The sequence below is a fragment of the Clostridium sp. Marseille-P7770 genome (assembly GCF_902143525.1).
Classification (GTDB): domain Bacteria; phylum Bacillota; class Clostridia; order Lachnospirales; family Lachnospiraceae; genus Pilosibacter.
Genome location: NZ_CABFVC010000004.1, coordinates 576,302 through 627,211 on the forward strand (window position 1 = coordinate 576,302; position 50,910 = coordinate 627,211).

The 50,910-nt window shown below is 48.9% G+C and carries 47 protein-coding genes, 3 tRNA genes and 1 rRNA gene (1 of these 51 running past the window's edge); 7 read left to right on the plus strand and 44 right to left on the minus strand.

What is annotated here, in order from left to right:
- The 21 genes from FN001_RS12525 to FN001_RS12625 form a co-directional block, all read right to left on the minus strand.
- Window positions 1–310 carry the start of an alpha-amylase family glycosyl hydrolase gene (locus FN001_RS12525; RefSeq protein ID WP_142412056.1) on the minus strand. It extends 1,709 nt beyond the left edge of the window, so only the first 310 of its 2,019 coding nucleotides appear in the window; it begins with the start codon at window positions 308–310; its stop codon lies off the left edge, out of view.
- Between the two features lie 31 nt (window positions 311–341).
- Window positions 342–2,207 carry an ABC-F family ATP-binding cassette domain-containing protein gene (locus tag FN001_RS12530; RefSeq protein ID WP_142412057.1) on the minus strand — a complete coding sequence of 622 codons (1,866 nt, stop codon included), beginning with the start codon at window positions 2,205–2,207 and terminating at the stop codon, window positions 342–344.
- A 74-nt stretch (window positions 2,208–2,281) separates the two neighbouring features.
- The gene (locus tag FN001_RS12535; protein ID WP_118321422.1) at window positions 2,282–3,037 is read right to left on the minus strand and encodes an exodeoxyribonuclease III; all 756 of its coding nucleotides are present in this window, start codon (window positions 3,035–3,037) and stop codon (window positions 2,282–2,284) included.
- A 279-nt stretch (window positions 3,038–3,316) separates the two neighbouring features.
- Complete coding sequence (locus tag FN001_RS12540; RefSeq protein WP_118298385.1) at window positions 3,317–4,096, minus strand: ABC transporter permease; 780 nt, start codon at window positions 4,094–4,096, stop codon at window positions 3,317–3,319.
- A gap of 51 nt (window positions 4,097–4,147) precedes the next feature.
- Complete coding sequence (locus FN001_RS12545) at window positions 4,148–5,245, minus strand: ABC transporter substrate-binding protein (protein WP_142412058.1); 1,098 nt, start codon at window positions 5,243–5,245, stop codon at window positions 4,148–4,150.
- Between the two features lie 136 nt (window positions 5,246–5,381).
- The gene (locus FN001_RS12550; protein WP_243016026.1) at window positions 5,382–6,173 is read right to left on the minus strand and encodes a nucleoside phosphorylase; all 792 of its coding nucleotides are present in this window, start codon (window positions 6,171–6,173) and stop codon (window positions 5,382–5,384) included.
- A 58-nt stretch (window positions 6,174–6,231) separates the two neighbouring features.
- The gene (locus FN001_RS12555) at window positions 6,232–7,014 is read right to left on the minus strand and encodes an ABC transporter permease (protein ID WP_118298387.1); all 783 of its coding nucleotides are present in this window, start codon (window positions 7,012–7,014) and stop codon (window positions 6,232–6,234) included.
- Window positions 7,011–7,757 (minus strand): ABC transporter ATP-binding protein, encoded by a 747-nt coding sequence (locus FN001_RS12560; protein ID WP_118298388.1) that lies wholly within the window; start codon window positions 7,755–7,757, stop codon window positions 7,011–7,013. Before FN001_RS12560 ends, FN001_RS12555 begins: the two co-directional genes overlap by 4 nt.
- Window positions 7,758–7,775: 18 nt before the next feature.
- Window positions 7,776–8,513, minus strand: a complete 738-nt coding sequence (locus FN001_RS12565; RefSeq protein ID WP_142412059.1) for an IclR family transcriptional regulator — start codon at window positions 8,511–8,513, stop codon at window positions 7,776–7,778.
- Window positions 8,514–9,002: 489 nt separating this feature from the next.
- Window positions 9,003–9,953 (minus strand): adenosine deaminase, encoded by a 951-nt coding sequence (add, locus tag FN001_RS12570; RefSeq protein WP_142412060.1) that lies wholly within the window; start codon window positions 9,951–9,953, stop codon window positions 9,003–9,005.
- Window positions 9,954–10,023: 70 nt separating this feature from the next.
- Entirely contained in the window at window positions 10,024–10,974 is a 951-nt protein-coding gene (locus FN001_RS12575; RefSeq protein ID WP_118298391.1) for an ABC transporter permease, read from the minus strand.
- Between the two features lie 3 nt (window positions 10,975–10,977).
- A complete protein-coding gene (locus FN001_RS12580) occupies window positions 10,978–12,024 on the minus strand; it encodes an ABC transporter permease (RefSeq protein WP_118321424.1) in 1,047 nt (348 codons plus the stop codon).
- Window positions 12,017–13,573 (minus strand): ABC transporter ATP-binding protein, encoded by a 1,557-nt coding sequence (locus tag FN001_RS12585; protein ID WP_118298393.1) that lies wholly within the window; start codon window positions 13,571–13,573, stop codon window positions 12,017–12,019. The genes FN001_RS12580 and FN001_RS12585 overlap by 8 nt, the downstream gene beginning before the upstream one ends.
- A 229-nt stretch (window positions 13,574–13,802) precedes the next feature.
- Window positions 13,803–14,975, minus strand: coding sequence for a BMP family ABC transporter substrate-binding protein (locus FN001_RS12590; protein WP_118513660.1), 1,173 nt, complete (start codon window positions 14,973–14,975; stop codon window positions 13,803–13,805).
- 2 nt (window positions 14,976–14,977) lie between these two features.
- Window positions 14,978–16,294 carry an amidohydrolase gene (locus FN001_RS12595; RefSeq protein WP_118298395.1) on the minus strand — a complete coding sequence of 439 codons (1,317 nt, stop codon included), beginning with the start codon at window positions 16,292–16,294 and terminating at the stop codon, window positions 14,978–14,980.
- Window positions 16,295–16,540: 246 nt separating this feature from the next.
- Complete coding sequence (locus FN001_RS12600; protein ID WP_185911922.1) at window positions 16,541–17,200, minus strand: IclR family transcriptional regulator; 660 nt, start codon at window positions 17,198–17,200, stop codon at window positions 16,541–16,543.
- A 369-nt stretch (window positions 17,201–17,569) separates the two neighbouring features.
- Window positions 17,570–18,856, minus strand: a complete 1,287-nt coding sequence (locus tag FN001_RS12605; RefSeq protein ID WP_142412062.1) for a TRAP transporter large permease — start codon at window positions 18,854–18,856, stop codon at window positions 17,570–17,572.
- Window positions 18,856–19,359: a TRAP transporter small permease gene (locus tag FN001_RS12610; protein WP_243016028.1), complete on the minus strand. Its 504-nt coding sequence runs from the start codon at window positions 19,357–19,359 to the stop codon at window positions 18,856–18,858. Before FN001_RS12610 ends, FN001_RS12605 begins: the two co-directional genes overlap by 1 nt.
- Before the next feature lie 111 nt (window positions 19,360–19,470).
- A complete protein-coding gene (locus FN001_RS12615; RefSeq protein ID WP_118650776.1) occupies window positions 19,471–20,559 on the minus strand; it encodes a C4-dicarboxylate TRAP transporter substrate-binding protein in 1,089 nt (362 codons plus the stop codon).
- A gap of 45 nt (window positions 20,560–20,604) precedes the next feature.
- Window positions 20,605–21,624, minus strand: coding sequence for an alcohol dehydrogenase catalytic domain-containing protein (locus tag FN001_RS12620; RefSeq protein WP_142412063.1), 1,020 nt, complete (start codon window positions 21,622–21,624; stop codon window positions 20,605–20,607).
- 13 nt (window positions 21,625–21,637) lie between these two features.
- Window positions 21,638–22,732, minus strand: a complete 1,095-nt coding sequence (locus tag FN001_RS12625; protein WP_118298400.1) for a mandelate racemase/muconate lactonizing enzyme family protein — start codon at window positions 22,730–22,732, stop codon at window positions 21,638–21,640.
- Window positions 22,733–22,906: 174 nt separating this feature from the next.
- Between FN001_RS12625 and FN001_RS12630 the strand changes: the two genes are divergently transcribed.
- Complete coding sequence (locus FN001_RS12630) at window positions 22,907–23,542, plus strand: GntR family transcriptional regulator (protein WP_118298401.1); 636 nt, start codon at window positions 22,907–22,909, stop codon at window positions 23,540–23,542.
- Between the two features lie 102 nt (window positions 23,543–23,644).
- Here the strand turns inward: FN001_RS12630 and FN001_RS12635 are convergent, their stop codons facing one another.
- On the minus strand, window positions 23,645–24,307 hold the full coding sequence (locus FN001_RS12635) for an RraA family protein (protein ID WP_118298402.1): 663 nt from the start codon (window positions 24,305–24,307) through the stop codon (window positions 23,645–23,647).
- A 188-nt stretch (window positions 24,308–24,495) separates the two neighbouring features.
- On the opposite strand from FN001_RS12635, the gene FN001_RS12640 reads away from it, so the two are divergent.
- Together FN001_RS12640 and FN001_RS12645 are read left to right on the plus strand one after the other, a co-directional pair.
- A complete protein-coding gene (locus FN001_RS12640; RefSeq protein ID WP_118298403.1) occupies window positions 24,496–25,611 on the plus strand; it encodes an enolase C-terminal domain-like protein in 1,116 nt (371 codons plus the stop codon).
- Between the two features lie 48 nt (window positions 25,612–25,659).
- Entirely contained in the window at window positions 25,660–26,403 is a 744-nt protein-coding gene (locus FN001_RS12645; protein WP_142412064.1) for an SDR family NAD(P)-dependent oxidoreductase, read from the plus strand.
- A 110-nt stretch (window positions 26,404–26,513) separates the two neighbouring features.
- Here FN001_RS12645 and FN001_RS12650 read toward each other — a convergent pair whose 3' ends face one another.
- The gene (locus tag FN001_RS12650; RefSeq protein ID WP_142412065.1) at window positions 26,514–27,071 is read right to left on the minus strand and encodes a biotin transporter BioY; all 558 of its coding nucleotides are present in this window, start codon (window positions 27,069–27,071) and stop codon (window positions 26,514–26,516) included.
- Between the two features lie 440 nt (window positions 27,072–27,511).
- Here FN001_RS12650 and FN001_RS12655 point away from each other — a divergent pair, with 440 nt between their 5' ends.
- Window positions 27,512–28,870 carry an MATE family efflux transporter gene (locus tag FN001_RS12655; protein ID WP_142412066.1) on the plus strand — a complete coding sequence of 453 codons (1,359 nt, stop codon included), beginning with the start codon at window positions 27,512–27,514 and terminating at the stop codon, window positions 28,868–28,870.
- A 124-nt stretch (window positions 28,871–28,994) separates the two neighbouring features.
- Here the strand turns inward: FN001_RS12655 and FN001_RS12660 are convergent, their stop codons facing one another.
- The 11 genes from FN001_RS12660 to FN001_RS12710 form a co-directional block, all read right to left on the minus strand.
- Window positions 28,995–30,632 (minus strand): ABC-F family ATP-binding cassette domain-containing protein, encoded by a 1,638-nt coding sequence (locus FN001_RS12660; RefSeq protein ID WP_118297534.1) that lies wholly within the window; start codon window positions 30,630–30,632, stop codon window positions 28,995–28,997.
- A gap of 502 nt (window positions 30,633–31,134) precedes the next feature.
- On the minus strand, window positions 31,135–31,347 hold the full coding sequence (locus FN001_RS12665) for a cold-shock protein (protein WP_015552243.1): 213 nt from the start codon (window positions 31,345–31,347) through the stop codon (window positions 31,135–31,137).
- Between the two features lie 350 nt (window positions 31,348–31,697).
- On the minus strand, window positions 31,698–33,197 hold the full coding sequence (gene malQ / locus FN001_RS12670; RefSeq protein ID WP_142412067.1) for a 4-alpha-glucanotransferase: 1,500 nt from the start codon (window positions 33,195–33,197) through the stop codon (window positions 31,698–31,700).
- A 239-nt stretch (window positions 33,198–33,436) separates the two neighbouring features.
- Window positions 33,437–34,261 carry a hypothetical protein gene (locus FN001_RS12675; protein ID WP_142412068.1) on the minus strand — a complete coding sequence of 275 codons (825 nt, stop codon included), beginning with the start codon at window positions 34,259–34,261 and terminating at the stop codon, window positions 33,437–33,439.
- A gap of 286 nt (window positions 34,262–34,547) precedes the next feature.
- Window positions 34,548–35,234 (minus strand): YjjG family noncanonical pyrimidine nucleotidase, encoded by a 687-nt coding sequence (locus tag FN001_RS12680; RefSeq protein WP_142412069.1) that lies wholly within the window; start codon window positions 35,232–35,234, stop codon window positions 34,548–34,550.
- 147 nt (window positions 35,235–35,381) lie between these two features.
- Entirely contained in the window at window positions 35,382–36,656 is a 1,275-nt protein-coding gene (locus tag FN001_RS12685) for a dihydroorotase (protein WP_185911923.1), read from the minus strand.
- A gap of 133 nt (window positions 36,657–36,789) precedes the next feature.
- Window positions 36,790–37,164, minus strand: a complete 375-nt coding sequence (locus tag FN001_RS12690; protein ID WP_015552238.1) for a VOC family protein — start codon at window positions 37,162–37,164, stop codon at window positions 36,790–36,792.
- 34 nt (window positions 37,165–37,198) lie between these two features.
- Window positions 37,199–38,422 (minus strand): hypothetical protein, encoded by a 1,224-nt coding sequence (locus FN001_RS12695; RefSeq protein WP_142412070.1) that lies wholly within the window; start codon window positions 38,420–38,422, stop codon window positions 37,199–37,201.
- A 13-nt stretch (window positions 38,423–38,435) separates the two neighbouring features.
- Window positions 38,436–39,131: an MBL fold metallo-hydrolase gene (locus FN001_RS12700; protein ID WP_142412071.1), complete on the minus strand. Its 696-nt coding sequence runs from the start codon at window positions 39,129–39,131 to the stop codon at window positions 38,436–38,438.
- A gap of 3 nt (window positions 39,132–39,134) precedes the next feature.
- Window positions 39,135–39,524 (minus strand): zinc ribbon domain-containing protein, encoded by a 390-nt coding sequence (locus FN001_RS12705; protein WP_142412072.1) that lies wholly within the window; start codon window positions 39,522–39,524, stop codon window positions 39,135–39,137.
- Between the two features lie 23 nt (window positions 39,525–39,547).
- Window positions 39,548–40,177, minus strand: coding sequence for a lactate utilization protein (locus FN001_RS12710; protein WP_142412073.1), 630 nt, complete (start codon window positions 40,175–40,177; stop codon window positions 39,548–39,550).
- Between the two features lie 304 nt (window positions 40,178–40,481).
- Between FN001_RS12710 and FN001_RS12715 the strand changes: the two genes are divergently transcribed.
- The 3 genes from FN001_RS12715 (at window position 40,482) to FN001_RS12725 (ending at window position 42,497) form a co-directional block, all read left to right on the plus strand.
- Window positions 40,482–40,721 carry a hypothetical protein gene (locus FN001_RS12715; protein WP_242990583.1) on the plus strand — a complete coding sequence of 80 codons (240 nt, stop codon included), beginning with the start codon at window positions 40,482–40,484 and terminating at the stop codon, window positions 40,719–40,721.
- A gap of 173 nt (window positions 40,722–40,894) precedes the next feature.
- Window positions 40,895–41,284, plus strand: a complete 390-nt coding sequence (locus FN001_RS12720; protein ID WP_142412074.1) for a thioesterase family protein — start codon at window positions 40,895–40,897, stop codon at window positions 41,282–41,284.
- Window positions 41,285–41,447: 163 nt separating this feature from the next.
- Entirely contained in the window at window positions 41,448–42,497 is a 1,050-nt protein-coding gene (locus FN001_RS12725) for a DNA-3-methyladenine glycosylase family protein (protein ID WP_142412075.1), read from the plus strand.
- Window positions 42,498–42,634: 137 nt separating this feature from the next.
- Here FN001_RS12725 and FN001_RS12730 read toward each other — a convergent pair whose 3' ends face one another.
- The 10 genes from FN001_RS12730 to FN001_RS12775 all read right to left on the minus strand — a co-directional run.
- Complete coding sequence (locus tag FN001_RS12730) at window positions 42,635–43,666, minus strand: 3-deoxy-7-phosphoheptulonate synthase (RefSeq protein WP_015552230.1); 1,032 nt, start codon at window positions 43,664–43,666, stop codon at window positions 42,635–42,637.
- A gap of 274 nt (window positions 43,667–43,940) precedes the next feature.
- Window positions 43,941–45,362 (minus strand): amidohydrolase, encoded by a 1,422-nt coding sequence (locus FN001_RS12735; RefSeq protein ID WP_142412076.1) that lies wholly within the window; start codon window positions 45,360–45,362, stop codon window positions 43,941–43,943.
- Entirely contained in the window at window positions 45,355–46,881 is a 1,527-nt protein-coding gene (locus FN001_RS12740) for an amidohydrolase (RefSeq protein WP_207705626.1), read from the minus strand. The genes FN001_RS12735 and FN001_RS12740 overlap by 8 nt, the downstream gene beginning before the upstream one ends.
- 226 nt (window positions 46,882–47,107) lie before the next feature.
- On the minus strand, window positions 47,108–47,788 hold the full coding sequence (locus tag FN001_RS12745) for a DUF554 family protein (protein ID WP_142412078.1): 681 nt from the start codon (window positions 47,786–47,788) through the stop codon (window positions 47,108–47,110).
- 226 nt (window positions 47,789–48,014) lie between these two features.
- The gene (locus FN001_RS12750) at window positions 48,015–48,476 is read right to left on the minus strand and encodes a MarR family winged helix-turn-helix transcriptional regulator (RefSeq protein WP_142412079.1); all 462 of its coding nucleotides are present in this window, start codon (window positions 48,474–48,476) and stop codon (window positions 48,015–48,017) included.
- Between the two features lie 69 nt (window positions 48,477–48,545).
- Window positions 48,546–49,871 carry an RNA polymerase factor sigma-54 gene (rpoN, locus tag FN001_RS12755; RefSeq protein ID WP_185911924.1) on the minus strand — a complete coding sequence of 442 codons (1,326 nt, stop codon included), beginning with the start codon at window positions 49,869–49,871 and terminating at the stop codon, window positions 48,546–48,548.
- A gap of 366 nt (window positions 49,872–50,237) precedes the next feature.
- Window positions 50,238–50,308 (minus strand) — tRNA-Cys (locus FN001_RS12760).
- 13 nt (window positions 50,309–50,321) lie between these two features.
- A tRNA-Glu gene (locus FN001_RS12765) sits at window positions 50,322–50,393 on the minus strand.
- A 143-nt stretch (window positions 50,394–50,536) separates the two neighbouring features.
- A tRNA-Asn gene (locus FN001_RS12770) sits at window positions 50,537–50,609 on the minus strand.
- Between the two features lie 70 nt (window positions 50,610–50,679).
- A 23S ribosomal RNA gene (locus tag FN001_RS12775) occupies window positions 50,680–50,910 on the minus strand; the annotation flags it as partial.

The following is a 50,910-nucleotide window of genomic DNA, read 5'->3' on the forward strand; positions in this document are numbered from 1 at the left end:
GTTTCCGGTCCGCCCATTTTTCACGCCCGGTAAGGATCCGCGCATAGGGATCTGCCACAATTTTTCCATCAATCATGAAATTATATTCAAATGATGCAAGATCAGCCCGATCCAGTTCCAGTGACCAGACATCTCCCATCCGGTGTTTCGGATCAAACGGGATCTTCTCACATGGCTTCTTCTCGCCCGGCCGGTATAAGAGCAGGAAAACCTCCTCCCCGTGTCCCTGTACCAGGATATGAGCGCTTTTTTCTTCCTGCGTGACACCAAGTGGATACAGGATTCTGTTACTGTTTCGATATTCTGCCATTTTAAATCCCCCGTTTTCCCCGACATGAGTATTATTTATTCTTCTGCGCCTCGATCTGCTCTGCCAGGTCGTTCAGATATACCCAGCGGTCCATCTTCTCCTCGAGCGCAGCTTCCTTCTCTTCCTTTTCCTTCATCAGCTCATTGAGCTTCGTAAAGTTCGTTGCGGACGCCTCGATCTCCTTTTCCAGGTTCTCAACCGCCTCTTCCAGCTTCGCGATATCGTCCTCGATCGTATCCCACTCCCGCTGCTCTTTGTAGCTGAATTTCAGCTTCTTTTCCCTCGGTTTCACGTTTGTCCGCGGCGCATTTCCTTCCGGATCGCCCTCTGCGGCTGTCCCGTTCCCCTTATCCGCAGACTTCTTCGCAGATGCCGGATTCTCCGCCGCGCTCTCCGCAAGCTTCGCCTCCCGCTCCGCCTTCGCTGCCTGATAATCCGTGAATCCGCCTTCGTACTGCTGGAGTTTTCCGTCTCCTTCAAACGCAAAAATCCTTCCGACCACGCGGTCCAGGAAATACCGGTCATGGGAAACCGTGATCACGATTCCCTGGAAGCTGTCAAGATAATCCTCTAAGATCATCAGAGTGCGGATATCAAGGTCATTCGTCGGCTCGTCCAGGATCAGGACATTCGGTGCACTCATCAGGATCTTTAAGAGATACAGCCGTCTTCTCTCGCCGCCGGACAGTTTTTCGATCACCGTGTACTGGACAGACGGCGGGAACAGGAACCGTTCCAGCATCTGGGATGCGCTGATGCTGCCGTCCTTCGTCTTTACATACTCTGCGACATTCTTGATGTAGTCGATGACCTTGAGACTCGTGTCCATGTCCTCGTTTTCCTGGGAGAAATAGCCGAGTTTTACGGTCTGCCCGATCTCGATCGTACCGGAATCCGGTTTTACCCAGCCCGCGATCATCTTCATCAGCGTCGATTTTCCGCTTCCGTTCGGTCCGATGTAACCGATCCGGTCATCTTTTAAGAAAAAGTAGGTGTAATCTTTGATCAGGACCTTGTCCCCGTATGATTTACAGAGATCCGTGATCTCGATCGTCGTCCTCCCAAGGCGGCTGGAGATCGACTCCATCTCGACTTTTCCGTCCTCCACCGGTCCCTTTTTGTCCCGCAGTGCCTCGAAGCGCTGGATCCTGCCTTTCTGCTTTGTGGAACGTGCTCTCGCACCTCTCTGCATCCAGGCAAGCTCGGTCCGCAGGATCGACTGGCGCTTGCGCTCGGACGCCTTTTCCATGTCCATGCGCTCCGCTTTCAGTTCCAGGAATCCCTCATAGTTTGCCTGATAGCTGTAGAGTTTTCCGTTATCGAGCTCCACGATCCGGTTTGTCACGCTGTCAAGAAAATACCGGTCATGGGTGATCATCAGGAGCGCGCCCTTAAATTTCTTTAAATAATCTTCCAGCCAGTCCGCCATCTCACTGTCAAGATGGTTCGTCGGCTCGTCCAGGATCAGAAGCTCCGCTGTCGATAAAAGCACCGATGCCAATGCCGCGCGCTTCTTCTGTCCGCCGGACAAATGTTCCACTTTCTCGTTAAAATCCGGGATCCCGAGGCGGTTCAGCATGGATTTCGCCTGGCTCTCAAGGTCCCAGACGTGCTCATGTCCCTCATTTTCCCTTAAAACACTCTCTAACACCGTCTCTCCCGGGTGGAATACCGGGTTCTGCGGAAGATAGCGGATGTCCAGATTTCTTCCCCGGACGATCCGGCCGGAGTCCGGCTCCTCAAGTCCCGCCACCATCTTTAATAAGGTGGATTTTCCTGTTCCGTTGATCCCGATCAGACCGATCTTATCGCCTTCGTTGATGGAAAAATCGGTATCGTCAAAGAGTAATCGTTCTGTATATGATTTCGTCAGATGTTCTGCCGTTACTAAGTTCATGTTATGTCAACCTGCCATTGTTTTATTTCGATCTATCGTCGTTGATTTTCCGACGTTCAGCATTCCACTATTTATCAGTCGATATCCAGCTCCACCGGACAGTGATCGCTTCCCATGATCTCCGTATGGATCTTTGCGCCCACCAGCCTGTCCTTTAAGCTCTCGGAAACGCAGAAATAGTCGATCCGCCATCCCGCGTTCTTTGCTCTCGCTGAGAACCGGTAAGACCACCAGGAGTAGATCCCTTCCTGATCCGGGTAAAAATACCGGAAAGTATCGATAAATCCAGCGCCCAGGAGCTCCGTGAATTTCGCGCGTTCCTCATCGGAGAATCCCGCATTTTTCCGGTTCGTCTTCGGATTCTTCAGGTCGATCTCGTTGTGGGCTACATTGAGATCGCCGCAGAAGATCACCGGCTTCTTTTTCTCCAGCTCTTTCAGGTACGTCCGGAACGCGTCCTCCCACTGCATCCGGTAATCCAGACGTTTCAGCCCGTCCTGGGAGTTCGGCGTGTAGCAGGTGATCACGTAATATTCCGGAAATTCTGCCGTGATCACGCGGCCTTCATGGTCATGTTCCTCGATCCCGAGTCCGTAAGTCACTGCGACCGGCTCTTCCTTCGTAAACATCGCCGTTCCGGAATATCCTTTTTTCTCCGCATAATTCCAGTACTGGTGATATCCAGGAAGATCCAGATCTACCTGGCCTTCCTGCAGCTTGCTCTCCTGGATGCAGAAGATATCTGCGTCCGTCTCCTTTAAATATTCTAAAAATCCCTTTCCCAGGCAGGCACGAAGGCCGTTTACGTTCCAGGAAATCATTTTTTTCATAGATTCGTTCTCCATTTCTATCGCACTCTTGCATGGACCGTTCTGAATTGTATCCTGCAGACATGAAAAATTACAGATATTCTGCGATCCGCATATAAGTTAAGTATATCATCATTCCATATGATTTACCATCATAAAATACTCCGGACTGCAGCCGGTGAATAACGCAAGCAGTAACGATCTCTCCCCATCCACATGATGGCCGGCTAAAAAAGAAACAAGGTCCCCGCTGCAGCATCATGCGCCGCAGGAGAACCTTGCCTGTTTTTCTTTTGATTTTTAACCGACCACACTCTTATCGATGACTTTCCAGTAAAGCGCCTTTTTCTCGACAAATTCCGAGATCAGATACAGCGCCAGACCGATCACGCTTAAGAGGATGACTGCATTTAAGATCATCTTGATATCATATGTCTCGCTTCCCAGTGTCAGCAGATATCCGAGTCCCGCTTTGGCTCCGATCATCTCGCCGATAACAGCACCTGTCATCGCCTGTGTCAGGGCAAGCTTGATACCGGACAGCATCATTTCGATGGAATACGGAACCTCGATCTTACAGAATGTCTGCCATTTGCTGGCTTTGAGCACCTTCATCAGATTGTATACATTGTCTTCAATGGAACGGATCGCGGACACCTCGTTGATCATGATCGGGAATGATACGACCAGGATAACAAGGGCTGCCTTTGATTCGATGCCGAGTCCCATCCACAGGATAAATAACGGTGCGAGGGAAATCTTCGGCGCTGTCTGGATAATGATAACAAACGGCATGATCAGGCGTTCAATAAACCGGATCTTCGCCATAATATACCCGAGGATCAGTCCGATCACAATACCGATCACGGTTCCCATAAGGATCTCTTCCATCGTGACACGGATATGTTTCATGATATCGCCGCTGACGAACAGCTTTACCATTGAATCTGCCAGTTCTGCCGGGCCGGGAAGCAGATAATTCGGTACATGAAAGAGCCGGATATACAGTTCCCACACGATCAGAAACAACGGCAGAAACAATGCCGGAAGAATGATTTTTCTGTATTTTCTGTAAAACATCTCTCACCTCATAACTCTTCCAGCCCGGAGCTGGGAAATCTTTGTTCTCTTTTATTTTGCCGGTGTATAAAGAAGCTCTGCTGCATCGAAGGTCTCATCGATGTTGCCGATCTCTTTGGATTTATTGATGAGTGCCTGCCACTTCTCCGGATCAGATGCGCCGATTCCGTTCTCTGCTGTGTAGTCGCTCTGCCATAATGTCTTTACGAATACATCATTTAAGATCTGGACAACAACATCTCTCTTTTCTGCGAATGTCGGTGCATATTTCTCGATGGACATATCAACTGCCTCTTCTACATGGCCGTCGATGATGTATTCGATCGCTTTGTTTAATGCGCGGCAGAAGCCATCAACTGTTTCCGGATCTTTCTCAACAAGTGCGTCGCCTGCAACTAATACGTTTCCGAAGGACGGAAGGAACTGGTCACATGTGATCTCGCTTGCAGCGAAACCGGAGTTGTTTAACTCGATCGTTCTGAGTTTGGAGAATACGATCGCATCGACCTGACCCTCAGTGAGAGCTGTCAGGATCGCACCTGTACCAACAATCTCAACCTGAACATCGTCGATGGTAAGTCCTGCGGACTCCAGAGCTGCCTGAAGCTGGAAATAGTTTGCGCTTCCAAGGCTTGTTACCGCTACTTTTTTGCCCTTTAAGTCAGCCGGTGTGCTGATTCCGGAATCACTTCCGAAAATGATCGCTCCAAGACCTTCCTGGTATGTTGTGTGAACAACCTTTACCGGGATTCCCTGTGCTTTTGCAGCTACAACTGCATCTGCATTCGGGAAACCGAACTCAACATTTCCTGCTGCGACATTCTTTACGATATCAGCAGCTGCTGCATAATAAAACTCTACATTCAGACCTTCTTCTGCGAAGTATCCGTTTTCCTGTGCAAGATATAACGGTGCGTAATACGGAACAGCGGAACCGTCGATCTGGATGGAAACAGTCTTTAAGTCTCCTGCATCCTTTGCCTCGGCTGCTGTTGTTTCGTCTGCTTTGCTCTCTTCCGCAGCAGTTGTCTCTGCTGCTGTTGTTGCGGCTGCCTCACTCGCTTTGTTTGCGCTGTCAGAGCTGCATCCTGCAAGCATGGACACTGCCATGGCTGCTGTCAGTACGGTTGCAAGAATTTTCTTTCTCATAGTACTCTCCTTCTCCTTTTCATAATGGATTGATACATTTGCTCCCGCCGGGTGATATTCCCGGCATTTATAATTTTCCCTGCCGTCTCCGGCCGGGTCATTATCATAGATCCGTTATCCGCAGTATCTTTTTCCGCTATTTTCTGTGAAGATATTCCTTATATAATTTTTCTCCTGCTGCCAGTGCCGTTCTGCACATTTCCTTCTGCGCAGGTTCAAAATCCACCAGCCACTGGTCCGTGATCCGGTTGCAGTGTACCGCGCAGATACTTCCCGAGAAAACATTGTTCAATGACGCCAGCGTGAAGATCGTCTCCGCTTCCATCTCCATGTTCAGGATGTTCCATTTTTTATACTGTTCCAGGACCGCATTTTCATCATATCCCGTTTCAAACGGCATCTGACGTCCCTGACCATGGTAGAAAGAGCCGACCGACATGCAGACTCCCATGGAATATGGCTGTTCTCTCTCTTCACACGCACGTTTCAGACAGTCCAGGACCTCGAACGATGCCAGCGCCGGGTATTCCGATGGTGCGTAAAAGCACGATGAACCGCCTCTCCGGACAGCACCTGTGTTTAATACCATAGCGCCGCACGGCACCTCTTCCTTCAGGACACCTGTTCCGCCGATCCGGATCAATGCTTTTGCTCCGAGCGCGATCAGCTGGATCACAGCGATCTCTGTTGACGGTGCGCCGATCCCTGTGGAACACACTGTAATTTTAATGCCATTGTAATATCCTGTCCCAACCACGTATTCCCGGTAATTGCTGACGATCCTGTAATCTTCCAGCAGATCCTCAAACATCGAGACGCGCGCCGGATCCCCCGGAAGCAGCACGATCTCTCCAATATCATCTGCCGTACACTGGATATGCGGCATTTTTCCATTCATCGTCGGTGATGAAGCCGATGTAAAATTCACACAAATCTCCTCCAAAAACTTTCTTCCTTTGTCTTTTTCCGAACAGGCGCAGTCCTTATCAGTTCTTTGACTCATGCCAGTACAGGAATTTATCTTCCAGCACGCTGATCACCTGGTATGTTGCGATTCCCAGGATGATCGTTACGATGATGCCTGCGAGCAGCATCGGTGTGTCATATGTCGATGATGCATATGTTAAAATGTAGCCAAGGCCCTGTTTTCCCGACATCCATTCTGCAACGATCGCTCCGATGACTGCCTGGACGATCCCCACTTTCATGCTCGCAAAAAGTGCCGGAAGTGAATACTGCATCTCAACCTGTGAAAAGATCTGCCATTTTGATGCCTTTAAGATCTTCATCAGGTTTCTGACATCCGGCGGGATCGATTCCAATCCCAGCATCATGCCTGACAATACCGGAAACAGTACCATGGAAATGATCAGGACAACTTTTGATACAAGTCCGATCCCGAACCAGATAACGAACAGCGGAACAAGAGCGATCTTCGGCGCTGTCTGCAGAAAGATCAGATACGGCATCAGCATCGTTTTCAACGCATCGACCTTGATAAATATATATCCAAGTACGATCCCGAGAAACGCTCCGATCACAAACCCGAGAATGACCTCATATGTTGTCGTCCAGAGATGGGGATAAACCGTTCCCTTTACAAACATTTTTTCCAGACTGTTCCATACTTTCGGCGGCGATGGCAGAATGTACGCCGGTACATGTTTCACTGCAACGTAGATCCACCAGATCGCAATAAAGACACCGACGGAAAGTGCATACTCCCCGATCGTTCTTAAGACACCCTGAAGTTTTCCATTTTTCTTCATCCGATGATCCCCCTCAGGTACTTATTGTATTCTGTAAATTTCGGATCATTTCTTGTCGCTTCTCCCCTCGGGCGCGGCAGATCGATCTCGACCATCTCCTTTACGCGTCCCGGTCTCGCCGACATGACGAGCACCCGGTCTGACAGGAACGTCGCCTCCTCGATGCTGTGTGTGACAAAGATGACCGTCTTTTTCGTCTTCTGCCAGATCTTCAGCAGCTCCTCATTTAAATGGTCCCGCGTCAGGGCATCCAGCGCACCGAACGGCTCATCCATCAGGAGCAGCGGCGCATCGTAGGAAAGCGCACGGACGATGGAAACCCTCTGTTTCATACCGCCGGAAAGTTCTCGCGGGAGCGCTGTCTTGAACTCGGAAAGTCCTGCAAGTTCTAAGAGTTCATCGAGCTTTTTCTCATTCTCTTCCGTCTGTTTTTTCTGGATCACAAGCGGGAATTCCGCATTCTGTCTTACATTCTTCCACGGAAGCAAGACAGAATCCTGGAAAACAAAGCCCATCTGCTGGTCTGCGCCGTCACGGTACTCGATCGTGCCGGATGTCGGTTTGTCGAGGTTTCCGATGATCCGTAAAAGTGTTGATTTTCCGCATCCGGACGGACCGATGATCGAGATAAACTCACCCGGCCGGATCTGAAGATTGATATCCTTCAACGCTACTGTATCCTCTTTTAAGAGGTTGCTGTATACCTTGTTTAAGCCTTTTAACTCTACGCTGTACTCACTCATAACGTTCCTCCTTTTTCTTTACCGGATTGCCTCAGAAATTTCTTCCGCACATGCCTTTAACAGGCGGATCCGTTCCTGCATCTCTTCTTCATTTCCGTCTTTCAGCGAAGTAAATGCCAGTGCTGCCGCCGGCTCCCCGTTGATATCAAAGATCGGGCACGCCACACCCTGGATACCAAGCTGCAGTTCTTCATCGATCACGGAATATCCCTGGGCGCGGATGCGGTCAAGCTCTGCATTTAACTCCTGCAGCTCTGTTTTTGTATTCGGCGTAGTCTTTGTTCTCGTCTCTTTTTCCAGGATCTCAAGCGCCTGTTTCCTGTCCATATACGCCATAAACACACGGCCGGCAGAGGTAGAATAAAACGGGATCACATGACCGATCTTCATCATGTACATATTGGAATCGCCGCGTTCACTGCATGCAATGTTCATGGCGACGCCGTGCTCCATGATACAGAGGACTACATTCCTGTCAATTTTTTCTGCAAGTTTCTGCATCGATGTCTGTGCTGTCTGTGTGAGTGCACTTCCCTTTACAACACCTGCCGCAATACCGCAGATTTTATATCCCAGACGATATTTTTTTGTCTGTGCATCCTGAACAACAAGGTGATTTCCTTTCAGACTTGTGAGTATCCGATGGGTAGAACTTGCCGGGATATTCAGCTGTTCTGCAAGTTCCGTAACGGACAAGCCATCCATGTTCCGGCTCAGGACCTCCAGCGCACTCAGTGCGCGATCAACTAACTGCATAATTGCCTCCACTTGTTGTCGCAGCAGCAGCTAGTAAAGCGGACATTCGCAATCCGCTTCGCTACTTGCTCATGAACGCAGTCGCTTCGCGATCTGTCAGTGGGAGCTTTCAACTCCCACTGACATAAGCATCCCACTCACCCACCGCTTAGTGCTCCGCGCACTTGAAGCGGGGGAATGCTTATCTGCGTTCAAACAGCTGCCGTATAGCATCGCTCGTCATTTGTTTTGTTTATTCCGTGCAGCGGAATGGTATTCCGTAAACTGAAATTAGTTTTATCTATTTTAACATTTTCCGCACTTCAATGCAATGTCAAGTGACTTTTCCTCCCATCTTTGGCATACACTACAATTTCATGGGACAATTTTTGTATATTTTTGACGATTTTCATTCCGCTTAATGGAATATATATTTTTTAGTACAGAAAAAGCGACAGAATTCCCGGAGTTTTTTCGTTCATTCTGTCGCTTTCCTGTATCTTATTCCTTTTATTTCAGGAATCTTGCCTCCCAGGCATATTCCTGCATCTTTTCGATCTCCTCGTCGCTGAATCCGAGCTGTTCCTTTAAGACTTCCTTCTCTTTCTGAAGTGTCGTTCTGGAACATGTCCGGTTATCAGAGTTTACTGTCACATGGACTCCCTCATCGAGAAGCTTGTGGATCGGATGCATCTCGATCGCCGGGACAACTTTTGTGTGGTAATTGCTCGTCACACATACCTCAAGTGTCACATTCTCGTCGATCAGTCTCCGGATCAGTTCCGGATCATTGATCGCCGCAACTCCATGTCCGATGCGCTTTGTCCCGAAGGAAAGCGCTGTCTTCATGCTATCCGGTCCGGCAGCCTCTCCTGCATGGATCGTCATCGGGATTCCGTATTCACGGACTTTCGCAAAGACCGGTGCAAAGTTTTCCGTCGGGAACAGACCTTCCGCGCCGGCAATGTCAACCGCGCACACGACCGGTCCAAGATACTTTTTCGCTGTCTCCACCGTCTGCATGTTCAACGCTTCATTGTCTGCTCCGCGCATGCAGCAGAGGATCAGTCCGACACGGATCTCCGGATAGGCCTTCATGCCGCGCTCCGCACCGCGGATCGCTGCCTCGACAACTTCATCCTGCGTCAGACCGCCATTTACGGAAAGCTGCGGTGCAAAGCGGATCTCCGCATAATCCACACCTTCCTTTGCAAGATCTTCCACAAGCTCATAAGTCACACGCTCGATCGCGTCTGCTCTCTGAAGGACAAGAAGCGGAAGATCAAAGCGCTCCAGATATTCCTCCAGTGTCCTGCAGTCTTCCGGCACTTCCATTTTATACTTTACTTCTTCCGCGCTCTCCGCAGGAAGCCTGATCCCCTGTTCTTTCGCAAGCTCCCAGACTGTCTCCGGGCTGAGTGAGCCGTCCAGATGTAAGTGAAGTTCTGTTACATGACCCATAGATTCATTCTCCTTTCTGTCTTCTAAAAACAGCTCCCGTTCCCAGGAGCTGTTTCCTCTCCGGCCGGGATCACTTCCCAGCCGCAGCTTTCATCTGTTTCTTTTTCTTGTTATGTTCTACCATCGCGCAGTAGATCGTGTAGGCAATGATGATGATGAGATAAGGCATCATCTGGATAAACTGAAGCGGAATGGAAGAATTCTGCAGATAGTTCGCAAGGCTCTGGCAGAATCCGAACAGCAGGGATGCAAGCATTCCGATCACTGCATTTCCCGCCGCGATCGCCTGCGTCGCCAGTGCGATATAACCGCGTCCGGCAGTCATTCCGGATGAGAAAAGTCCTACATATCCCATGGACAGGAAAGCGCCCGCCATACCTGTCAGGATCCCGCTCAGGCAGAGTGCGATATATTTGATCCGCTTTACCGGAATGCCGACTGATTCCGCCGCATCCGGAGATTCCCCGACCGCACGGATATGCATACCGAGTCTCGTGTACTTAAACATATACCATACAACTGCCACTAAAACAAGTGCTGTGTATGTCAGGACATGATGTCCGGAAAGGACAGCACCGATCACCGGGATGTCTTTTACGACCGGGATTGTTAAACTCGGAAGTTTTAAAGATTCCAGGGATGTGGATGCGCCTTTTTCCCCCGTGATCAGATAGAGGACGAAGATCGTTCCTCCTGATGCAAACGTGTTTAATGCAATACCGGAAATGACCGCATTGGAGTTTAATTTCAGGATAAAGTAGGCGAGAATGTTGCTGACAACAAATCCTGCAAATACCGCCCCCAGGAATCCGATCCATGCGCTGTGGGAAAAGGCGCTGACGACAACGCCGACAAACGCGGAGATCAGCATCGTTCCTTCCAGTGCGATATTGCTTGTCCCCGATCTGGACGAGATCATCGCGCCAAGTGTTGTTAAGAGCACCGGCGTCGCGCTTCGGAACATCGCGAAGTAGAACTCCGGGAGACTTAATGTTTTTAAAATTTCCTGTAAAAGATTCATCTGTTACGCCTCCCCTTTCAGTGCTTTTTTCGCTTCTTCGCGCTGTTTCCATCCCGCCATGAACCGCTCTGCCGTTACAAACAGGATCAGAACGGCCTGGATGATCGAAACGAGCTCATTCTGTACATCAGAGCGGCGTGACATGAGGTCCGCACCGACACGGATGTATGCCAGGAAAAACGCGGCAAACGGGACCATTTTCGGATTGTTGCCGGACAGGATCGCGATGATGACACCGTCCCATGCGTAGGACGGGGAATCCTGCCAGTTGAAACGCTGGTACATTCCCATCTGCTCCACGGCACCGCCGAGACCGGCAACGGCACCTGCAATGATCTGGGTCATGATGATGACACGGCTTGTCCTGATCCCGGAATATTTTGCGAATTCCGGATTGCTTCCGGAGATGCGCACTTCATATCCGAATTTCGTCTTGTATACAAGAATGTATAAGGCGATCACGGCCGCGATCGCGATCAGGTATCCAACATGGAAATTTGTCCCCGGGATCAGCTTTCCGAGTGCTGCCGTCGCCTGATATTTCTTTGATGCAAAGGTTCCCGCCTCGCGGTCTGCCAGGAATTTTGTCACATTGTAAATCCCGAGATAGAAGAATACATAGTTGAACATCAGGGAAGTTACAAGTTCATTTGTGTGGAAATACACTTTCAAAAGAGCCGGGATGCTGCCGATCACTCCACCGACTGCCGCTGCCGCGATCATGATGACGATCGGGTGGACTGCAAACGGAAGAGATGTTTTGATGGCAAGCGCCGCGGTCACGACCGCGCCTGTATACAGACATGCATCCGCGATCATCGAGAAGTTTCCGGACTTAAAGACAAGTCCCAGCGCAAGTCCTGTAAAGATCAGCGGCACACTGCTCGCAAATACTTCAAAAAAGTGACGTTTCGACTGCAGCGGTCCCAAAAACAGGTTGTAGATCGCTGTCACCGGTTCCTCACTGACTGCGAAGATGACTGCCACAGACAGGGCAATGGCGATCCCGAATGCACAGAGCAGTCTTACGATGGTAAATTTCTTATTCACAGCAGGCACCTCCGATCTGCTCTTTGGAATCTTCTTTTACACCGAGCATGTAAAGACCAAGCTCGTTCTCCGATGTCTTCTTCACATCCGCGATATGTCCGACGATCCGGCCTTCATGCATGACGAGGATCGTGTCGCTCAGGGAAAGGATCTCGCTCAGATCCGCGGAGACGAGCAGGATCGCTTTCTTTCTGCTTCTCATGTCAACGATCTTTTTCCGGATGAACTCGATCGCACCGACATCGATTCCGCGCGTCGGCTGGTTCATGATCAGGAGATCCGGTTCATAGTCAAACTCACGGCCAACAACGACCTTCTGGACATTACCACCGGAAAGTTCCGCGATGGACTGTTTGGAATTATCGTATTTTACGAGGAATTCCTTTAAGATCCTGTTTGTAAACTCGCTGATCTTTTTGCTGTCGAGAAGTCCGTGTGTTTTTAATTTATCCGTATAGTAAACCTTTGAGATCGTGTTGTCCTCCAGGGAAAGTTTCGGAGCCGTTCCGAATTTCATACGGTCTTCTGAGACATGGGAGATTCCTGCTTCCTGACGGGCGAGTACCGGAGCATTGGAAATATCCTTTCCATTCATCGTGATCGTTCCCTGCTGCTGCTTTAAGGTTCCGACGATCGCCTCAACGAGCTCCGACTGTCCGTTTCCATCAATACCGGCAATTCCGAGGATCTGGCCCTCTTTGATGGAAAACGAGACATGATCCAGTCTCGTCTTTCCGAACTGGTCCACATAGACAAGATCTTTTACTGAAAAGACGGTTTTTCCAAACTCCATCTCCTCTTTTTCAATATCCAGGCTGACATCACGGCCGACCATCAGGCGGGAGATCTCCCTCTCATCAAGATCTGAGATCTCATACGTTCCCATGGTCTTTCCGTCCCTGAGGATCGTCATGCGGTTGCAGAGTGCCTTGACTTCATTTAGTTTGTGTGAGATGAAGATGATCGTGTGGCCATGTTCTCTTAAAAGTTTTAACTGTTCAAACAGTTCCTCTGTTTCCTGCGGTGTCAGCACGGCTGTCGGCTCATCCAGGATCAGGATATGCGCGCCCCGGTAGAGTGCCTTTAAGATCTCAAGTTTCTGGCGCATGGCAAGAGAAATGTCTTCGACCTTTTCTTTTGCCTCTACCTTCAGATTGTATTTGTCGGAAAGTTCTGTCGTGATCCGCACTGCTTCTTTCCTGTCTACTTTCAGTGCGGTTCCCGGCTCTGCACCGAGGATCAGGTTCTCCGCCACAGTCATGGACGGGACCTGCATAAAGTGCTGGTGTACCATGCCGAGTCCGGCCGCGATTGCATCGCTGGATGAAGAGAAGTGTACTTCTTTTCCATCCACAAAGATCTGGCCTTCCGTCGGTGCCAGCATACCAAACAGCATTTTCATCAAAGTTGACTTTCCTGCACCGTTCTCTCCGACCAGCGCATGGATCTCACCTTTTTTGATCTGCAGATTGACATTATGGTTTGCCACAACGCCGCCCGGGTATACTTTTGTGATATTCCGGGCCTCTAAAATGATCTCCTGCTCCATTCATTCTCCTCCAGGTAAAGCTCTTATCCGCCTGTATGTTCCGGCAGTCGTCCCCACCGTTATGCATGATGATAAAAAGCAACATCTCCTGCGATCCGCGGACAGGGGAAGCGCCGGGCGGTCTGCTCCGGGATGACCCCGGGAACAGCATTTTCCGCCTGCTGCTTCATTTCTGCCTGATACAGGAGATGTGAACTAAACTATGGGTGCATGTCTCAGCTGTTTTCCTTTACTGTGCTCCGTTGATGATGCCTTTTAAGGTTGCCTCATCCATGCCGTAAGCGGAATCAACCTTGACCTCGCCGGAAAGCAGTTTCTCTTTTGCGTCCTCGACTGCCTTCTTTGCATCGTCAGATACAACAGACTGATAGATATCATTGTCAGCAAGACCTACAACGCCGTCCTCGATACCAAGGATCTGATATTCACCATACGGAAGTGTGCCGTCAACGGCCTTTTCTACCGCATTGTAGAGGCTCTCGCCAACGTTTTTGATCGCGGAAGAGATGATGTAGTTTGCTTCGTCTTTGCCCTCGTAAGCAAGTGCCTGGTCAGAGTCAACGCCGATGCAGTATTTCTGGCTCTCAGCAGCTGCCTCGATAACGCCTACGGAAGCCGGACCTGCTGCTACGAAAACGACATCAGCACCGTTGGAATACTGAGTGATCGCAAGCTCTTTTGCAGTTGCGGAATCCACATAGGAACCAACATAGGAAACGAGTACCTTTACATCCGGGTCTACAAACTGTGCGCCCTCGATGAAGCCGACTGCGGAGTCATTGATAACAGCCGCTGTATCTTTTGCTCCTACAAAACCGATCACATTGTCCTCATTTGCAAATTCCATGTCAGATTTTGTTACGCTTGCTGCAAGAACACCTGCAAGGAAAGCGCCCTCGTTCTGCTTGTAGCTCATGGAATATACGTTGCTCAGATCGCCAACTGTGTAATCAACGTCTGTATCGAAGATGATGAATTTCTTCTCCGGGAATTCCTGTGCAACTTTCTCTGTGATCTCTTTCATGTCCCAGAGACCTGTGATGATCAGGTCTGCATCAGACTCGCATGCGTCTAACATAGAACCTTCGAATTTTGTCTTATCGCTTCCCATCTCGACCATGTTGACTTCAACTTTGTCGCCGAGCTCTTCTTCCAGCTTCTTCATGCCGGCCTGCGCGGAATCATTGAATGCCTTATCGCCGAAAGAACCGGTAACAAGAAGTGTCACTTTTAACTTCTCACCGTTTGTCTCTGCCTTTGCTGCCTCCGCAGTTGTTTCAGCAGCTGCAGTTGTCTCTCCTGCTGCGGCTGTTGTCTCAGTCTTGCTCTCGCTCGCGCATCCGAACAGCATGGAAGCTGCCAGTGCCATAGCCAGTGTGCTGCATACGATTTTCTTTCTCATAATTAGTTGTTCTCCTTCTCGTAAAACGTTGATTTATTCAAACTGTCCAGGGTCTCCAGATAGTTTTCCTTGTTCATTACCGGCTGGAATGCCTCTTTGATCTTCCATGCAGAAGCACCGCCGTCAGACAGCAGGTCGATCACGGTGTCCGCAAAATAATGTGCCGGAACACAATATGCCTGTTCAGGGTCCACCGTCTTAAAATCTTTTCCGTGGATGCTGCCTTCAAATCCGGCAACTCCGATCTCGACGATCGGCCACATCAGTGACAGATCTCCCATATCACCGGAAGCAAATCCGTGGGTTCCCTGGGCGATCATGCTCTCATCGATGTAATCCAGAATATGTTTTTTCACAAGCGCTGTCAGGTTCTCGTCCTGATGAAGCGGGAAGTATCCCGGAGTATCCTGGATCTCCAGATCACAGTTGATCGCAAGTGCACCTGCGCGGATCGCACGCGTTACTTTCGCGTTCGTCTCGAAGATCGCCGGAACGGTTTTCGCCCGGACATACATTTCCAGCTGCGTTCTTGCCGGGATCGTGTTGACGGACTGTCCGCCTTCCGGAACGAAGAAATGGACACGGATCGCATCATCAGCGCGGAATGTCTCGCGCAGGAAGTTGATTCCGGTCATTGCGAGATTGACTGCATTTAATGCATTTACACCACCTTCCGGATTTGCGCCCGCATGCGCCGCCTTTCCAGTAAAGATCGCGCGTTTCATGATGAAACCGTTTAAGCTGGAGCCGATCTCCGCATGATATTTTGTCATGTCGATCCCCATTGCATGGCAGGAAAGCATGAGATCCACATCGTCGAACACGCCTGTGGCGATCATTTCCTGTTTTCCTGATGGGTGGGAGATCTTTCCCTCTCTGATCAGCTCTTTCCGGTAATCCATATCGCAGAATTCTTCTGCCGGCGTTACAAGAAGTGTAACCTTGCCGCAGAGATCTTTCAACATCCCTGATTCTTTGATCGCCAGGAATAAACTCATCATGACGCCGAGCTGACCGTAATGACCGCATGTGTGGGCGGCATAGCTGTCCTCGCTGGCATACGGATGTCCGAAAGTCGGAACTGCGTCAAATTCCGTGATCAGACCGATATTCGGACCCGGTTTTCCCGAATCCAGCACAGCGCGGATTCCCGTGTAAGCAACATCCTCATGCGGGATCCCTGCTTTATCCAGAGCCTCGATCGTTTTTTCTCTCGTTCTGAATTCCTTGAATCCAAGTTCCGGATGGCGGTAAATGTCCTCACTCATCGCGATGATCTCCGGAAGGATCCGGTCTAATGTTTCATGAACCTGTTTCATGGTCTTTTGTTTCCTCCTTCACTACACTTGCGGGATCTGCCCATCGACTGTCCCTTCCCGGACCAATGCTCTGTTTTGTGTCTGCGGACCCCTCTGATCATTCATGATCTACTGGTATAGTGCCGAACTTATCATACATAGTTTTATAGGTAAATGTCAAGAATATTTCTTTTCCTGGTAAATAAAAAGCAGGCTGCCGCACATTTCATGCGGCAGCCCACTTGCCAACTGTATTCTCCGGTCTTTTTATCTCTGTCGCACTGACTTGGAGATCTGTTCCGCAAATTGTCGTAAAAGACAGATCCTTCTGACCAGTTCTCTCGTATTTCCATCTTTGATCGACACAAATGTCAGCGCTGCCATGATATCACCATAAAAATCAAAGATCGGGCATGCCGCTTCCTGCCTGTAGCTCTTCTCTTCGCAGTCAACGAGCGTATATCCCTGCCGGCGGATATGTTCCATCTCCTTCATATCCGGCTCCATATACTGATAAGCGCGGAATACCTGTTCAGCTGCCATTGCGCACTCCGGCTGTTCCATATACTGGACCGGTGCACCGCAGTCACTGCTCACGATGTTGCGGATCACTCCATGCTCCATCACACAGAGATCCACCTTCTGATTAATCTTCTCCGCGAGTTCTTTTACCAGCGGATTCCCGTTCCGTACCAGCGTGCTGCTCTTTATGATATTGGCAGCAATTCCGCAGATCCGATAACTGGGATGGTATTTCTTTGTATGTTTATCCTGTACGACCAGGTCGTTTCCTTTCAGACTTGCAAGTACCCGATGGGTAGAGCTAGCCGGAATTCCAAGTTGATTTGCAAGCTCCGTAACAGACATCCCGTCCATATTCCGGCTTAAAATATCCAGTGCATTTAATGCACGATCAACCAGTTGCATAATTTCCTCCATTTTCTGTCATGTAATGATCGCAGTCTCCATTGAGGCAACCGCTTTGTGCCTTATGAGTTATGCATCTATTATTCCGCCAAGCGGAATATTGTTCTGTAAATTCCATTTATTCTTGCATATTTTATCATCAGTTGACTGACAATGCAATGTTTTGTAACTATGAATCACCTTTTTGTCGTACACTACAAATTGCAGAACTGCTTTTTAGATATTATGCCGGAAAGTGGTTCCGGCGAGTGGAACCCCTGCTGTTTTCAAGGGAAAACTCCCGTTTTTTCCGCTGTAGAATACAAAAACACGCCAGTTTCACCATCATGAAACCAGCGTGTTTTCTATCAGTTTTTATGATTTCTGCGCCTAATAAATGATGTTTACGAGTCCGGTCGAGCAGATCGGGATAAAGGTAAGGATCAGAAGGCAGCCGAATAACAGTACATAGAACGGAACGGCTTCCTTAATGAAATCCTTTGTGGAACACTTTGTAACACCGCAGGTTACAAACATTAATGTTCCCATCGGCGGTGTGAACGCGCCGATCGCGTTTGCGAAAATAAATACCATGGCGAAGTGGATCGGATCGATTCCGTATGCTGTCGCGGCCGGCGCAAATAACGGCACGAGAACAATCATGCTGGCATTTCCTTCTACGAACATGCCGACAAAGATCAGGAAGATATCAACAGCAACTAGGAAAATCCATTTATTATGGATTACAGAGATCATCCACTGGGTAAACATCTGCGGGATCATCTCTTTTGTGAGAATCCAGGAAAATGTGGACGCTGCGGCAACGATCAGCATGATGGATGATGTTGTCATCAGAGTCTCTTTTAAGCCCTGACGGATTTCATTCGGTCCCAACTCTCTGTAGCCGAATCCGAGGACAGCAGCGTACACGATTGCAACGGCACCGGCCTCTGTGGCCGTGAATACACCGAGACGAACACCGCCGATGATGATGATCGGAAGGCATAACGGGAGAATTGCCGGCTTAAAGGACGTCCAGAACATGGATCCTGTCATTTTTTCTTTGCGGAGCGGAAGATACCCACGCTTCTTGGAGATCTTCGATACCATGAACATCATAGTCGCGCAAAGAAGAATGCCCGGTCCGAAACCAGCGATAAACAGTTTACCGATGGACACGTTCGCAATACATCCATAAAGGATCAGTCCGATTCCCGGCGGGATCAGCGGAGTGATCATACTAGAGGCCGCGGTAACTACGGTGGAGAATGCGCGTCCGATTCCTTTTGCTTCCATCTCAGGAACAAGCATTTTGGCCTCCATCGCCGCATCCGCAAGTGCGGAACCGGAAAGTCCGCCCATCAATGTACTTAATAAGATATTCACCTGGGAAAGTCCACCGTACATTCTTCCGGTCAGTACGGAACAGAAGTCCATGATCCGTTTCGTAACACCCGTATAATTCATCAGAACACCGGCACATACGAAAAACGGAATTGCGAGAAGTGTCACGCTCTCAGATCCGGTGATTGCCTGCTGGGCAAATACCGCCGGATTGATTCCCGGAGTCATGACAAAGTAGATAACGGAAGCTCCAAGTACCGCTACAAAAACCGGGATCTTAAGAAATAACAGCGCAAGGAGAACAATTGCCATAATACCAACTGCTGAGTTCATTACTTCTCCTCCTTTCCGTCGCCTTTAAATAATTCTTTTAATTCATAATATTTCTGCTCCGTATAGCTGATCAGCATGAGCACGATGGAGACCGGCGCGATCGCGTAGATCGTAGAGTACGGAATCATCAGGATCGGGGTCTTTCTGCTTGTACGCAGCATAACAGCGATATAATTCTGGCTTCTGAAGAAGAAGTAGATCAGAACTGCGTATACAACAACAGGGATCAGAAGTTCCACGATTTTTCTCAGGCTCTTTGGCAATGCGTCTACAAGAATTTCAATTGCCACATGGCTCTTTGTACGGAACGCCGCCGGAGCCGCCAGGAATGTGATCCATACCATGCATGCCAGCTGGAGTTCTTCTTCCCAGGTAAACGGATTATTAAAGATGTAACGCATCAGTACGCCGAAAAAGGTCACACAGATCAAGACCAGGAGAACCAATGACGCTACAGCAACTTCGATTTTATCCAGGATATCCAGTATTTTCTTCATTGTCATTCCTCACCATCCTTCGATCATCCGGCAAATCATGTTTTCCGGATCTTTATAAAAGAAATCTCATGGAAGACTGAGACCGCCATGAGATTTCTTTCTGTCACATCCTGCAGTTTACTGGATTGCTGCCTTTACAGTATCATAAAGGCCATCGCTCCATCCAAACTGGGAACCTTTCTCATAGAAGGAAAGGCTTGCTTCTTTCCACTGCGCTCTCTCTTCGTCTGTAAGCTCTGTGAATGTTACGCCTGCATCTTCCAGTTTCTTTCTGTAGTCGTCGTTAGCTGCTTCCTGCTTCTCGTTATTGTAGAGACCAGCTTCTTCACATGTCTTGAATAACAGATCCTGCTGCTCCTGTGTTAAGGTGTTGAGGTAATCTGTTCCGATGCACCATGTTGTGAAGTTTAAGATATGTCCTGTCATAAGGATGTTCTTTGTAACTTCCTGGAAGCTCTGTCCGTATAATGTGGAGAGCGGATTCTCAACGCCGTCAAGAGTACCGTTCTGTAATGCGGTGTAAACATCACCAAGCGCCATCGGTACTGCTGTAGCTCCTAATGCATTGAAGCCTTCTACATAGATCTGGCTGTTTGCAAGACGGATCTTTTTACCTTTGATGTCTGCCGGTACAACAGCTTTGTCTTTTGTCATTAACTCACGTTCTCCATAGACCCAGTTGGAACCAAGAACGGTGAGTCCTTTATCCGCAAGCTTGCTGCACTGCTCTTTGTACCAGTCGCTGTCGATCAGTTTCCAAACCTCATCCCAGTTATCGAAGAAGAACGGTCCATAGAGGATACCAAGATCCGGAACACCGTAATCAGCATAGAAAGCGCCGTCTGCGATCGTGATCACATTCTCACCCATGACCATCTGGTCGATCAGTTTACTCTTGTTTCCGAGTGCGCTGTTTGCGAATACTTTGAGTTCCATGGTGCCATTGCTCTCTTCTTTTAAGAGCTCTGCCCATTTTTCAACAGCCTGTCCGATCGGCTCCTCGGTCGTGTTCTCAAAACCGATGTTGATCGTTACAACGTCTCCGGATGCTGCCGCTGCGGTCGTCTCTTCTGTTTTGGACTCCTCAGCTGCTTTTGTCTCTGCCGGTGCTGCGGTTGTGCTTGTGGATGCGCTGCTGCCACATGCGCTGAGTACCATGGATGCACACATTACTGCTGATACGGCTGCCATTGCTCTTTTCTTCATAAGTTTTTTCCTCCCATAAATAAAATACATTTTTACAGTTTCTGTTTAAAACTCGAATTCAGCTTTTACGATTTCCCCATAATTTTTATCGAGATCTTCAAATGCTTCTTCCGCATGATCTGCGGAATATGTTCTGGAAATCAGTTTTGTAAGATCCACAAATCCTTCGCGGACAAGTTTTAATACTGCCCGGAAATCGTCTGAGGTTGCACCTCTGGATCCATACATATTCAATTCTTTTCTCTGAACTTCCAGGAAATTGAAATCCGCATTTTTCTTCGCGACACCGATCACAACCATCTTTCCGCGGCTGACAACTGCCTTCACACAAGCTAAGAATGTTGCCGGGGCGCCAACAGCTTCCACCGTTGCGTCGAATCCGTCTCCTCCTGTGACCGTCCCGATAAATTCCGTCAGTTTTTCCGGGCTGTCATTGACAAATCCGCCGTCCAGCCCGAAATCATTGACTGCTTTTTTTACCTTTTCTTCGGCAATATCCGTGATATAAGCTTTCGCTCCGAAACTTTTTGCCGCAACACCGGCCAGGATCCCGATCGCTCCCGCGCCAAAGATCAGCACCTTGTCCCCCGGTTTTAATTCCGCTCTGGACACACCGTGGTAACTGATACAGAATGGCTCAACGAGCGCCAGCTCCTTCGGATCGATCCCTGCGCCGTCAAACAGCCGCTCGACCGGCATCGTGAAGTAGTCGCTGAAAGCTCCTTCCCTCTGGACACCCATCGTCTCGTTGTGGATGCAGGCATTCACATAACCGCGCCGGCAGGAATAACAGGTCCCGCAGTTGAAATACGGGTTTCCCGTCACCAGCATTCCTTTTTTGATCCCATATGGATTCTCGCCGACTTCCACAACCTCGGCAGCGAATTCATGTCCGATCGTACGCGGATAGCTGACATATGCGGACTGGCCGCGGTAGGAAGCCAGGTCACTTCCGCAGATCCCTCCGCAGACCATTTTCAGTAATGCCTCTCCCTGTTTTGGAACCGGAATTTCTCTTTCGGCTGTCACAGCCTTCCACGGTTCCGGAAGAACGATCGCTCTCATTTCAGATCACTCCTTATTTTACCTCTGTCATGAACTCATGCAGGAAGCGGAAGCCCCAGCCTTCGCCTTCACGCGGACGGGCAAAACCATTGTCGATAACCATCGGATTATCGATGATCGCATCGATCCAGTCAAAGCTCTCTGCGCCATACGGGTTTGCAACTGTGCAGAGAAGCGGTACATCATAGTCTTTATAGTAGTGAGGAAGTACCGGAATATTGTAAGCGTTTGCAAGTGCCGCGCTGTCTCTCCATGCTTCAACACCGCCGAGACGGATCAGATCCGGCTGCCAAAGATCAAGGGCACGTCTTCCGATCAGTTCGCGGAGAGCAACTGTGGAGTACTCTCTCTCACCCATTGCAAGGCTGACCTTTGTCTTTGAGTGGATCGTTGCATATCCTTCAAAATCTGTATTAACGACCGGCTCCTCAAACCAGAAGATTCCGAGATGTTCCACATTGCTGATCAGTTTAACGGCTGACGGAACATCCATACCCTGGTTCGCATCCATCATGATCTTCATATTCGGACCGGTTGCCTCTCTTACAAGGTTTAATCTGCGGATATCACGTTCCATATCCGGACTTCCGACTTTGATCTTGACTGCTGTAAATCCACGTTTCTGGTAGTTTACAACCTCATCAACAAGTTCCTCGTCCGTGTAGCTGATCCATCCGCCGCTTCCGTATACCGGGATCGGTTTTCTGTGGCATCCGAACATCCGGTAGATCGGCTGTCCCATGGTTCTTGCCCATGCATCCCACATTGCTACGTTTAAAGTTGCCAGTGCCCATCTCTGAAGTCCGACGATTCCGAAATACTCACTTTCGATCTCGTAATCCTTCTGGACCTGTGCGGTCTCATATACATGATAATCTTTCGCGAGTACGAAATTCTTCATATCTTTTAAGGCGCCTTCAATTGCGTTCGGGCTGTAATGGAAGCTTAAAAGATATCCCTGACCGATCACTCCGCCCTTTGTCTCAACCTCAAGAACGTAAAACGCGATCTTGCTGATATCATGAGTGGAATCTGCGATCGGATGGCTCAGTTTGCTGACAGCCTGGTAGATTCGTATATCTTTGATATATGTCTCATTTTCATTCATTTTTTCTGTTCCTCCCGTTATTATTTTGTCTTTGCTTTTGCTATGTGATATATCTATTATCATATTACACTATTTTGTGATATATTTCAATGGATTTCTGTGAATTTTCACTTGCAATTTGTCACAAAATTATATATGCTTGTTACAGCATATTTACCAAAAAGGAGGAGAATAATGGCAGAAGCATTGACAAATCAGGCATATGAATATCTCTATCGCAAGATCGTATCCTGTGAATACCTGCCGGGACAGGAACTTAATGAAAAGCAGCTTCTGGAAGAGACATCCTTTGGAAGGACACCGCTCCGCGAGGCGCTGCTCATGCTGCAGGCTGAGAATCTGATCGATATTTTCCCGCGCAAGGGAATGCGGATCACTCCTTTTACCGAAAAAAGTATCGACGATCTCTATCAGACACGTAAGCTGATCGAGCCGACTGTCTGTAGGAAATATATCTCCATGTACTCCAAGAGCAGGCTTTTAGAATATCTGAAGCAGTTTGAAAAGGCTGCCGCCGGTCCGGATTATGATGAATTTCAGATCGATACTTCTTTTCATTCCTATCTGGTCGATATCACCGGGAATGAGATCCTGATCAACCTGTATCAGTCTGTGATGATCCAGCAGATGCGCCTCGCCGTCTACGCCGCATTGAAGGATGACCAGAACCGTGTTGACAATCTTGAACAGCACCGTGCCATTATCGATGCGCTTTTAAGGGAGAATGAAGATGCCGTCCAGGACGCGATCATCCTGCACATCAATCATTCCCTGATCAAATCACTGAAAATGATGGAAAACGATAACTGACAATAAAACCAAAAGGCTGCCGCGATCCCGCATCGGATTATCCGATTCCGGATCACGGCAGCCCGTCTTTTTTGTCTTCGTTTTTAATATTCGTCCTCTTTATTACAGGATGCCAAATACTTTAAACGCTTCCGTCGCGCTCATCCCGCCTTCGATCGCACTGCGGACTTTTTTCTCACCCGCTGCTTTTTCAAACGCCTTCTCGATACATTCTTTTTCTACTTCTTTCGGAATGATCAGCACACCGTCCATGTCTCCGAACACAATGTCACCATCGTGGATCGTAACCTGGCCGATCTCGATCGTGCAGCGGAAGTCCACCACATTCGTTCTGATCGAAGAGTCCTGTGCCCAGCGTCCCCTTGCAAATACCGGGAAATTCTGTGCAAGGACCTGCGGAGTGTCACGTGTATATCCATCAAGAACTGCTCCCACAGCTCCGCGTGTCCTGGCTGTCGCCGTGAGGAGTTCTCCCCAGAGAGCGCTGTTTCCCGCTCCCGTCGCTATATAGATCTCATCTTCCTTCAGCTGGTCAAGTGCTTCCGTCAGAAGTCCAAACGGCTTTTTCTGTGCTTCATATACATTATGTTCCAGGATCGTACACGCTCTCCCGGCCAGTTTCATGTCATCTTTTAACGGCATGATCTCCGGAGGCAGGAACTGGTGATTATATCCCATGGTATCAAGGATGTCTCCTACGACCGGAGTATAGAGTTTTTCTTTCATAAGCTTAAAGAGTTCTTTGTCGTCGTTCCACTTGCTCATTGTGCACTTTCTCCTTTATTTTCTATATTATATTTGTATTATAGTGCAATATGTGATATAATTCAATCATCAAATTTGGTGTTGTGATATATCTATGTTGTGTAATTGTGACATTCTGCGCTGAAAGCTTCCGGAATGGAGTTTTTATCTTACAGTGCAGAGACTTTATTCATTTCAGGAGAATCATTATGATCATTACAAAGTTCGAGACATGGTGGGTAACCCGTGATAAATGTCTCTTCGACGAAAAACGCCAGGGCGGCGCCAAAATGGGTTGGGATGTTTTCGCGATCCGGCTGACCGCAGATGACGGAACCGAAGGGATCGCAACCTGTATGGCTGCCCGCAGCGGCGGTGTAACCGAAAGTTATCTCCACGACAGTATCGCTCCGATCCTGCTCGGACGTGATCCGCACGATCATGAGGCGATCTTTTATGAGTTGTGGAATGTTGACCGTCACGAAGCATTCTTCCCTGTATTTCTTCCGGGTCCGGTGGATGTCGCACTTTGGGATATGTGTGCAAAGGCAGCCGGTCTTCCGCTTTATAAATATATCGGCGCTTACCGCACAAAGCTTCCGGTATATGCCAGCGGAAATTTCCACGCCACTGTGCAGGAATATGTCGACGAAGCACTTTATTATAAGAGCAAAGGGATTTTAGGATACAAGGCACATCCGGGCGGACCGGTCGAATTTGACATGAAAGTCCACGAAGCTGTCCGGGAAGCCGTTGGTCCGGATTATACGCTCATGAGTGACCCGGTCGGCGAGTATACGCTGGACGATGCCATCCGTGTCGCAAGACAGCTGGAGCGGCTTGGATATGAATGGTTTGAGGAGCCGTTCCGCGATTTCGAACTTTACAAATACACCGAACTCTGCAAGACCGTAGACATCCCGATCGCCGCTACAGAGACGACCAGAGGCTGTCATTGGGGCGTTGCGCAGAGTGTGGCACAGCATGCAGCTGATATCGTCCGCGCAGATGTAAGTTGGAAGGACGGCGTCACAGGGACTTTAAAGATTGCCCACATGGCAGACAGCTTCGGATTAAACTGTGAGATCCACACAACGACCATGAATTACATGGATCTTGCAAACGTGCATGTAAGCTGCAGCATCCGGAACTGTAAATATTTCGAGTACTTTGTTCCGGAAGATAACTACAGACTTCCCATGAAAGGTGATCTGCCGATCCGCGACGGATATATCTATGTACCTGACAAACCTGGTGTCGGGGCCGAGCTCGACTGGGATCTGATCAACGAAAACTGTCACAGCTATCGCTGCCAGAGCTTATAACTACAGATCTTCGATCTGTTTTCTGATTTTGAGGAGGCATATATCATCATGAAAGAATTTGAGAGACGCACCGGTATCGTTACCGGCGGAAGCAGCGGGATCGGATACGCGATCGCAAATGTACTGGCCGAAAACGGGGCAACCGTATATGTGATCAGCCGTACCGGAAAGGAAAAAGAAGGTCTTGCGCCGTCTGCTCCCGGCGTGATCCATGTAAAGGGAGATGTCACGGATTATGATGCAATGAAAAAGCTGATCGGAGAGATCGCAGGAAAATCCGGTCTCGATTTTCTCGTAAACAATGCCGGGATCACCAAAAAGGCACGCGCGGAAGTTTTCCCGATGGATGACTTTAAAAAGATCCTGGATGTGGACGTGACAAGTCTGTTCGCACTGAGCCAGATCTGCTACCCGTATTTAAAAGAGAGCAAACATAAAGGACGCATCATCAATATCAGCAGCATGGCCGCGCATCTCGGCTTCACCGAAGTCGTTCCGTACTGCGTCAGCAAATCTGCGGTCTGCGGTCTGACACGCGGGCTCGCCATCGAGTGGGCAAACGACAACATCTGTGTCAACAGCATCGCGCCGGGCTGGTTCCCGAGTGAGATGAACAAGCAGGTCATGACTCCAGAAAGAAAAGCCGCGATCCTCGCAAGAATGCCGGTTCATGCGTTCGGCGATACCAGGGATCTCGGTGCAATGGCTAAGTTCCTGATCAGCGACGGTGCCACCTACATCACCGGGCAGGATTTCGCGGTTGATGGAGGCGCACTGGCTTACGGATATTGATCCGGTTTTGTCCGGATCGGAGATTCCACAAATTTCCCCGGTCATCAAAAAGTCCGCAGCATAAAAATTGCTGCGGACTTTTTTAGATGTATATGAGTTTTATGAAATACCTACATGAATCTGGATACTGCCTTGCGGATCTGCGGTCCTGCGATGATCGCGATGATGATCTTTGCGGTATCGCCCGGAAGATACGGGATCACGCCGACTCCGAGTCCTGCGACAAAGCTCATTCCAAGCTGGCCTGCAAGCCATGCCGTACCAAACGCGTAGCAGACTGCCATACCGAGGATCATGCCGATCACATGCATATAGATCTTTGCCGGGAACTTCTCAACGAAGAAGCCGGAGATCGCTGCAAGGAAGATGAAACCGATGAGATATCCGCCGGTCGGTCCGAGAAGCTTGCCGACACCGCCGGAAAATCCGGAGAATACCGGAAGTCCTACGGTTCCCAGGAGCAGATATAAGACATAGCTCGCTACGGAAAGCTTTGTTCCAAGAATATATGCCATAAAGAAGATCACCAGGTTTGTCAGACTGATCGGTACCGGGCTTACCGGGATCGGAAGTGCCATCGGGGCAAGAATACAGGTGATCGCTGTCATCAGCGCTGTCACCGTCATCTGTGCAGTTGACATGTGGTGTTTTGCTGCTGTGTTTTCCATTTTTATTTTCCTCCCAACATCCATCGTTTCCGCTGCCGTGATCTGAACTGTGGATCTTCTGGATTCGCATTCCGGCATATGTATCTCAAGATGGAATTGTTATGATTGACTCTTCCCATATCATACGCATGTTTCGTCCATTTGTCAACTTGTTTTTGTTTTATAGTTTACATTTCTTTGTCCCATTGTTGACAAATGCCGCCGCATCCAGATCCTTCTTCCCGGAAAAAAGTAATTTACAATCTTCTTTCATTCCATTTACCACTTCCGGAAATCGTGCTATACTCTATGGGCTGTGATCCTGAAAAAGATCATGTTCCGACACATTCAGAGGTCTTTTACAGCCACATGCAGCTGATCTCAGCCTGCACTGATCAGGATCACACCAGATCTTACACACATCCTGTTTTCGACCTGGAGTAAATCATCAGGAGGTAATTATGGCAGCAGAAAATGATCTCGGCCGTGACAATATAAAAAAACTTGTGATCCGCATCGCGGTCCCCAGTATGCTGGCGCAGTTTGTCAGCGTTCTTTACAGCATCGTTGACCGCATGTATATCGGAAACATCCCTGTTTCCGGCGATATGGCGCTCGCCGGGGCCGGTGTCTGCGGTCCCGTTGTGACGATGATCGGCTCCGTCGCATTTCTCGTCGGGATCGGCGGTGCCCCGCTTATGAGCATGAAGATGGGACAAGGCGATAACAAGGCCGCCGAACGGATCCTCGCCAACTGTTTTTTAATGCTCGCGCTGTGTTCTGTCCTCATGGTCGCCTGTATCTACCCGATCCGGATCCCGATGCTGCGGTATTTTGGTGCGAGCGACACCACACTGCCCTACGCAAACGCGTACTTTACGATCTATCTGACAGGGACCGTATTCGCGCTCATGTCAACCGGCATGAATCAGTTTATCATCTGTCAGGGATTTGCGAAAACCGGTATGTACTCCGTCATCATCGGTGCGGTGTTAAATATTGTCCTGGATCCTGTATTTATCTTCGGTTTTCACATGGGCGTCTCCGGCGCCGCGACGGCAACAATCCTCTCCCAGACGGCAAGCTGCGCCTTCGTGCTGAAAACGCTCTTCGGAAAGACTGTGCCGGTACGCATCACTTTCGGCGGTTATGACTGGCGGCTGATACGCAGGATCCTGACGATCGGCTTCACCCCATTCATCATCATCGCGATGGACAATGTCATGATCATCACGATGAACGCGATCCTTCAGAAATACGGCGGTGCGGCACGCGGCGATCTTCTCATCACCTGCGCGACGATCGCGCAGAGCTTCATGCTGGTCGTCACTATGCCTCTCGGGGGCATCACGAGCGGAACCCAGGCGGTCCTCGCTTACAATTTCGGAGCAGGAAACACCGACCGCGTAAAAGGTGCCCAGAAATATATCTTTATCTTGGCAGCGGCGTACACCACCTTGCTGTTTATCCTCGCACGCACCGTCGGCGGCCTGTTCGTCCGTCTCTTTACATCCGATCCGACGGTTGCCGCTGAGGCGCTCCGGGCGATCCGGATCTTCACGCTGGCGATCATCCCGCTGGCGTTCCAGTATGAGATCGTCGACGGTTTCACCGGGCTCGGTCAGGTGCAGGTCGCTCTGCCGCTCTCATTCTTCCGAAAGGGCTTATATTTCGTCTCCCTGTTCCTGTTGCCTGCAATGTTCGGCGCGGAAGCGGCATTCTTTGCAGAACCGGTCTCTGATATCGCCGGACCGGTCGTATCGGCCATCGTATATATCGTTTCAATGAAGGGGATCCTGGCAAAAGCCGGGAAAAACTGATTTGATCAAAAAAGCACAGGCTCTGTAGATTCCTTAGTTTAATCCATGGAATCCACAGAACCTGTGCTCTTTTTTTATTTTTACGCGCTGCTGATTTTTATGGCAGATCAGTCAGGCCGCAAGATCAGTCATCATTCTCTTCGCTCTCAGTAAGAGTATATGTGAATCTCTTTCTCGCCATCTCATCGCTCTCAAGGTACTCGTCGTAGGTTGTGATCTTATCGATCAGCTGTCCGTTGACGATCTCCATGATACGGTTTGCAGTTGTCTCTACAACCTGGTGGTCACGGGAGGAGAAGATGATCACACCCGGGAACTTCTTCATTCCGTTGTTCAACGCAGTGATGGACTCCATGTCGAGATGGTCAGTCGGCTCATCGAACATCAGCACGTTCGCGCCGGAGATCATCATCTTGGAGAGCATACAGCGCACTTTCTCACCACCGGAGAGAACTTTTACCTTCTTCACACCGTCTTCACCGGCAAACAGCATTCTTCCGAGGAATCCGCGGACATAAGTAACATCCTTTTCCGGGGAATACTGGGTCAGCCAGTCTACGATCGTATCATCGTTGTTGAACTCGGCGCTGTTGTCCTTCGGGAAGTACGCCTGAGTCGTTGTGAGACCCCATTTGTAGCTTCCGGAATCCGGCTCCATCTCGCCTGCAAGGATCTTGAAGAGTGTTGTCTTCGCGATCTCGTTCGGGCCTACAAGTGCAACTTTATCTTCTCTTCCGAGTGTAAAGGAGATGTTGTCAAGAACCTTTACACCGTCGATCGTCTTTGTAAGTCCTTCAACAGAAAGCACTTCATTACCGATCTCACGCGCCGGGCGGAAGTCGATATACGGGTATTTTCTGCTGGACGGACGGATCTCATCGAGCTCGATCTTCTCTAAGGCACGTTTTCTGGATGTCGCCTGTTTGGACTTGGAAGCGTTCGCGGAGAATCTCTGGATGAACTCCTGTAACTCTTTGATCTTCTCCTCTTTCTTTCTGTTTGCTTCCTTCATCTGCTTGATCATTAACTGGCTGGACTCGAACCAGAAGTCGTAGTTTCCGGCATAGAGCTGAATCTTGCCGTAGTCGATATCAGCGATCTGTGTGCAGACCTTGTTTAAGAAGTAACGGTCATGGGATACAACGATGACCGTGTTCTCGAAGTTGATCAGGAACTCCTCGAGCCATGCGATCGCATCGAGATCCAGGTGGTTGGTCGGCTCGTCGAGGAGCAGGATATCCGGGTTGCCGAATAACGCCTGTGCGAGGAGAACCTTGACCTTCTGCGCGCCGAGGAGGTCTTTCATCATTTTGTAGTGGAGCTCTGTCTCGATTCCGAGACCGTTTAAGAGGTTCTCAGCGTCAGACTCTGCTTCCCACCCGTTCATTGTTGCGAACTCGCCCTCAAGTTCTGCTGCCTTGATCCCGTCCTCATCAGTGAACTCTTCTTTTGCGTAGATCGCGTCTTTTTCCTTCATGATATCGTAGAGGCGCTTGTTGCCCATGATAACGGTATCAAGAACTGTATATTCGTCGTATTTAAAGTGGTCCTGCTGTAAGAAAGAAAGACGCTGGCCCGGAGTGATCACAACCTCACCGTTTGTCGGTTCGAGCTGACCGGATAAGATCTTTAAGAACGTGGACTTTCCGGCACCGTTGGCACCGATGAGACCGTAGCAGTTTCCTTCTGTAAATTTAATGTTTACGTCTTCAAATAAAGCTTTTTTGCCGACACGGAGTGTCACATTATTTGCACTAATCATTTTCTAAATCTCCTTTTGACTGACAAGGGGTACCTGTGAAATACTTACGGATCCACGTACAATGTGGATCATAACACAAAATGCGCCTTAGCGCATCCCGCGCCGGGCACAAACACTCTGCCGCAGATCGATATATCCGGGCATAATCAAAATGGCAACTGTCCACAAATCATAAAATCAAGCCGAGCAGTTACCAAAGTCCTTCTTATTCTATTAGGAAATGCCGCATTTTGCAAGGCTTTTCTTGAAAAAAGCCTGTTTTAGGGGGAAATTTTATAGAGGTGCAGAAATTTCTATCATAAAAAGAATATGCCCTGGCACATTCTCGCGCCGAGCGCGGTCGCCTGCGACATCCTTCATCTTCACGTGAGCGCGCATCTTAGGCATGCAATGCCTTTTTATTTAACAGGAAGTTCCATCGGAATTTCCTGTTAAACAAACAAAAAACCGCCGCTCCGGATATTCCCGGAACGGCAGCTCTTTGTTTTCTCTTTTATTCGAATTAGAGTTTAACTACGTTAACAGCGCGAAGCTTCTTGCTGTTCTTCGGATCCTGCTCTGTGTCGAAAGTAACCTTCTGGCCCTCTTCAAGAGTCTTGAAGCCGTCGCCTACGATTGCGGAGAAGTGTACGAATACGTCGTCGCCGCCGTTGTCGTTGGAGATGAATCCGTAGCCTTTCTCAGAATTGAACCACTTAACTGTACCGTTGTTCATTTTGGTACCTCCATAAAAAATTGAATTTTTCCGTACTAAGCCCTACTGGAAATCTCCACACATCGCTGATGGTCTTTATTTCAAAAAACTCACATGCTTTTGTAATTCATCGTATCGCGCAAATGACTTACAAAAACATGTGAGTTCAATAGTGCATCGGAATTAACTTAACAATATCACAATTCCGGTCCGGTGTCAATCGAATTTCCAAGAAACGGGCGGTCTGTTTTCCCCTTACAAACCGCCCGTTTTTCCTTATTTTCCGGCACTGTACCGCGTACGGCACACATCTGTTGTTATCGACAAAAGCCGACTCTGTCACTCGGTATTTTTGTCCTGTGACCGCACCGTCAGAACCGTCCAAATGTATCCACAAGCCATGAAAGATGGTTGATGTGATCCTGGTTCAGTTCGCCCGGTTTCATTCTCCATCTCCAGTTGTTTCCGACCGTACCCGGCGTGTTCATTCTCGCCCAGTTGTCCAGTTTCAGGATATCCTGAGCCTGGAAGATGACAACACTCGCGACAGACGCATAGGCGGTCTTCAGGACCTTGTCTACGACCTCATGCTGATGGGAGACGCCCATGTAATCCGCAATGTACTGTAATTCCCACCACTGGCGCTCTTCCGGCTTAAAATAGCCCACCAGAGTCTCATTGTCGTGGGTTCCGCCGTAAACGACAGAATTCGGAGAGTACATATGCGGAAGATGCTCATTGAAGCGGTCACCGCTGAATGCAAACTCGATGATCTTCATTCCCGGATAGCCGGTCTCCTCGAGAAGCTCCTTGACTTCCGGAACAAAGATCCCGAGGTCCTCCGCGATGATCTTCGTGTCACCGATGACCATGTTGATCGCATCCGTGAGTTTCTTTCCCGGTCCCTTTAACCATTCTCCGGTCTTTCCGTCCTCGGAACCGGCCGGGATCGCGTAATACTGGGTCACGCCGATAAAGTGGTCGATGCGGACTACATCATACAGGCGGGCGGACGCTTTCATACGCTCCTTCCACCATGCAAAATCCGTCTTTTCCTGGACATCCCAGCGGTACAGCGGGTTGCCCCAGAGCTGTCCCGTCTCACTGAAGGCATCCGGCGGAACTCCGGCAACCTTGAGCGGAGTCAGGTTTTCCTCGTCCAGAAGGAATAATTCCGGATGTGTCCAGACGTCCGCACTGTCAAGCGCCACATAGATCGGAATATCACCGATGATGGAGATTCCCTGTTCATTCGCGTATGTGCGGAGTTTTCCCCACTGCTGGTAAAACTTATACTGCAGGAATTTCCAGAAGTCGATCTCGTCCTTTAACTCCTCACGGTAGGACTCCACTGCCTCTTTTTTGCGGAAGCGGATGTCTTCCGGCCAGGCCAGCCATTCTTTATTATCAAAATGGAACTTTAGTGCCATGTAGAACGCGTAATCGTTCAGCCAGTACCAGCTGTCCATGCAGAACTTCTCGTAGCCCTGTTCCTCCCGGTACTCACTTCTCGCATACGCTTTTTTAAGCAGCGGGAAACGGTACCAGAACACTGCATCATATGCCACCTGGGTCGGATTATCGCCCCAGTAGCAGGCGTTGATCTCATCCTGTGTGAGCAGTCCCTCTTTCACTAGTGTGTCCAGATCGATAAAATACGGATTCCCCGCAAACGCGGAAAACGACTGATACGGGCTGTCCCCGTAGCTTGTCGGTCCGACCGGCAGAACCTGCCAGTATTTCTGTCTCGCTCTCTTTAAAAAGTCTACAAACTCATACGCGGCGGCACCGAATGTACCGATCCCATACGGAGACGGCAGACTCGACACCGGCATCAGAATTCCGGCTCCTCTCTCCAGCATTGTTTTCATATGTGCATCCCCCTTTTCCTGTGGAAGATCATTTCTGTCCGTTCACGCTGCGTTCCATAACAAGTGAAAACACGCTTCTCGAGTTTCCCCTTGTTATCGCGACAGTCGCCAAGGTCTCGCGCAAGCGCAGACTTTGGCTCGTTGTTCGCGTAAATAAGATTACAGCCCGGCACAGGATATGCGCAGGGCTGTGAATTGCGCGAACATGAAACATGTCTCCACGGTTTCTTTTTGTAACTCTAACGGTTTCTCTTGATCTTCTCGTCGTTCTCAAGAACCTTCTTCGCGATCATAATGAAATGAAGCTTGAAGTTATCCTCCGTATCGTTTACATCAAGACCGGTATTGATGCGCACCATATTTAAACTTGTTTTTACATCATCCTCGGACATTCCGAGCTGTCTTGCTGTCTCAGCAATATCTTCCTTGCATTTATAGTATTTTGCGAGAACGCGTTTCTCAGTCTCACCGAGCTGTTTTAATACGGTTCTGGTCAGGCGGTCGCCGAAGTTTACAACCATCTGGTTGATACTGCTGTAGATCTCCATTCCCATGTATTCAAGGATCACACGGTCTTTCTTGAAGATCTCGCCGGCTTTTACTGCATCCTGGGCATTGCTGTATGTATGCTTTATGCCTTTGATGCCGCTCTCGATCGTACCGATGCCGACACGGATCTTTCTGTCGGACTCGATCTTTTCAACTTCCTGAAGAGCAGTCTCTTTGATCTGCGGGATCAGGTCGCGCATTCCGGACTTATCTTTCATGATCAGGATCACACAGTCACCGCTGTCGCAGGTAATGATCTGTTTGCCGCCGATCTTTTTGTTGATGTCGGAGAGAGCGATGATCGCGTTTGCCGCGTCTGTGAGCTTCTCACGGTCTTCCGGTTTTACATTCATATCAGACGGATACTGGAAAGAGACCGCCATAAAGGTGTCCATATCCACGTCGAAACCAAGCTGTCTTCCAAACTGTTTTACCAGATCCTCGTCCTCGTAGTATCCGATTACGATGTCGTTAAAATAAGCTGATAATGTGATATCTGTCGTGTTTTTGTTCATGAAATACACCCCTCATTTCTATATATTCGCCGCCGCTCTTTCTGTCCCTTCACCGGATCCGTATGCGGCGGACAATGCTCTCCGGGAAAGCTTAATTATAAGAAAAATCCTCGTATTTGTCAAGATGTCTGACAATATTTCTCAGTATTGCTATGACTTTTTGCAATTTTGAAGGGTACCAGCATTAAAACCCGCCTTCAAAATAATTTTCCATGGATTATCTCATTCCAGGTGCTTTTAGTTTACATAACTTTTCAGAAAACTGCCTGCTGCTGCCGTTCTGAAATCAACTCAGCATCTCACCTATCTTTTCCAGCGTATCCGCCTCGTAATCCACATGCACCCCGGCTGTATTCTCCTGGTGGTGCGGATTGTACCAAAACGTATCGATTCCCGCGTTGTTTCCGCCACGGATATCAGAAGTCAGGGAATCGCCGATGATCAGCATATTCTCCACGTCGTTTCTGCCCATCTTTTCAAAGCAGTAATCGAAGTACTCCTGCTGCGGTTTCTGGTATCCGGATTCCTCAGAAACGTAGATTCCCTTAAACAGCTTGTCCAGGCCTGCTGCCGCGAGGCGTTTATACTGGGTCTCAGCGACGCCGTTTGTAACGATATGAAGCTCATAGCGATTCTTTAAGCCATTAAGGAGGTCCATGACTCCGTCTAAAAGAAACGCACTCTCATTTAATGTCTGGCGGTACAATCCATCGACCTCAGCGCCATTTACCTTGATTCCGAAGTCACTGAAGAAATCCTCAAATCGCAGGCTTAACACCTGCTCTCTCGTGATCTCACCGCGCTCTAACTTCTGCCAGTAGCTTTTGTTCAGATGGTGGTACTTCTGCATGTTCTCCTCTGTAGCCGGTACGCCAAAGTGGGTGAGTACCCGCTCGATGCCGATCTTCTCCGCCTTGTCGAAATCCAGAAGTGTTCCATCCACATCAAAAAGAAGCACCTGGTATTTTTTCATGACTTGTTTTCTCCTGTTCTTTATTTCTCACAATTCTCAGCTTTATCTTCTCCTGCATTGCTGAAAACAGCTGCCCCCCGGCTCCCAGCCCCAACCGGATTCTCTGAGTCTTATCAGCCCGATGCCAGGGAGCTCTGCTGTATGTTCTTAATCCTTGTATACAATATTTCCGCCGCAGATCGTATACTTCACACGGCCGAAAAGCTTTGTTCCGATAAACGGCGTGTTGTGGGACTTGGACGCGATCTCGTCATCTGTAACGGTCCATTCCTCGTTCTCATTAAAGATCACGATATCCGCATCTTTGCCCTCCGCGAGATATCCCTTATCAAAATGGTATAATTTCGCCGGATTCACGCACATCTTCTCCACAAGCTGCATGGTGGTCAGGTGGCCTTTCTTCACAAGTTCTGTCACCGCAAGGCCAAGCGCCGTCTCAAGACCGATGATTCCGCTCGGAGCTTTCCATACCGGAAGAACTGCCTTTTCCTCCGCGCTGTGCGGAGCGTGGTCGGTGGCAATCATATCGATGGAGCCGTCCTTGATCCCTTCAATAATTTCCTCGCGGTCCTTCGCGGTTCTAAGGGGCGGGTTCATCTTCGCCATTGCGCCATGTTCTAAAACAGCGGTCTCATCTAATGTGAAATGGTGAGGTGTGACCTCCGCTGTCACGTTTGCTCCAAGCTCTTTCGCAAGCTTCACAGCCTTTACAGATGTGGCGGAGCTGATATGCTGGATATTGACTGATGCGCCTGTGTGCAGGGCGATCATGCAGTCACGGGCCACGAGAGAATCCTCGGCAAGTGCCGGGGAACCTGTGATTCCAAGCTCTTTTGCGACTGCACCTGCGTTGATTCCGTTCTCGGAGATGAATGCCGGGTCTTCCTCATGGAGGCTCAGCGGTACATTTAACTCTTTCGCCTTCTTCATGGCCTCGTAGACGAGTTTCTCGTTCATCAGCGGGATTCCATCGTCTGTGAATCCAACGGCTCCTGCTGCCTTTAAGGCATCCATATCCGTGAGTTCCTGACCCTTCATTCCAACGGAAACGCAGGCGGCCGGAAGAACATTGATGCCTGTCTTCTTTCCTTCTTCGATGATATATTTTACGGTCTCCACATTGTCTACCGGCGGTTTTGTATTTGCCATGGTGACAACCGTTGTGTATCCGCCCTTTTTCGCTGCGGCGGAACCTGTCTGGATATCCTCTTTGTATGTAAGTCCCGGATCGCGGAAGTGAACATGGACGTCAATGAGGCCCGGCGCTACGACACAGCCGTCTGCGTCGATCACCTGCTCATAGCTTCCATCATCTTCCACTTTTCCGATGGTCTTTATCTTTCCGCCATCAATGACAACGTCCAGGATCCCGTCGGTATTGCTCTTTGCGTCTACTACTCGTCCGTTTTTAATCAGAATCATCTTAGCTCCTCCTGTTTTATCTGTTTCTATGTTTCCTATCTCTGACCGGCTGCTATTTTTCCAGTGAGAACAGTTTCCGTCATTTCTGCCTGGTGTGTGAATTTTTCATATATCTGGCTGTCGGACCTTTTCATTATTTTCTCGTCGGCACAATCTCCAGCCAGTAATTATCCGGATCTGTGATAAAGTAGATCCCCATCTTCTCATTTTCAAAGCAGATGCACCCCATCTCTTTGTGCTTTGCGTGAGCCGCCTCGAAATCATCTACCCGGAATGCAAGATGGAACTCGTTGTCTCCAAGATCATAGTGATCCTTCTCCCAGTCCCTGAGCCATGTGAGCTCTAACTGGTGCGGTGTCACGCCGTCTCCGAGATAAACCAGGATAAAGCTCCCATCCGCTGCTTCTTTTCTTCTTACTTCCTTTAATCCAAGCGCTTCCTCATAGAATTTTAAGGACTTGTCAAGATCTGTAACGTTAAAATTGTTGTGCGCAAATGTGAATTTCATGGTGTTCTCCTCTCAATTTATACTTGTTTCCACATTACGGTGTCGGGGACAAAAGAATCCCTGTATAATTATGTAAAATATCATCCGGCTGGATTGCGTCCGATACCATGGAAATTTCAAGCTTATACTCTGTTCCCTCTTCGCCAATCGAGCCATGTACCGGTACATACCGGTCAAAGCAGACATTTTGTTTTTTCTTTGTTGTGACAATTAGAGCAACATACTCTTCGGTTGTCAGAAGCTTGTAGTAAACATCTTCTTCCGGGAATGTATTTCTCGCCCGGTCGATCATATCTGCATAGCTGTAATTTTCTGATCCATCAGCAGGACCGGGCCTTTTTTCGTTGATCGCAGCCTGCAGTTTTTCTAAAACAGCTGCCGTTCTTGCCTCATTTTTCCTTTGTTCGATTTCTGACGCAATACTCACCTGCAGTGAAATGATCAGCACGATTCCTGTCATGCCGGCTATGGTCGTCAACCATATAGCGCTTATCTTTGATTTCTTTCTCTTCTCTTCCTCTCTTGTAAGCCGGATACAGGAAAATTCTTTTACAAAGGAGAACTGATTTTCATTTCCGTAAGCAATAATGGCATCTATTGTGTCATATCCCTCTTCAACACTGTACTTTCTCCAGACATCATGCTCTGAATAAAACTTTTCCAGCCTGTCGTAGAAACGCAGAAACCATCCCGTGTACCGCTTCCTTCGAATGAAAAATACGCTGATTCCGCCAATAAGGATCGCAAAATATCCGACTCCTATCACCCCGTAATAAAGACCTTCTATTTTCGATACCTGTTTTTCCGGCAGTATGGCAAGGAAATGATACTCACCATCCGTTTCCTTCTCCCAGTATGTCTGAAGCCTGTTCCCATAAGAATATTTTACCGGATCCATTCCAAGTTCCGCAAGTGTATACTGTACATGCTCACCTTTATTCGGATCTTTCAGACGCAATGACTGTCCATCTTCCTGTACAACTGCGATGACATTCTTTTTTCCTGTGAGTTTATAGCCTGTTATGCTCTGAAAAGGATCATACAGCCCAGCGCCGAAAAACCATGCCACTGATAAAATCATATAAACAACGAATAGTGTTAAGAGTTCTTTCCACACGTTATATTTCAATGACTTCTCTATCATTTCTTTTTCGTACTCAGGAATTTCAGGTAATGTAATATACCAGGAAGCAAACCGTTCTCTTTTCGCTTCTTCATCCTGCACTTTTCTGATATTCATCGAGGTCGCAGGCTGCATTTTATTCCCCCTCTCAGATTTCCCAGCTTTCTCCCTCTTCATGGATCTCCGCGATTCTGTCACGGTATCCCGCCGAACATGGCATTTTTTTCAGCCGCTCCGCCACATCGTATTCCCCCCAGAAGTGCATCGGGAAAATACGCTTCGCGTCGACTTCCTTCACGAAATCATCGATTCCCAAGTAAAAATACTCGCCGAGTCTCGGATCCAGCGGCAAAAACGCAATATCCGCCGTCCGCCCGTGCATCTTCGAGATCTCTTTCTGGTACGCCTTCGTCATGTTCTTATTCCACTGCGGATCTTCCCCATCCCAGTACCAGTGATTCAGGTCGCCTGCATGGTAGATCTCCAGCCCATCCACACTGCACCAGAACGCGACGCCCTCATCCGTAGACTTAAATCCCTCGACCTTCAGCGTCCCATCATCCAGCACCTGTCCCGGATTTAAAAATTCTGTCTTTCCTTTACAAGATTCCGGAACCCGCTTACTCCAGATATCAAATGCCAGAATATAATGGATCTTCGGATATTTCTCCTCCAGTTCAAAGATCACCTTTGAAAAGTGGTCCGGGTGTCTGTGGCTGGCGAACACATAGAGCGGCTTCTGCTCAGAAAGCTCCGGAAGCTTTCCCTGAAAATAGTCAAACAATAGATATGCCGATTCCGTCTCCACAAGAAATGCGCTGTGATGAATGTATGTGATCTTCATGTCTTAAAACCTCTTTCCGCACTTCGGGCAATATTCAAAATTTTCCTTCGTCTCGTAGCCACAGTTTGAACACCGCTTCACCGGCACATCCCAGGCCGGAGCATCATGCCCCTCGGAGACAAGGGTAAGGTCTTCCTCCCGGATTGGCACATCCTCTCCCACAGCGATCCGCTTCCCGACTTCCTCGTCCAGCTGGTAAACGGTCCCGCAGCAGCTTGTCTTCACATAATATTTCCGTCCCCATTTAAAGATTGGAATAAAGAAAAAGGACAGGCACATATAGGTCATAAACACCTGATACCGTCCATATCTCCCGCAGCGGCCACAGATCATCGCCGCCGCGTTATAAACAAGCTCTTTTGTCCCCTGAGTAATTCCGCCAATAAAAAACATTGGGTTCCTCCAGTCATTTTATTTTAATAGCCTAAATTTTCCCCAACGATCACAACCTTGATCCGTCCGTCATATCGGGATCTCCGTGTAACAACGATCGAACAGCACATGCAGTCGGGGGACTGGCAGTCCATGCAGACTCCCTTTACACCACATGGCGTTTTCCGTCCGGTAGCATCTGCAATGATCGGACAGGCCTGCGTCTGGATCCGGTCGATCCCATCCTCAATACTCCGCACTATCTTATTCATTCCGACAACAATGATCACCTGTCTGGGTCCATGAATCAGACAGGCCACACGGTTTCCCGCACCGTCAATATTGACCAGTTCTCCTTTTACGGTGATCGCATTCGTTCCCATAAGGAAACAGTCTGCACTGCAGGAGCCGAGATAGGACGGATTTCCCATCGTCTCTTTATCTTTCATCGGGTAATCCCGCATCTCATGTCCGGATTTTTCCAATTCAGCCAGAATCCCCAGCTCCCGGATCGATGTCGAGCCGCCCCAGCCGATGGAAGCACCGGGTTCGATCAGCGAGAGAATCGTTTCCACTGCCTCTTTCTTATCCCGGCAATAGATCCCCTCCATATTTCTTTTTTTCAAATTACAGATGACATTTTCTGCCATCCGTTTTTTTGCGTCCTCCAGCATTGTATCTCTCCTTTACAACTGCCTGACCATCGTTTTGCCGATGCTTCGCATTCCGGATCGGCAAAATCCACCGCTGTATTGAGCGGAATTTTCAGTTCGGAAATTCCGATCCGTATACAGCAACCACTTTCTCAGTGCTAATTGTAGCATACTATTCCCATATCTTGCAATTCCTGCTCAAATATTTTATACTGGAATCCATCGGCATGTTACTGTTCGTGCCTTGCGCAAACAGTGGCACCGGCGTCCATCCGCCCCGCTGCGTGACTACCCGAAACACAATTTTATGAAAGAGGAAAATATTTTGAGTATAAACCCAATGATGTTTCTGCAGTTCAAAAATTCCTGGCAGACCTTTACCAGAAACCACCCGAAATTCCCGGCTTTCTGGCGTGCGGTCTACAAACATGGCATTCAGGAAAACATGATCATCGAATTTAAGGTTATCGAACCGGACGGCAAAGAACTTGCCTCCAACATCCGCGTGACAAAATCCGATCTGGAACTTTTTGAGAATCTGAAAAAAATGATCACAGACCAGTAAGTCTTTTTCTTGCAATTCGTGTACGAGTATTCTATACTTTATATGTCAGTGTCCGGCAGGATAACGCCGCGCTGATCACACTTTCCCGGTTTAAATCCCGGATCTTCGCTGTCACTGTCAGGATCTCCGGTATTGTAAACTGTGGTATTTATTTAATCATGGAGGACTAACTTATGCTGGAAGCTGGAATAAAAGGAAGACAGGAAGTTGTTGTCTCTGACGCAAACTCCGCAAAAACAATGGGAAGCGGCACACTCGACGTGTTCGCAACACCGGCTATGACCGCTTTAATGGAAAAAACTGCCTGGATGAGCGTTGCTGATCAGCTCGACGAGGGCTGCGGTACCGTAGGCACACTCTTAAACGTAACACATGACGCGCCGACACCGCTTGGAATGACCGTATGGTGCGAGACTGAACTTGTCGAGGTAGACGGACGCCGTCTCGTCTTCGATGTTGCCGCTTACGATGCCAAAGGAAAGATCGGCGGAGGCCGCCACGAGCGCTTCATTATCCAGAATGAGAAGTTTCAGGCGAAAGCGAATAAGAAGGCTGAGCAGTAATTTTTCTTCCGTCAGACTGAAATATGCAATTCATTTTTACCACCCGCTGGAGCTTCCTGCCGGGTGGTATTTTTGATACCTGTAGTTCCCGCATTTTGCATCGAACTTCAAATACTTTCCCGCTTTATCCGGGAACTATTTCATACATCTTTATGGAGACTTTATGATCACAAAAGCTTTAAAAAACTTCAACATCCGCCAGATTGCCGACTCCGGCCAGTGTTTCCGCATGGTTCCGTGTGATCCGAATCGTTCACAGACGGCTTATCGGGTCATCAGCAGCGGACATTTTCTTATTGTGGAGCAGCATGGGGAAGAAGTAACTTTCCACTGTCCTGATGATGAATTTACTTACTGGGAGTATTATTTCGACATTGGAACAGATTATGATGCTTATATCCGTGCTATTGATCCTGCAGATGAGTATCTCGCGAAAGCAGCCTCTTTCGGAAGCGGAATACGGATCTTAAATCAAGATCTCTGGGAGATGATCATTACGTTTATTATCTCACAGCAGAAAACGATTCCGGCGATCCGGGCATTGGTGGAAGCGCTAAGCGAAAAATATGGAACACGGCATAAAATTCCGTCAGAGTGCAATTTCCGTACCCACACGTCAATTCTGCCCAACGTGCAGTTTTCCGATATATCCGCAGGGCAGCATGCTTCTGCGACTTTTCAGAAACAGTTATCTGCATCCGCCGCACCAGCAATCACAGATCCTTCATCCGGATATTATTATGCTTTTCCATCCCCTGAAGAGTTAAACCGCGCCTCTCTGGATGATCTTCTCGCCTTAAAGCTCGGCTACCGCGCCAGGTACATCAAGCGGACCTGCGAGGACATCTGCTCCGGAAAGCTGGATCTTGACCGCCTGCGAGGGATGAACTATGCGGACTCCATGGAAGCTCTTCTTTCCTGCTATGGAATCGGCGTCAAGGTCGCCAACTGCATCTGCCTCTTCGGCCTGCATCATATCGGCGCTTTCCCGGTAGACACCTGGATCAAAAAGATCCTGCTACGGGAGTATGCCCCGAAAAGCCACTGTACCGGACATGTCCCGGAAACGCGGCTCTGCGAGGCGCTGATCGCGGAGAACTTCTCGAAATATCCGGGATTTGCAGGTGTGCTGCAGCAGTATATCTTCTTTTATGAGAGAGAATTTTCGCAGAAAATACTGCAGGATACGAACGGAATCAAATATAACAGGTGATTCCATCGAAATTTCCTGGTGAATAAAAAGCCACCGGAATGGTAACTTTCGTTCTTCATTCCGATGGCTCAACAATCGCTCTATTTACTCTTCTCAGTGTACTCTTTCTGTGCGCTGATACCGATAATTTCTATCTCTTATTTGATCTCATCCGCAATGTCATAGATCAGCTTCTCCGTATCATCCCATCCAAGACATGGATCCGTAATGGATTTTCCATAAATATGCTCGCCGATCTTCTGGCTGCCCGGCTCTAAGTAACTCTCGACCATAACACCCTTGATGAAGTTGTGGATCTCCTCCGAGTGACGACGGCTGTGAAGAACTTCCTTCACGATACGGATCTGCTCCATGTAGCGCTTGTTGGAGTTGGAGTGGTTTGCATCGACGATGCAGGCCGGATTTAAAAGCTCCCGCTCCTGATACAAGCTGTAAAGAAGCTCCAGATCCTCGTAGTGATAGTTTGGCAGACACTGGCCATGTTTGCTGACTGCACCTCTTAAGATCGTGTGGGCAAGCGGGTTGCCCTTTGTCTCAACTTCCCATGTACGGTAGATGAAATCATGACCATGCTGTGCTGCATAAACAGCATTTAACATAACACCAAGATCACCGCTGGTCGGGTTCTTCATTCCCACCGGGACATCCATGCCGCTGGATACAAGGCGGTGCTGCTGGTTCTCAACGGAGCGCGCGCCGATAGCAACATAGGAAAGTACATCGGAAAGGTAGCTGTAGTTCTCCGGATACAGCATCTCATCGGCTGTCGTGAATCCATAATCCTCGATCACGCGCATATGGAGCTTGCGGATTGCAACAAGTCCTTCGTACATATTCGGCTTCTTCTCCGGATCCGGCTGATGGAGCATTCCCTTGTATCCGCCGCCGGTGGTACGCGGTTTGTTCGTGTATACACGCGGTACGATCACAAGTTTATCCTTTACCTGCTCATTAACCTTCGCAAGGCGGCTCATATACTCGCATACAGCGTCCTCGCGGTCCGCGGAACATGGTCCGATAATTACAAGGAACTTTTTGCTCTTTCCTGTGATAACATCTGCAACCTCTTTATCTCTTGCTGCTTTTAATTCCACGCACTCCGGTGTCAGCGGGAACTCCGCCTTGATCTGTGCCGGTGTCGGAAGTAAACTTTTGTAATTGAATGACATGATCTTCTCCCCCAAAATGTGATTTTCCTGCGGATACCCGTTCCAATTGCCTGCTCGTAACTGTTCAGTACCCTCACAGTTACGGGGTCCGCTTTTATGAGCGCGTCCGTTTTATCGAGAAACACTTTATCGCTTTTAATTGCTGACGTGTCCGTTTCTAAAAATGTCCCGCGCTGCACACATGTCAGTGCGGGACATCTGTTATTATAGTACACTTTTTTTGGGACTTCAAGTACTTATGTCTTTATATTTTACATTCATTGTTACTTTTAACCTATCCCTTTTTTCGGAACGGGACAGGAACAACATCCACCGGGATCGGGCATTCATACGGCTTTCCGCCGGTCCTCATCTCATTTTCCTCTTTCGCCTTTTTTACCAGCTCCGGAGTCTCATAAAGTGTCACAGCAGCGTCCGCCAGCGTCTGCGCTGCGAACATCATGCCTTTTATCGCATAGGAGGATTTTCCCTGTGCAACCTCCACCCACGAATGCGGCTGGGTTCCAAGGCAGAAGCAGGCACACTGCAGTTGTAAAAGCGGTGCGATCTGGCTCACATCTCCCATATCGGAGGACGCCGTCTCCACAACCTCCTGCGGTTCAAACGGCAGGATAAAATCACCCATCGGATGCGTCCGGCAAAGCTCTTCCCGTGTCTCCAGGTCAAATTCCGGCAGCATTCCAAGGTCATGATCCGCCGCCTCATCTCCGATGACCCGCCGAAAGCCCATAATATATGCTCTCTCCTCCTCCGTGTACTCAGGAACCCCGATCTTCACCATAGTGTCATAAAGGAGTTTTCCAAGTGTATCACTCGGCACCACATTGCTGCATGCCTTATCAAACTCGATATCCACTGTTGTTCCTGTCATCAGCGCCGCACCTTTTGCAATATTGACAACTCTCCGATACAGTTCCTTCACTGTCTCATTATTCCTGCTGCGCACCAGATAAAGTCCTTCCGCCTCAGCCTGTACCACATTGGGGGACACGCCTCCGGAATTGGTGATCGCGTAGTGAATTCGGTCCGTCATCTCCATATGTTCCCTGAGATAATTGATCCCCACATTCATAAGCTCCAGTGCATCCAGCGCGCTCCTGCCTTTCTGCGGAGCCGCTCCCGCATGGCTGCTTTTTCCATGGAAGCGGAAATATGCCTGGCAGTTTGCCAGAAGACTTCCCGTCATCGCAGCATTCATCGTACTCGGATGCCAGGTGAGAGCGATATCGATCCCGTCAAAGACACCGGCCCGCGCCATATATGTCTTTCCGCTTCCGCCTTCCTCCGCCGGGCATCCAAACACCTTCAGAGTGCCGCAGCCCGGGTGATCTGCCAGATAGTCTTTTAGTGCCAGTGCCGCTCCGATCACTCCTGTCCCGAGAAGATGATGTCCGCAGCCATGCCCGTGAGTTGTCTCCGGGCGGGGCTCATGAACGGTACTGTCCGCTTTCTGGCTGAGCCCGTCCAGGGCATCATATTCGGCTAAAAGCCCGATCACCGGACTGCCTGTTCCATATACCGCCTCATAAGCGGTCGGAAGTTCACCAGCTCCACGCGTCACTTCAAATCCATGTCCCTTCAGGATCTTTTCCATCATTGCGGACGACTTTTTCTCTTCAAAACGGATCTCCGCCAGATCCCAGAGACTGCTGTTTAAGTCTGTCAGCAGTTTTTCATATTTTTTTACGTCAGCCATTATTTTCACCTGCCTTCTCACCCGTATGTCCGGCTTCTGCGTCATCCTTTTCCACTGCTCCTATTTCAGCGCCTTGCCTTGCTTTTTCCGCCTCCATCCGGCGTTTTCTTCTTGCAAGCGGTCCTTCGCCTGCCGGAATCGGGCAGATATATGGTTTTCCTCCGGTCCGCTTTTTAAAATCTGCTTTCGCCTCTTCTAAAAGCTTCGGATCTTCCAGAAGACGTTTTGTTATGTCCGACATAACCTGTCCCGCGAACATCATCCCTTTTTCTGCAAAAGAGGAGGTTCCCTGGGTCACCCACAGCCAGGAATGCGGCTGGGCGCCCTGGGTAAAGCATGCCGTCTCGATCTGGATCAGCGGCGCAATCTGACTCACGTCACCCATATCGGAAGAACCGGTTCCCGGCATGGATACCATCTTATAGGGAAGGATGAAATCCGCCATCGGATGTTCTTTCACAAGCTTTTTCCGCAATTCCATATCATAATGGGGAACCGCCCCATCATCATTCCACACAGCTTCCTGACCGACAAGATCATGATATTTCTTTACATAGTCTTTCTCTTCCTCCGTGTATTCCGGCGGACCGAGTTTTACCATTGTCTCATATGCAAGTTTTCCAAGCGGCAGATTCGGAATGACATTGCTGCATGCTTTGTCAAATTCAATCTCCACCGTTGTATCCGTCATCAATGCAGCCCCTTTCGCGACATCGCAGACGCGTTCATAAAGCTCCTTTACTCCGGCGTTCGTCCTGCTGCGCACCAGGTAGAGGACTTCCGCTTCCGACTGGACTACATTCGGTGAGGTTCCGCCTGTGTTCAGGACAGCATAATGGATCCGGTCTGTCATCTCCATGTGTTCCCGGAGGAAATTGACTCCGACATCCATGAGTTCCACAGCATCCAGTGCGCTGCGTCCTTTTTCCGGTGCATTTCCCGCATGACTGCTTTTTCCGTGAAACCTGAAATACGCCTGACAGTTTGCCAGCATGAAACAGCCCATCGACGCATTGATCGTGCACGGATGCCAGGTGATGGCCGCATCAATCTCATCAAAGACTCCGGCTCCCGCCATGATCGTCTTTCCGCTCCCGCCTTCTTCTGCCGGGCATCCGTAAACGATCACTGTGCCTCTCCCGGGATGTTTCTTCAGGTAATCTTTAAGATCCAGCGTGGCAGCCACAACTGCCGTGCCGAGAAGATTGTGTCCGCATCCATGTCCGTATCTCGTCTCCGGACACGGTTTCTTCTCCAGACAGTCCGCCTGCTGACTGAGTCCGTCCAGAGCATCGTACTCCGCCAGAATACCGATCACCGGTCTCCCGCTTCCATAGACTGCCCGGAATGCGGTCGGGATATCAGCCACCTGTTCTTCGATCTGGAACCCATGCTTTCTGAGTACCTCGATCACAGCCGCTTCCGAACGGTATTCCTCATACTTGATCTCTGCGGCTTCCCAGATCGTTTTATTCAGAACACTAAGTTCCTCTTTGAACCTTTCAACTGCATATTTCACTCTGTTTTCCTCCATTCATTTGATCATCGGCTTCATGGATTCATGCATCCGCAAAATCTAAAGCAGGTATTTTCTTCTTAGAGAATGATACCGATCTGCATCCATGGGCAGATCTTTCTTTTGCCTGTGAAACTGACGTTATTATCATGCAATGATCCATCAGTTTCTCCCTGCTGATATTTGTCGAACAGCCCACAGGAAAGTTCCCCTGTGGGCTGTCTGTTCTTTACATATATTTCGTCCAGAACATACTGATAAAAAATACCAGGACCAGGGACGGAATGTAATCCGCAACCGGCGGATTTTTTAGCTTTGCGATCCGCAGCGCATTTAATAGCTGGATCAGGCCGCCGCAGGCGGAGAAATCTCCGATCATTTCCGCCGTCAGATGCGGCATCAGAAACTCCGAGAGTCCATAAAACGCCATCAGCATGATCCCGAGCGGAATACTGATGAGAGCCAGGACCCATCCGCTGCTTCCCGCGAAAAAGATCGATGCGACACAGTCCATGATCGCCTTTGTCATGAGCACCGTGGTATCCCCCTCAAATCCCAGCGTCAATGCACCGATAATTCCCGTCGTACTGATGCAGTACAAGGTAAATGCAACGAGAAGTGTCTGTGCGGTCTCGCTTCCGCCTGTTGCCGGGAGCAGCTTCGATACGTTCGCAAGCCGTCTGTCGATTCCAATGATATGACCGATCGTGCCGCCAATCAGGAGCGCCAGCACAGCAGCCGACATATGAACCGCTTTTCCGAGAAGTCCCACACCGACAGCCGCAGAGATCACAGACAGTGCCAGATTGATACTCTCATTCAAAGAACCCGAAATGTACTTCTTCATCCCGCACCCGGCAAGTGTCCCGACAACAACACCGGCTACATCAAGTAAAATTACAGATGGCATATGCTTTGCCTACGCTTTCTTCATATAATAGTATGGTGCCTAACAATTATATTACTAACAATATACTTTGTTTCTTTTTTACTGTCAATCAATTTTTTCTAGTCCAAGAATATTCACAATCCGCTTTCACCGCTTATTGCTCTACGCAATAGAGGCAGAGGACTGCCTTGATCTTGTTAAAAAAGCGAATACTCTGTATCTTTTCGCACAGAATATCCGCTTATCGTTACCTGTTTTTGTCCTCTTGTTCTTTCTGATTCTGTTTTTCGAGAGATTTCTGTAGTTTTCCTAAAATCTCCATCAGGTCCTCATATTCGTCTTCTGAAAAATCTTCAAACCACAGTTCGTTGATCTCTTCATAAAATTTATGGACCTGAACCAGCTTGTCTTTCCCTTGTTCTGTCAGATAGATCAGTGTTTCACGTCTGGATCTCGGATTCTGCCTTCGCTCGATCAAGCCCTGTTTTTCCAATGTATTCAGAACACCTGAAACAGAAGCCGCCCTCAGAAAAAAACGATCCGCAATATCTTTCTGACGGCATCCATCATTTTCGCCAAGAAATCTCAGCATTTTAGGCTGTCCCCTGTGGAGTCCGATCTTTGCGAGACGATCATAGAAAAATTCCGTGGATGTTGCCTCGATCAGATTCCACATGTCCACAAAATCGATGTACTTGTTACCTTCCATTTATTCCTCCTCATTTTCGCTTCTGCATTCCACTTCTGCAACCGGAAGCTCCCCGAGCTCAGGCAAACATTAACCTTCTTTCCTCTGGAACGCCCCACCAATTCCCAACTCCATACGGTATTTGGCGACCGTACGTCTTGAGATCGGCATTCCGGCATCCTGCAATAATCCGGCAAGCTGTTCATCGCTCCACGGTTTTTTCTTGTCCTCCGCAGCAACGAGTTCCTTCAATTTCGCTTTCACGGCATTTCTGCTAACGTCGCCATTTCCATCTCCCGATGGGATCCCTGTTGTAAACAGGCTACGGAACAGGAAACATCCCGACGGTGCCCTCAGATACTTGTCACGGATCGCACGGCTGACCGTAGATTTGTGGATCTCCAGCGCATCAGCGATCTCCTCCAGAGTCATTGGTTTTAACTGCCCTTTTCCAAGGAGATATGGTTCCTGCCTCTTTAGGATCTCTCTTGTGATTCCTGTCAGAGTTTCTCTTCTCTGCTCTATCGCGTTCATGATAAAGCGGGCTCTGCGCAGCTTATTTTCAAAATAGGACTTTAATTCCTGATCCTGAGCTGTCTCCATCATGTGAATATAGTAATCATTGATCCCGAGACTTCCGGTCCACTTATCATTCAGTTCAATATTCCACTGTCCGTCCTGATTACTCAGGAGCACGTCAGGAAGAATATACTGGGCTTTTTCTCCACCAACTCCATTCAGCGGCCGTGGGTTCAGCTCTTTGATGATATGGATCAGTTTCCGGACCTCAGCAGATGACAGCTTCAAAGCTCTTGATATCGTGCTGATCTTTCCCTCAGCAATGTCCTGAAGATGATCATTTATCATCCGTGATAACTTTTCTTCCTCGTCCATCCCTCGGACCTGCAGCATAAGACATTCCTCGAGTCCGGAGGCGAAGATCCCATGCGGTTCCAGCTCTTTCAGCATCACAAGAACGTTTTCGACCTGCTCTTTCGAAACATTCAACCGCTCCGCAATTTCCTGCGGCGGCACCAGGAGATATCCACTCTGTTCAAGCGACTGCACGCAGAAATCCACAATCTTCTTCTCTGTATCCCCGATCTGCTTCCAATGAAGCTGCATGTTCACCAGATCTTCAATGGACTTCTCACTGTCCTCTATCTCATATAGCTCATTTTCCCGGCTGTCTTCCCGTTCTGTACCATTATAAAACCGTTCCGTCTCTTTATAAGTAACAGGAGCTGCTTCCTCACCCCGACCTGCTGTAAACTCAACCAGTGGATTCTCGATCTCCTCATTCTGCATAAAATCCTTCAGTTCCGTCATAGACATTGCAAGAATGTTTAGGGACTCCACCTGAAGCTGCGAAAGCACCTGCTTTGTCTGTAAGGAAATTCCTGCTTTTATCTCCATTGTATCCCCTGCCTTCCAGAATTGTATCTCAGTCAGACAAACGCTCCGCGCGTATACACAGCAATTCCGGGAAGAATCGGTCTGCTTACGCTGATCGGAATTAAGCGTCATATCTCACATGCGTTCGATTTGAACCCTGCCGTATAGGATATATCAGCTCGAATGATTTCTCTTATCCCGTCAGGTCATCATCCTCAGTATATCATGATAAATCAGATTCCCGCAAGACTGCCAGCAAAAATCATGACTTCTCTTTTTCCCATTTTGTTTGTATTTTCCGCGTATTCTTTCATCTGCATACATTTCAGGGTAAAGAAAAAACCCCAGAGTCCTTATAAATAAAGGATTCTGAGGCTCTCATAAGAGAGGCGACAACCAGATTTGAACTGGTGATCAGGGTGTTGCAGACCCACGCCTTACCACTTGGCTATGTCGCCATATTTAGTTAAATGACCCCAACGAGGTTCGAACTCGTGTTACCGCCGTGAAAGGGCGATGTCTTAACCGCTTGACCATGGGGCCTTAAATATATACTATCATATTTACTTGCCTCTGTCAACCGGATAAACGCGAATCCATCGATTACCAGATTTGAACTGGTGATCAGGGCGTTTCAGACCCACATCTCATCAGGTTTACCAAACACATTGGATAGTATGAAAAAACTCCCCGAGTAGGACTCGAACCTACGACAGCGCGGTTAACAGCCGCGTGCTCTACCGACTGAGCTATCGAGGAATAATGAAGGAACATACCTTCAAAACCACATATTGAACTCCATCAACCTTTGAATCTTCACTTGACCTTCCTGGATAAGCCCTCGACCGATTAGTAACAGTCAGCTCCATGCATTACTGCACTTCCACCTCTGCCCTATCTACCTCGTCGTCTTCAAGGGGTCTTACTTCTTAACGAATGGGATATCTCATCTTGAGGGGGGCTTCACGCTTAGATGCCTTCAGCGTTTATCCCTGCCAGACTTGGCTACCCGGCCATGAGCTTAGCAGCTCAACCGGTACACCAGCGGTCCGTCCATCCC

Coding starts and splice junctions, on each gene's coding strand:
- FN001_RS12695 (WP_142412070.1), bottom strand. CDS start 38,422: ATGCAGCCTGCGACCTCGATGAATATCAGAAAAGTGCAGGATGAAGAA.
- FN001_RS12685 (WP_185911923.1), bottom strand. CDS start 36,656: ATGATTCTGATTAAAAACGGACGAGTAGTAGACGCAAAGAGCAATACC.
- FN001_RS12750 (WP_142412079.1), bottom strand. CDS start 48,476: ATGGAAGGTAACAAGTACATCGATTTTGTGGACATGTGGAATCTGATC.
- FN001_RS12625 (WP_118298400.1), bottom strand. CDS start 22,732: ATGAATGAAAATGAGACATATATCAAAGATATACGAATCTACCAGGCT.
- FN001_RS12600 (WP_185911922.1), bottom strand. CDS start 17,200: ATGCAACTGGTTGATCGTGCATTAAATGCACTGGATATTTTAAGCCGG.
- FN001_RS12680 (WP_142412069.1), bottom strand. CDS start 35,234: ATGAAAAAATACCAGGTGCTTCTTTTTGATGTGGATGGAACACTTCTG.
- FN001_RS12595 (WP_118298395.1), bottom strand. CDS start 16,294: ATGAAACAGGTTCATGAAACATTAGACCGGATCCTTCCGGAGATCATC.
- FN001_RS12675 (WP_142412068.1), bottom strand. CDS start 34,261: ATGAACAAAAACACGACAGATATCACATTATCAGCTTATTTTAACGAC.
- FN001_RS12655 (WP_142412066.1), top strand. CDS start 27,512: ATGGCAGCAGAAAATGATCTCGGCCGTGACAATATAAAAAAACTTGTG.
- FN001_RS12630 (WP_118298401.1), top strand. CDS start 22,907: ATGGCAGAAGCATTGACAAATCAGGCATATGAATATCTCTATCGCAAG.
- FN001_RS12560 (WP_118298388.1), bottom strand. CDS start 7,757: ATGAGTGAGTACAGCGTAGAGTTAAAAGGCTTAAACAAGGTATACAGC.
- FN001_RS12650 (WP_142412065.1), bottom strand. CDS start 27,071: ATGGAAAACACAGCAGCAAAACACCACATGTCAACTGCACAGATGACG.
- malQ (WP_142412067.1), bottom strand. CDS start 33,197: ATGAAAACAATGCTGGAGAGAGGAGCCGGAATTCTGATGCCGGTGTCG.
- FN001_RS12590 (WP_118513660.1), bottom strand. CDS start 14,975: ATGAGAAAGAAAATCGTATGCAGCACACTGGCTATGGCACTGGCAGCT.
- FN001_RS12535 (WP_118321422.1), bottom strand. CDS start 3,037: ATGAAAAAAATGATTTCCTGGAACGTAAACGGCCTTCGTGCCTGCCTG.
- add (WP_142412060.1), bottom strand. CDS start 9,953: ATGGGTCATGTAACAGAACTTCACTTACATCTGGACGGCTCACTCAGC.
- FN001_RS12635 (WP_118298402.1), bottom strand. CDS start 24,307: ATGAGCAAGTGGAACGACGACAAAGAACTCTTTAAGCTTATGAAAGAA.
- FN001_RS12620 (WP_142412063.1), bottom strand. CDS start 21,624: ATGAGAGCGATCGTTCTTCCGGAACCGTGGAAGGCTGTGACAGCCGAA.
- FN001_RS12640 (WP_118298403.1), top strand. CDS start 24,496: ATGATCATTACAAAGTTCGAGACATGGTGGGTAACCCGTGATAAATGT.
- FN001_RS12745 (WP_142412078.1), bottom strand. CDS start 47,788: ATGCCATCTGTAATTTTACTTGATGTAGCCGGTGTTGTTGTCGGGACA.
- FN001_RS12720 (WP_142412074.1), top strand. CDS start 40,895: ATGCTGGAAGCTGGAATAAAAGGAAGACAGGAAGTTGTTGTCTCTGAC.
- rpoN (WP_185911924.1), bottom strand. CDS start 49,871: ATGGAGATAAAAGCAGGAATTTCCTTACAGACAAAGCAGGTGCTTTCG.
- FN001_RS12660 (WP_118297534.1), bottom strand. CDS start 30,632: ATGATTAGTGCAAATAATGTGACACTCCGTGTCGGCAAAAAAGCTTTA.
- FN001_RS12545 (WP_142412058.1), bottom strand. CDS start 5,245: ATGAGAAAGAAAATTCTTGCAACCGTACTGACAGCAGCCATGGCAGTG.
- FN001_RS12730 (WP_015552230.1), bottom strand. CDS start 43,666: ATGTCATTCAATTACAAAAGTTTACTTCCGACACCGGCACAGATCAAG.
- FN001_RS12575 (WP_118298391.1), bottom strand. CDS start 10,974: ATGAATCTTTTACAGGAAATTTTAAAAACATTAAGTCTCCCGGAGTTC.
- FN001_RS12645 (WP_142412064.1), top strand. CDS start 25,660: ATGAAAGAATTTGAGAGACGCACCGGTATCGTTACCGGCGGAAGCAGC.
- FN001_RS12585 (WP_118298393.1), bottom strand. CDS start 13,573: ATGGAGCAGGAGATCATTTTAGAGGCCCGGAATATCACAAAAGTATAC.
- FN001_RS12725 (WP_142412075.1), top strand. CDS start 41,448: ATGATCACAAAAGCTTTAAAAAACTTCAACATCCGCCAGATTGCCGAC.
- FN001_RS12665 (WP_015552243.1), bottom strand. CDS start 31,347: ATGAACAACGGTACAGTTAAGTGGTTCAATTCTGAGAAAGGCTACGGA.
- FN001_RS12700 (WP_142412071.1), bottom strand. CDS start 39,131: ATGAAGATCACATACATTCATCACAGCGCATTTCTTGTGGAGACGGAA.
- FN001_RS12705 (WP_142412072.1), bottom strand. CDS start 39,524: ATGTTTTTTATTGGCGGAATTACTCAGGGGACAAAAGAGCTTGTTTAT.
- FN001_RS12735 (WP_142412076.1), bottom strand. CDS start 45,362: ATGGCTGACGTAAAAAAATATGAAAAACTGCTGACAGACTTAAACAGC.
- FN001_RS12610 (WP_243016028.1), bottom strand. CDS start 19,359: ATGACAATGAAGAAAATACTGGATATCCTGGATAAAATCGAAGTTGCT.
- FN001_RS12555 (WP_118298387.1), bottom strand. CDS start 7,014: ATGAAGAAAAATGGAAAACTTCAGGGTGTCTTAAGAACGATCGGGGAG.
- FN001_RS12565 (WP_142412059.1), bottom strand. CDS start 8,513: ATGCAGTTAGTTGATCGCGCACTGAGTGCGCTGGAGGTCCTGAGCCGG.
- FN001_RS12710 (WP_142412073.1), bottom strand. CDS start 40,177: ATGCTGGAGGACGCAAAAAAACGGATGGCAGAAAATGTCATCTGTAAT.
- FN001_RS12530 (WP_142412057.1), bottom strand. CDS start 2,207: ATGAACTTAGTAACGGCAGAACATCTGACGAAATCATATACAGAACGA.
- FN001_RS12690 (WP_015552238.1), bottom strand. CDS start 37,164: ATGAAATTCACATTTGCGCACAACAATTTTAACGTTACAGATCTTGAC.
- FN001_RS12605 (WP_142412062.1), bottom strand. CDS start 18,856: ATGAACTCAGCAGTTGGTATTATGGCAATTGTTCTCCTTGCGCTGTTA.
- FN001_RS12540 (WP_118298385.1), bottom strand. CDS start 4,096: ATGTTTTACAGAAAATACAGAAAAATCATTCTTCCGGCATTGTTTCTG.
- FN001_RS12615 (WP_118650776.1), bottom strand. CDS start 20,559: ATGAAGAAAAGAGCAATGGCAGCCGTATCAGCAGTAATGTGTGCATCC.